This is a genomic window from Pelagerythrobacter marinus (genome assembly GCF_034375205.1).
In the GTDB taxonomy this organism is placed as follows: Bacteria; Pseudomonadota; Alphaproteobacteria; order Sphingomonadales; family Sphingomonadaceae; genus Pelagerythrobacter; species Pelagerythrobacter marinus.
In genome coordinates this window covers 510,001-565,498 of the sequence record NZ_CP139719.1, presented here as the reverse complement: position 1 = coordinate 565,498, position 55,498 = coordinate 510,001, and the positions used below count along the sequence as shown (strand labels likewise).

Here is a 55,498-nt window from a genome sequence, read left to right as displayed (position 1 = left end):
GGTGAGTTCGTGGAAGGCAGCTTTGCGACAACGCGCTGCAGAATGGAATTTTCTGCGACCAAAAATTCGATGTCTCGAAATCCTGATCTAGGTTCGTATAACGGAAAAGGGCAAACACTTACCTAGATCGAAGCCGGGACCTAATCAGAACTGCTTTTGTTCTGACGAAATAATGGGCGACGCTATATCAATAGAGGAACGCAATTGACCAGCGAAGCGGCCCCCGCACCTAAAAAGAGCGCGGGTGGGCGGGCAACCGAAGCCGGAATGGACTTCCAAGCCGAGGTCGGCACTTGGCTCGCTGCGCATCTACTCGCGCGCGTGCCGGTCGGCGGGCGCTTCGGTCTCGCAAATGTGCCGCTGCCGACCACAATCCAGCTCGAAACCGGCGACGGGCTCGACGACATCCGGCTGGATCAGGATGACGCCAGCCGCATCGACCTCCAGAGTAAGACTAGCGCGGGTCTTGCGAAAAGCCCCAAGAGTCCACTGGGCAAGACGATCAGCCAGCTAGCGCGGCTGATGATCGATGCCCGCGATGCCGGGACCGCGATCGATCCGGTCAAGGCGCGTGCGGTACTGGCGGTGGCTGCCGACGCACCGCGGTCGCTCGACGCGCTCGAACGCGGGTGCCGCGCGTTCGACCTCGGCGGAACCTGGACCACGACCAAGGCCGGGCGGTCGTTGGCCGAGCGCGACGCACTCGACCTGTTCGAAACCCATGCTCGGCGCGCGTGGGCGATGCTTTCCGCGACGCCGCCGACCGACGACGATCTGGCGATGATGGCGCGCCTGTTCCGCGTCGTGCGCTTCTCGATGAACGAGGGCGAAAACAATTGGCGCGAAGCATCGCGGCTCATTGGCGGCCGGCTCTACGGGTCGGAAGCCGCCGGCGACGCGCCGCTGCGCGATCTCAAGTCCATCATCCGCGGCATGATCGGCAGCGGCGCGCCCGCGGACCGGGCCGGATTGCTGCGCGAGCTTCGTCGGCTGGGCCATAATGACGTCGGCGCGGCGGACTATACGGCCGATCTTGGCCGCTTGTCGGCGGCAACCGACGATGAGCTTGCGCGGCTCGCCGGTCACACCCGCCTGCCGATTGCCGGCGGCATCCCGATCGCGCGGGCGAGTGATGGTCCGCTCAGCGCGGCAGTCGACTCCGGCGCGCTCATCGTTATCGGCGAACCTGGTGCTGGCAAGACCGGGGCGCTGGTCGCGCTGGCGCAGGCGCGCCGTGCGGCCGGCGATACGGTCGTGTTTCTGTCGGTCGATCGCTTTCCGGGTGTCGCCATCGCCGCCGATCTTCAGTCCGAGCTGGGACTGGAGCATCCACTGGTCGAGGTGCTGGACGCGGCTCCCGGTTCGGGCGCCAAGCTCCTCATTATCGATGCCCTCGACGCCGCGCGCGGCGGACCCGCCGAAGGCGTGTTCGCGCAGTTGATCGAAACCCTTCGCGCCTCGGGCACGGACTGGGCCGTCATTGCGTCGATCCGCACGTTCGACCTGCGCAATGGGCGCCGGTTTCGTGACGCCATGCCGGGATCGCCGCCCGATCCGGCCTTTGCCGAACCCGGTCTGGGCAATGTTCGGCACTTTCAGGTGCCGCGCCTCGCGGACGAGGATCTCGATGCGGCCGGTGGCGCCGCCGCCGATCTCGGGAGCCTGCTTGGCGCCGCGCCCGTCAAGCTGCGCGATCTGCTCCGCAATGTCTTCAACCTTTCGCTCGCCGCGCAATTGCTCGCCGATGGCGCTAGCCCCGACAGTATCCGCACCGTCGCCACGCAGTCCGACCTGATCGATGCCTATGAAGATCGCCGGCTTGCCGGCACCACCCTGCATGCGGCCGCGGCGGCGACGGTCGGCACGATGGTCAGCCGGCGCCGGCTCGCCGTGCGCAAGGTCGTCGTCGGGCACGATCAGCTCGACGCCGTGATCCAGACCGGCGTGCTCACCGATACCGGCGACCTTGTCAGCTTCGCCCACCATGTCCTGTTCGACCATGTCGCCGGCCGCTTCTTCCTCGAATGGGACGATCCAGCTCGTCTGATCGGACAGCTCGGCGGCGACAGCTCGATCGCGCTGATGCTTGCGCCGGCCCTGCGCTTTGCGATCGAGCGGCTGTGGCGCCAGGATGCCGATGGCAAAGCGCAGGTCTGGCGGCTCGTCGCCGACATCTATGCCGATCCTGCAGTCGATCCGGTGCTCGCCAACGTCGCCCTGCGGACAGCGATCGATCGCGTCGCGACGGCCGCCGATATTGCGGGGCTGGTAGCCTTGATTGCGGAGCGCCCGACCGACGAAGCGCTGGCGACGATGCTGTCCAGGCTCGCCCGGTTTGTCGGGCTTGCGGTCGACTTGGCCGGTAGCGTGGTGGCAAGCGAGGCGATCGCTTGGGCACACATCGCCGATGCGGCAATCGCCACCGGATCGCGCGATCTGTCTGATGCGACGCGCTTCCTGCTCCATACGCTGTTCGAAAAGGCCGACCTCGCCGAAACCGAGTTGCTTGAGGTGTTCGGGCGCGCGTCGCGGGCGCTGCTCGCCTTTGCCTGGGCGGCCGATCCGCCGATGCAGCAGACTTCGACCAGTGCGATCCGTTTTGTCGGGAAAAGCTTCGCCTCCGATCCCCCCGCATCGCGCGCGTTGCTCGACCGAATTCTGCGCGAACCGCATTTCTCGGCCAATGCCGATCGCGAAGCCCGCTGGCTCTCCGAACAGATCATTCCAATCGCTCGGACCGATCCCGACTTCGCGATCGAAATATACCGCATGCTCTATTCGTCCAACATAACCGACGACAGTACCTCCCACTTCGGCGGGCAGGTGAGCCGCATCATGCCGCTCTCGTCGAACCGCCGGCAGGATTATCAGAGCTGTCGCTATGATCTCGGCCGGCGCGTAACCCGGCTGCTGGAACTGTCGGTGTCGCTCGGCACGCGTGCAATCGTCGAAGCGGCGCTCGGCGACACCGACCGTGCGATGCCGCTCGGCGATGATCGCGAACGGGTGGCGATCGAAGACCGCGCGCCATTCGATCTTTTGGGCCGCGACTATACGTTTGACGCGTGGGACGACCCTGAGGGCCGTCACGGCACCCAAGACGACGACGTTCTGGCGCACCTGGTCGCACACCTGCGGGGCTGCGCGCCCGAGGCGTTCGCCACGACGGTCGAGGCGGCCGCGAGCGATTATGCGGGACCGGCCATATGGACGCGGATCTTGGGCGTTGGCGCCGAGCGCGTGGATGAGGTCGGCGACCTGCTTTGGCCGTTCGCCAGCAACGTCACGATCCTGGCGCACGAAGACATCGTCCGCGAAGCGGTGCGGTTCTTGGCGGCGGTCTATCGCTCGCGCACTCTAGATGAGCGTGCGGCGTTCGAAGCGCAAGCGCTGCGATCTGATCTTTTCAGCGACGAGGACGAGCAACGCTGGTGGCGGCGCACGCTGAGCCGCTGGCTGTCGCTGGTCGATGCGGAAGCGATTGCCACCGAGGCAATGCGCGCCTTCCGCGATGAACTGGACGCGGCTGGAGACCTCGCCGGTAATCCGCCGACCCGGTCGATGACGGTAAGCTGGGGATCCTCGCGCGGTATCACGCGCAGCCTGCTCGCGGGCGAAGGCGTCGACGTCGACGAGGGGATCGACGCGCAGATGCTAGCCCTATCCGAGGCGCTTTACGAGAAGGTGCAGGCGACCCCGTCCGCCAGTGAAGGTGCCGCGTTCGCAGAGCTGTGGGCTGCGGCTGTCGAGACGCTCGCATTCTGGGATGCCAATGCCGCTGCTCTGGACGCCAAGGTCGAGCAACCGGTTTGGGGGCATATCAGCAATGCGGTCGAGCGCATCGCGGGCGCGGCGGCCTACGCGCCGGGCGTCGACGGCATGCCGTCGATGGAGCAGCTACTCGCCGTGCTCCGCCGTTTGTGGGCGAGCCGCTTTCCGGAGACCAAGGAGAGTGGCGACGAGAATTCGAGCCTGAGCTGGGGCAATTGGGAAGTCCGCGTCTATGCGGCCGACGCCTATGTCTCGCTCGCCGATCGCTTTGGCGAAGCCCATGGCGAGATCGTCGAGATGTTCGACGCGATCCTCGCCGACCCCGTGCCGCAGGTCCGTTTGCAGGCCGCGCAGAGCCTACAAGTGTTGAGCCGTATCGCACTTCCGAAGATGTGGGAGCTGGCCGAGCGTATTGCCCGCGACGAGCCGCACACCGGCGTTCTGAGTTCTTTCCTGCACTACGTCATTCCGCGCTTCACCTGGCACGATGTCGAGAAGTGCAAGTCGATCATCGAGATCGTTCGCGCCCGTCGCGAGACGATCGAGCGCGACGACAAGCCGGGGCGCGACAAGGTCGCCGAGCAGCTCGGCGGCGTGACCGCGCAACTCTGGTGTTGGCAGGAAGAGACGGCCGCGCTTGATTGGCTGACCGCTTGGGCCGCCGATCCGAGCGCGCATCGCGAATATTTCACCTCGTTCCTGTCGATGCTGCGCGGCGCGTTCTTTACCCGCTATGCGAGTGACGAGAAACGCGATGTGGGTCTGTCCGATCGGTCGCAGCAGGCAGCCATGATCATATTAGAGGCCTGTTCGGCTGCAGCGGCCGCCAGCCATGCCGCCGTGACGCAGGGTCAGGTCGAGGACGACGCGCGCGATACTGCCGTTGCGACCTATCGAGCCGCAGAGTCGATCATCGGGCATCTGATGAACCAGCTCTATTTCGGCTCGGGTGCGCATACCGACAATCGCGAAGCCGCGGTGGGTCTGATGTCGGCGGAAACGATGCGGCAGTTCCTCGACGACTATCGCCCAATGTTGGCACTTTTGGAGGCATCGCATGAGCCGTCGACGCACCACCACCTTGTCGAACTCTATGAATTCTTGATCCCGGGTGATCCCGCCGGTGTATTTGACGCGCTGCATGCGTTGTTGACCGGGTCGGCGGCGCGCGAAGGCTATCATCACGAAAGCCTGGCGGCTCCAGTCATCGTGCGGATGGTGACTCGCTATATCGCCGATCATCGCTCGATCTTCGAGGACGACAATCGCCGTGCCGCGCTTGTCGAAATCCTACGCCTGTTCTCCGACGTCGGCTGGTCCGACGCGTTGAGGCTCCTCTACGACCTGCCCGATCTGCTGCGCTGACAGCGATCCGACCGTTCCAAGGGAAACGTGCTTATGTGGTAGGACCTCGTGACATCCCAGTTGGCGCGAACATCTGCTTTCGCGAGCGCCCTTTTCCGCATCTGATGGTCGACATTGTGGCACGTTGCTGAGGATGATATCGTTGGATTGGAACGGCAGCTTTTTTCGTTTTGCGCTCCAAAGACTGCGGTGGCTAAGCCGTCTCATCTCCATTTCCGACATCCTCAATCAATTCAGGGATTGCCGACGAGAGAATCTGTATCCTCGTGCCCAGCTCCCGAAGAGTTACCGCAGCGGCTTTCGCGTGGTCCGGTGACAAGCTTCTCGACTGTCCTTCGACCGCCAATACCGCCGCGTCCTCGGCGGCGACGGTGATGAGATAGAACAATCGACGGATAACCGCGTGGCGTGTTTCGGTGTCTTCGGACATGCGCCAACGAAGCCCTGGGCCATTGACGAAGTCCAGACGCAGCTTTCCCAGCATGTACGCAATTCCATTCGACTTCGCGGTCGAACGAAGCATTGCTGTCATCATGAATCGCGGCCGGCTGGACGGCCGCCGCCCCGACGGGTCGACCGGCGGGGCCGTGGGTGGTGGGAGCGACGCGGTGCCGCCTCCCGCACAGGAGACACCCACCATGACCATCAAGCTCAACGACCTGCAGCTCATTCTGCTCTCGACCGCCAGCAACCGGGAAGATGGTAATCTGCTGCCCGCGCCGGAGAGCGTCACCACCGATCCGGATCGCGTGAAGACGGCGATCGCCGCATTGGTTCGCCGGAAGTTGGCAATGAAATCGAACGATCACATCGTCATCACCGACGCGGGCCGGGCAGCGATCTGGGCAGATGAGGTAGCAATGCCAGAGTCGGCCGACAGTGCAACCGACATCAAGGATGGCAATACCGAGCCTCCTGCCGAACCGGCCTCCCCCTCGGCGCGGGCCGGAACCAAGGTGGCGCTGCTCATGGATCTGCTATCCCGGGAGGGCGGAGCAACGCTTGACAACCTGACCGGTGCTACCGGCTGGCTGCCGCACACAGTGCGCGCCACGCTCAGCGGCCTGCGGAAGAAGGGGCACACCATCGCCAGCGAGAAGGCGGGCGGGGTCCGCACGTGGCGGATCGTCGGTTGATGACGAAGCCGGGGGTTCTCGACGCGCGGCTGGAGGAGTTTGAGGCGATGAATCTCGAGCAGTTGCGTGACGCGTGGCGGAGGCAGCTTCGCACCACGCCACCCAGGGTCAGCGCCGGTCTGCTTCGGCTGGCGCTGGCTCATGCAGCCCAAGAAAAAGCATTAGGTGGGCTGCCAAACGCAACCCGGCGACGCCTGCGCGAGACCGCTAGCACCGGTCGGCCGTTGCCATCCATCCTGCCCGGCATGCGGCTGGCGCGGGTCTGGCAGGGAACAACCCACATCGTCACAATGGGGGAGGACGGCGTCATCCGCTGGAACGATCGGGAATGGCGCAGCCTCAGCCAAGTGGCCCGCGCCATCACCGGCACCAACTGGTCCGGCCCCGCTTTCTTCGGCTTCCGGGGCAAGCGAGGCGCCGCGTCATGAAGCCGGTGCGCTGTGCGATCTACACGCGCAAGTCGAGCGAGGAGGGTCTGGAGCAGGACTTCAACTCGCTCGACGCGCAGTTCGCCGCCTGCTCCGCTTACATCGCCAGTCAGGCGAGCGAGGGCTGGACGCTCATCAACGCGCGTTACGATGATGGCGGTATCTCGGGTGGCACGCTGGAGCGGCCGGCGCTCCAGCGGCTCCTCACCGACATTGCTGCCGGACGGATCGACATTGTCGTGGTCTACAAGGTTGACCGGCTGACGCGCTCGCTGCTCGATTTCGCGAAGCTGGTCGAGGCCTTCGACAAGGCAGGCACGAGCTTCGTGTCAGTCACCCAGTCGTTCAACACAACCACCAGCATGGGACGCCTCACGCTCAACATGCTGCTATCCTTCGCCCAGTTCGAGCGCGAGGTGACCGCCGAGCGCATCCGCGACAAACTCGCCGCCTCGAAGCAGCGGGGTATGTGGATGGGCGGCACACCGCCGCTCGGATATCGTCCGGATGGGCGCAGCCTCGCCATCGCCGAAGATCATGCCGGGATCATCCGTTCGATCTTCCGGACCTATCTCGACTTCGGCAACGTCCGGCTGCTGCAGGATCGGCTGGAGGTCGATGGCATCGTCAAGCCGAGGCGGACAACCAAGGCTGGCCGCCCTTACGGCGGCGGCCCGTTCAGCCGGGGTGAACTCTATGCCATCCTCGGCAACCCAATCTATATCGGCCGCATCCGGCACGGGAAGACTACCTATGCCGGCCTGCATCCGGCTATCATCGAACAGGAGGTGTGGGATGCGGTTCAGAAGCAGTTGAAGGAGAACGGCCGGGGAACACGATCGAGTCCCCGCGTTCGGCATCCCAGCATCCTCGCCGGCAAGCTGTTCGATGACCGTGATGAACCGCTGATCGCAGTCCACGCCAACAAGGGCAAGGTCCGCTATCGCTACTATGTCAGCCGATCGCTCCAGCACAACGGCGATGCCCGGAAGACCGGCGGCGTGCGTCTACCTGCCCGCGAGATCGAGACCCTGGTGATCGAACAGCTATGGCGTGCCGTCAGTGATCCAATCGCATTGGATGGCTTGTCGCCATCATCACCGGTTAGCCGGGATGTTTCGAGGCTGGTCGAAAAGGCGCGGGAGCTGGCCACACTGCTGCGCAACGGTCGGGGTGGCTTGGTCCAGACGCTGGTCGGAGACATTGTCGATCGTATCGAAATCACGCTTTCCGAAGTGCGTATTAGGTTGGACCCCATGGGCCTCAGCCGTCATCTCGGGATGACGATCGATACGCAATCGTCTGCGCTCCTCATTACCACGCCAGCGACTCTGAAGCGGTCAGGACGGGGCATGCGGATGATCCTCGAGACTGGCGAGGCAGCGACTAGCCGGGAGCCGGACGCCCGGCTGATCGGCGCCATCGCCAAGGCGTATCGCTGGTGGAACCGTCTTCTCGAACAACCGAATCTCACCATCACCGACCTTGCTCAATCCGAAGGCGTTACCTCATCCTACATGACTAGGGTCATCCGGCTTGCTTTCCTTGATCCGACGATCATCACCAGGATTGTCGAGGGCAAGGCGCCCGCCGGCATCGACACCAAGCGCCTGACCCAGGCCGATGCGATCTCGATCGCCTGGAGCGAACAGCGGCAAAAGCTCGGCTTTTCGTCCCGCCATTAAGCTCGGCGATCCGCCTGCGTTTGCTCCCTCCCCGCATAACCAATCCCGTACCACGCAAAGGCGCCGCTGAGAAAAGGCGCCGAAAAGCGCGGAAAGCGCTGGGCATGCCCGGCTCTCTCGGTGACGAGAGTGACCCGAAAAGCCGGCATTATCGGGCAATGGCACGCGATATTATCAAGCTATTACAATAGGTTAAATGTAGGTGGCGGAGCGGGTGGGATTCGAACCCACGATACGGGGTTACCGTATACACACTTTCCAGGCGTGCGCCTTCGACCACTCGGCCACCGCTCCGCATGCCCGACGGGCAGAGGCGGGCACCTAGCGGGCGAAAGGGGGCAAGGCAAGGCATGGCGCCTCCGGCTTGCGACGAGAGGTTGCCGGGCGCGGCCGCGGGCCATGCGCGCGGCGGAGAATCGTGGTAAGGGAATCGGCGACGGCGGCGCTGCGCGGATCGGCATTCCCGGCGAACGCCGCCGCAGAAGCCCCTTTCCGCCCCCGAAAACGCGTGGAAAGGGGCTTTTGCTTGGCCGCCGCCGCTGGCAAGCTCCCCCGATGAAGACCGCCGCCATCGCGCTGGGCGCCGCCGCGCTCGCACTCGCCCTTCCCGTCGCCGCGCAGGATGCCGCGCAGAACGGGGCAGAGCCGCCGCCCGGCCCGGGCGGGATCGTCGCCGCGGCCGACCCTGCCGAATGGATCGCGATCGCGCCCGAAGACCTGCTGGTGATGACGCTCGCCCCCGGGGCGGACGGGGCAGAGCGCAAGGTCGTGATCCAGCTCATGCCGCCGCCGTTCTCGCAAGGCTGGGTGGAGAATATCCGCACCCTCGCCCGCGCCGGCTGGTACGACGGGATCGCCGTCACCCGGGTGCAGGACAACTACGTCGTCCAGTGGGGCGATCCCCATGCGGAGGACGAAGCCAAGGCGAAGCCGCTGCCGGACGGGCTGCGGGTGATGGGGGCCCAGGAGTTCGAGGTCGACGGGTTGGTCGCGGATTTCCCACCCCCCGCCTATACTCCGACGGCGTTCACCGACCTGACGGGCGAAGAGCCGGACGAGGAACAGGACGAGGCCGATCAGGTATTCCAAGAGTTGACACAGGCTCTGGACAGGCGTGGTGCGATGGAGGCGGAACGAGCCGCAGCCGTCGACGCATCTCTTGCGGCCATGAGCGTTTCGCCCGATGGCCCGGGGTCCCCCCAGGAAAAGATCGCGATGATCTCCATCGAAACGACGTCGACGCCCCGGGCGCCCGAGGGCTGGCACCAGCGGGACAGCTACGCGCAGTGGACCGAAATCTGGCATGGTTGGCCGCTGGCGAATCGCTCGGTCGTGCAATGGTTCGACCACGAGGATAACGAAGTCCCCGATCCCATGCTTGCACGCCACGAAGCGAGGAAGCTCGGACTGTACCAGGTTGTCGAGGAATCCTGGTTCTGGCCCGTCCACTGTTACGGCATGGTCGGTGTCGGACGCGGGTACTCGCCCGATACCGGCTCGGGCGCCGAGCTTTACACCGTGATCGGCCATGCGCCGCGCCATCTCGACCGCAATATCGCGCTGGTCGGGCGGGTGGTCGAGGGAATCGAGCACCTTTCCAGCCTGCCGCGCGGGACCGGGCCGCTGGGCTTCTACGAAGACCCGGCGCAGCACGTCCCGATCCGCTCGATCCGCGTCGCGAGCGACCTGCCCGAAGCCGAGCGACCGCGCTTCGAATACCTGGCGAGCGAGAGCGAAACGTTCGCCCGCTATGCCGAGGCCCGGGCCAACCGGCGCGACCCGTTCTTCATCGTCCCCGCCGGCGGCGCCGACGTCTGCAACATTCCGGTGCCGGTCCGGCGGGTGGCGGAAGACGGCTGAAGCGCCGGCCCGCACCGGCCACCCAGGGTATACCCTGCCGTTGGCTGCCGGGTGGGGCTGCCGGGTGGGGGTGCCGGGTGGGGGTGCGGGCCGGCGCCGCTTCAGCCTTGCCGAAAACGCCTCTTTCTAGATCCGCTCCGCCTGGGCCACGGCGTCGCTGGCGCGCAGGGCGCTGAGGATGCGGGTCAGGTGGGCGAGGTCCTGCACCTCCAGGTCCAGCTCGTAGGACTGGAACGGCGTGTCGCGCTGCACCTGGTCGAGCGCGACGACATTGGCGAGGTTCTGCGCGAAGATCGCCGCCATGTCGGCCAGGGTGCCCGGCCGGTCGTAGAGGATGACCCTGAGCCGGCCGACCGCCCCGGCGGAGCGCCGGCCCCACGACAGGTCGAGCCAGTCGGCATCGATCCCGCTCGCCAGTTCGAAACAGTCGATCGCGTGGACTTCCACCCCCTCCCCCGGCTTGCGCAGGCCGACGATGCGGTCGCCCGGGATCGGGTGGCAGCAGGTGGCGAGGTGGAAGCCGACCCCCGGGGTCAGCCCGCGGATCGAGATCGCGCGCTCGCGCTTCGGCCAGCCGGCATCCTCTGCCATTTCGGCGGTGCAGCCGGGCACGAGGGCTTCCATCACCTCGCGATCGTCGAGCTTGGCCGAACCGATCGCGTACATCAGGTCTTCCTCGTCCTCCAGCTCCAGCCGGGCGACCGCGTCGCGGATCGCCTTCTTGCCGATCTTGGCCGGGACGCGGGCGGCGATCTCGTCGAACAGCTTGCTGCCGATTTCCGCCACTTCGGCGCGTTCCTTCAGCCGCACCGCGCGACGGACCGCGGCGCGCGCCTTGCCGGTGACGACGAAGCCGAGCCAGGAAAGCTGCGGTTCGGCGTTCTTGCCCTTGATGATTTCCACCACGTCGCCGTTTTCCAGCTGCGTGCGCAGCGGCATGTGGCGGCCGTTGATCTTCGCGCCGACCGTCTGCGCGCCGAGGTCGGTGTGGACCGCGAAGGCAAAATCGACCGCGGTCGCGCCGATCGGCAGCTGGAACAGCGCGCCCTTGGGCGTGAAGGCGAAGATGCGATCCTGGTAGATCGCCATGCGCGTGTGTTCGAGCAGCTCCTCCGCATCGTGGCTGGCATCGACGATCTCGATCAGGTCGCGCAGCCAGCCCACCTGCCCGTCGGGGCGGTCGCCCTGCTTGTAGGCCCAGTGCGCGGCCAGGCCGAACTCGTTGGTGCGGTGCATCGCGCGGGTGCGGATCTGCACTTCGACCCGCATCGAGTTTTCATAGATCAGCGAGGTGTGGATCGAACGGTAACCGTTGGTCTTGGGGGTGGAGATATAGTCCTTGAACTTGCCCGGGATGAACTGCCACGTCGTGTGCAGCACGCCCATCGCGGCGTAGCAATCGGCCTCGCTCTCGCAGATCACGCGGAAGGCCATGATGTCGCTGACCTGTTCGAACGGCAGGTGCCGCTCCGCCATCTTGCGCCAGATCGAATAGGGGTGCTTCTCGCGGCCCGAAACCTCGACCTGCAGCCCGGCTTCGGCCAGCGCCTGCTTGATCGTCAGCGCGATCGCATCGACCTGCCCCCCGCCCTCCCGGCGGATCTGTTCGAGCCGGCCGGTGATCGTGCGATAGGCCTCCGGCTCGAGCTGCTCGAACGCCAGCAGCTGCATCTCGCGCATGTATTCGTACATCCCGACCCGCTCCGCCAGCGGGGCGTAGATATCCATCGTCTCGCGCGCGATGCGGCGGCGTTTTTCAGGGCTCTTGATGAAATGGAGCGTGCGCATGTTGTGCAGCCGGTCGCCCAGCTTGACCAGCAGGACGCGGATGTCCTCGCTCATCGCCAGCAGGAACTTGCGCAGGTTTTCCGCCGCGCGCTCGTTCTCGGGCATGGCCTCGATCTTCGAAAGCTTGGTCACCCCGTCGACCAGCCGCGCGACTTCCTGGCCGAAGTTCGCCTCGATATCGTCGATCGTCGCCAGCGTGTCCTCGACCGTGTCGTGCAGCAGCGCGGTGACGATCGTTTCCTGGTCGAGCTGCAGGTCGGTCATCAGCCCGGCGACTTCGACCGGGTGGCTGAAATAGGGATCGCCGCTGGCGCGTTTCTGCGTCCCGTGTTTCTGCACGGTATAGACATAGGCGCGGTTGAGCAGCGCCTCGTCGGCGTCGGGGTCGTATTCCTTGACCCGTTCCACAAGTTCGTACTGGCGCAGCATCGCGCCAACGATGTGAGGATTACGCGGGTCGCCGCAAGTGTTTTCGTGTGAGCGCAGTGGATTGCGATTCCGGGCGACAGGCGTTATAACACCGGTATGAACGCGACGCTCAAGATCACCCGCATCGGCAATTCCGCCGGAATCATCCTGCCGAAGGAGGTGCTCGCGCATCTCGAGGCGGAAATCGGTGCCGATGTTGCGGTTGTGACCACGCCTCGCGGCATTGAACTGAGCCGGCCAGACGACGATTTCGAAACGCAAATGGCAACTGCGCGCGAAGTGATGATGCGGCGCAAGCGCGCGCTTCGCGAACTCGCAAAATAGGCTGATGGCAGGTCAACCGACGTGGGTTGCGATGGCTGTCGCGCAGGCTGCACACGCTGAGCAACTTGCAGAGCACGGCGGCGGTGAAGGAGTGCGCGACCTTCAGTTGCTCGAAAGCGCAATGGCTCGGCCGCGAAACCTCGCTACTTACGGCCAACCCGATATCGCAGCTCTAGCGGCAGCCTATGCCTATGGAATTGCGCGCAACCATCCGTTCGTCGACGGGGACAAGAGAACGGCAGCGGTCGTAAGCGAAACCTTTCTCGCTCTGAATGGGTATGCGCTCAATGCGACCGATGCGGAACTCGTAGTCGCATTTCTCGCACTTGCAGCAGGCGAACTCGCCGAGGAAGAATTGGCGGACTGGTTCCGAGAGCGGGTGGTCACCGGCTGAACGTCGCCTTCTGCAAAGTTGCACCGCGCGCAACCGTTGTTTCCCGGAAGCGCGATATACGCCGCCGGCTATCTTCGCTATGTCTTCCAGCCGCGATGTTGCAGGAACTCGACGCCATCCTCCTCGCGAGGATCCAGTTCGCCTTCACGGTGAGTTTCCACTTCATTTTCCCGGCCTTCTCGATCGGGCTCGCGAGCTATCTCGCGGTGCTGGAAGGGCTGTGGCTGAAGACCGGCGAGCAGCGATACCACGACCTGTTCAAATACTGGGTGAAGATCTTCGCGGTCGCCTTCGCGATGGGCGTCGTCTCGGGCATCGTCATGTCCTACCAGTTCGGCACCAACTGGGCGGTCTTTTCCGACAAGGCCGGGCCGGTGATCGGGCCGCTGATGGCCTACGAGGTGCTGACCGCATTCTTCCTCGAGGCCGGGTTCCTCGGCGTCATGCTGTTCGGGATGGAGAAAGTGGGGCGCAAGCTGCACTTCGCCGCGACCTGCATGGTCGCGCTGGGCACGTTCATCTCCGCCTTCTGGATCCTCAGCGTCAATTCGTGGATGCACACCCCGACCGGCTTCGTGATGGGCGACAACGGGCAGTTCCTGCCGGGCGAGAGCTGGTGGGACATCGTGTTCAACCCCAGCTTCCCCTATCGCCTGGTGCACACGGTGATCGCCGCCTACCTCACCACCGCGTTTGCCGTGGGCGGGGTCGGCGCCTGGCACCTGCTGAAGGACCGCACCAACGCCCATGCCCGGACGATGTTCTCGATGGCGATGTGGATGGCCGCGCTGGTCGCGCCGGTGCAGATCTTTGCCGGCGACATGCACGGGCTGAACACGCTGGAGCACCAGCCGGCCAAGGTCATGGCGATGGAGGGGCATTACCGGAGCCACCCCGAGGGCGCGCCGCTGATCCTGTTCGGCATTCCCGACAGCGAGGCGGAAACGGTCCGCTACGCGATCGAGATACCCAAGGCATCCTCGCTGATCCTCAAGCACGACCTCGACGCGCCGCTCGCCGGGCTCGACACGATTCCCGAGGAAGACCGGCCCCCGGTGGGGATCGTGTTCTGGTCGTTCCGGGTCATGGTCGGGATCGGCTTCGCCATGCTGGGCATCGGGCTGTGGAGCCTGATCGCGCGCTGGCGGGGCAGGCTCTACGACTGGCGCTGGCTCCACCGCGGCGCGCTGGCGATGGCGCCTTCGGGCTTCGTCGCGGTGCTCGCCGGGTGGATCACGACGGAGGTCGGGCGCCAACCCTGGACCGTCTACGGCCTGCTGCGCACCGCCGACAGCGCCAGCCCGCTCGACGCGCCGGCGGTGGCGACGTCGCTGGTCGCTTTCGTCGTCGTCTATTTCGCGGTCTTCGGCGCGGGGACCTGGTACATCCTGAAACTGATGGCGAAATCGCCGCACCCGGGCGAACGCGGGGTCAAGATCGGCGAGCGCGGGCCGATCCGCACCGCCGGCATTACCCCCGGGCCGACGCAGAACCCGGGCGATCCCGACAGCCTGCCGCGCAACCGGAAGGAGGCCGAGTGATGGACCTGCCGCTGATCTGGGCCTTCATTATCGCCTTCGCCGTCTTCGCCTATGTCGTGATGGACGGGTTCGACCTCGGCATCGGCGTGCTCTTCCCCGGCTTCGCGGTCGGGGAGGAACGCGACAGCGCGATGAACTCGATCGCGCCGGTGTGGGACGGGAACGAGACCTGGCTGGTCCTGGGCGGCGGCGGCCTGTTCGCCGCCTTCCCGCTCGCCTATGCGGTCGTCCTGCCGGCGACGTACCCGCTGATCATCGCCATGCTGCTGGGCCTGGTCTTCCGGGGCGTCGCGTTCGAGTTCCGCTGGCGCGACCCGGCGCACCGCGCGTTCTGGGACCTTGCCTTCACCGGCGGCTCGCTGCTCGCCGCGATGACGCAGGGGATGATCCTCGGCGCGCTGCTCCAGGGGATCGAGATCGACGGGCGCAATTATGCCGGGAGCTGGTGGAACTGGCTGACGCCCTATACCCTGCTGACCGGGCTGGGCACGGTGGCCGGCTATGCCCTGCTCGGCAGCACCTGGCTGGTATGGAAGCTGGAAGGCCCGGCGCAGGACCATGCCCGGCGCATGGCCTTTCGCGCCGCGATCGCGACCCTTGCCATGCTCGCCGCGGTCAGCCTCTATACCGTCTTCCTCGACGCGCAGTATTTCGACCGCTGGTTCTCGATGCCCAGCGTGCTGTTCGCGGCCAATGTCCCGCTGCTGACCGCGATCATCGCCTTCCTGCTGTTCCGCGGGCTGGCGAAGGGGTGGGAAGTCGCGCCCTTCTGGCTCAGCCTGGGATTGTTCCTGCTCGGCATGGCGGGGCTCGGCCTGTCGATGTATCCCTATATCGTGCCCGACCAGATCACGATCTGGGACGCCGCCGCGCCCGACAGCAGCCAGGCCTTCATGCTGGTGGGCGTGGCGATCACCCTGCCGCTGATCCTGGCCTATACCGGCTGGGCCTACTGGGTCTTCCGCGGCAAGGTCGGGCACGAGGGATATCATTGATGGATGACCCGGGGCGCGAGGCGGAGCGGCGGCCGCTGTGGCAGCGGCTGGCCTGGCTCGCGGCGATCTGGATCGCCAGCGTCGCCGTGCTGGGCGCGGTCGCCTGGGTGCTGAGGTTGTGGATCGCCTGATCCGGGAACCTGCTTGGCCGGTCGGCGGGCGAAGCGCGGGAGCGCGGCCACACCCCGTCCTCCGGCGGCGAACCCGGATCGATCACGCCTGGCACTCGGATCGCGCGGCCGGTGCGACACGCCAGGGGCGTGTACGCGCGGGGCGGGCGGTTGGCGGTATTGTCTTCGCGAGCGACCGACGGGCGCGCAAGCCGGCGTGAGGTGCGCCGGCCCGGCCCGCTTGCCTCCCCGCCGCCACGGCCGGAGGCCCGGTTCGATCCTGCGGTCCCGGGCGGGCGGGCAAGAGCGGCCAGGACTCGCCAGAAGTCCGCCCTCGCCCCGTGGCTGATCGGCCACGCCAGCGGGCGATGCAGGCTGCCCCCGGGGCCGGCCCGCTTCGATGCAGGCCGGCATGGGTGGGCAGGACGCGCACCGCCATCATCCCTGTCCCGGCTTCCGGCGGAAGGGAGCGAGCTTCCGGCTCCTGTGCAGGTACGCACCCGCAGCCGATTTGCGTCGCACGCCAGCCGCACCGGCCGCGCCGCCGTGACGGGAAGGCAAAGGCCGGCCCGCCCGGCGGAATAGAGGCCTGCGCGCCGTCGACAAGACGCCGGGCCCCGATCCTCGTTCGCCCGGCGCTGAGGTCCACCGGGCGACGGGCTAGATAACCGATATGGTTTGAAATGTCAAGATTGACGTGCCACATACGCTCGCGCGGGCCGGGCGAAGCGCCGCGCGCTTGCCGGGCCGCGGCGGCCGCGGCACAAGCGCGGCATGAGCATGGCGCACGACGACAGGATGGACGACGGCAGCGGGGGAGGCAGCGGCGACCGGCCCGTCCTGGCCCCGATGGGCGGCGCGGACGTGGCCGAGGCGCTGGCGATCCAGGCGCGGATCTACCCGCCCGCGCTGGTCGAGAGCGAGGCGGTCTTTCGCGACCGGATCGCGCTGCCGGGCGGGTTCTGCCTCGCCGCGCGGATCGCGGGCCGGCTGGCCGGCTACCTCCTCGCCTATCGCTGGCGCGCGGGTTCGCCGCCGCCGATCGGCGCGCTGGCGGGCGGCGCGCCGGCGGATGGCGGGGCCCTGCGCGAAGTGCTGTTCATCCACGATCTCGCGGTGGACCCGGCCGGCCGCGGGCTGCGCCTCGGCACCCGGATGGTCGAACGCGCGCTTGCCGCCGCGGCGGACGCGGGCCTGCGCGAGGCGCAGCTGGTCGCGGTCGAGGGGGCGCACCGCTACTGGCAGCGGATGGGCTTTACCCAGCCGGAGCCGACCGGCGCGCTGCGCGCCAAACTGGCGAGCTACGGCCCGCAGGCCCGGTGGATGACGCGCCCGATCTCCCCCGGCGGCGGCCGCTGAGCGCGGCCCGCGCGCCCGGCGGGGCGGCGATCACTCCTCCCAGCCGAGCACCCGGTCCACGCTGCCGCGCGTCACGGCGTGGTAGCCGGGGCGGGTTTCGGCGTAGATGCGCCGGGCGATCGCCTGGCCCCAGTCGCCTTCGCCCATCAGAGTGACGAACAGCGGGCGGACGAACTTGGCCCGGCCGACTTCGGCGAGGAAGCTTTCCGCCTGCGGCACGGCGGGCGCGTAGCGATTGGCGAGCGCGAGATCGAGCCACAGGAACAGTTCCTCGTTGTTGCCGGTCGCGGCGAGGCCGAGCTGCCGGTCGAGCGCGGCGAGCTGCTGCGCCGTGCGTTCGCGTGGCACCTGGCGCAGGAACCGCTGGCGCTCGGCCGAAGTCCAGCCGCGCCAGGTCGCGGCCGCGGGGATCGTCGCTTGCCCCGCATAGGCAGCCGACGCGGCATCGACCGCGGCGAAGGCCGCCGGGTCGGGCTTCGCCACGTTCGCGGGCAGGCCGGGTTCGAAGATCCATTCGCGCAGCATCAGCCGCTCCGCCTCCGCCGCATTGCGCGCGAGGTTGGTGCGCATGTCCTCGTAGATCATGTTCGAGGTCGCCGGCTGGAAGGCGTGGTTGTCGAACCACTGGCGCAGCCAGGCGTCGAAGCGTTCGCGCCCCACCTCGCGCTCCAGCGTGCGCAGGAAGGCCGCGCCCTTGTTGTAGACGATCGCGCTGCCCGCGCTGTCGGTCCCTTCCGGGTGGTGCAGCGCGGTGCCGGGCGCGTCGCGCCCGACCTCCTCCAGCGTATCGAGGATCGCCATGTAATCGAGCGCGACCTCCTGCCGGGCGCGCTTCTCGCCGTAGATCGCCTCGACGATCCGGTTCTCGAAATACGACGTGACGCCTTCGTTCAGCCAGCCGTCGCCCCAGACGGCATTGGTCACCAGGTTGCCCGACCACGAATGGGCCAGCTCGTGCGCGACCAGCCCGGTCAGGCTGCGGTCGCCGGCGATGAAGGTCGGGGTCAGGAACGTCATGACCGGATTTTCCATCCCGCCATAGGGGAAGGCCGGGGGCAGGACGATCATGTCGTAGCGGCCCCAGCGGTAAGGGCCGTAAAGCTCCTCCGCCGCTTCCACCATGTCCTCGGTATCGGCGACCTCGTGGTGCGCGCGGTCGAGCACCTCGGGCTCCGCCCAGACGCCGGTGCGCGGGCCGATCGCGCGGAAATCGATGTCGCCCGCGGCGATCGCGATCAGGTAGGGCGGGACCGGCTTGTCCATCACGAAGGTGAAGGCGCGGCGCCCGTTACCGAGCGCCTCGGGCTCGCCCTGCGCGACGCCCGACATGACCACGTCGAGCGGTTCGGGCGCGGTGATCCGCGCGCGCCAGGTCTGGCGGATGCCGGGGCTGTCCTGGGTCGGGATCCAGCTGCGGTTGAGGATCGCCTGCCCCTGGCTGAACAGGAACGGATGCTCGCCCCCCGCGGTCTGTTCGGGCGCGAGCCACTGCAGCGCGTTCGCCTGCGGATTGGCGGCGTAGTGGATCACGACCTGCCGCGCCTGCCCCTCGTCGGTGCGAAGCGAGACGGTGACCGGCTCCCCTTTCCCCTCGACCCGGTCGCCGACCTCGAAGGCCAGCGCCCGGCCCTGCCCGTCGGTGACCCGGTCGATCACCAGGCCATTGCTGTCGAGCACGATTTCCCCGGCATCCGCGCGCGCGAGCACGTCCAGCGTGGCGGTGCCGGCGACGCGCTTGCGCTCGAAATCGAGTGCCAGGTCGAGATCGACGTGCGTGACCCGCGCGACCTGCGGCCGGGCGAACGTGGCGCTGTCCACCGCGTCGGGCGTGGTCAGGATCGGCGCCACCAGCCGCTCAGCCTGCGCGGCGGCGGGGGCCTGCGCCTCCAGCGTCGGGGTGCAGGCGGCGGTGGACACGGTGGCAAGCAGCAGGGGCAGCGCGAAACGCATGGGGGAAACTCCGGCCTGGGGGGATGGAAACGATGGCGGCGGGGTTAGTCCATTTCCATCGGCCACGGCAAGCCGCCCGGCGCTCAGCCGGTTCGCGCGCGCAAGGCCGCGAGGAAGGGGGAAGGTTCGTCCAGCCGCAGGCCGATCGTGGTCACGCGACGCGGCGGGCCAAACATCGTTTCGCGCGCAAGGGGCCGCGCGAGGTGCAGGACCGCGTTCGGGGTGGAGAGGATCGACAGGTCGAGAACGCCCTTCCCTTCCGGCTTGCAGCCCGTCCAGCCGCCCTCGACGCGAGCGATCGCCTCGTAAGGCACGAAGATCTCGACCACGAAGCCCGACCGCACGAGAACGCCGGAACCGAGCAGCAGGACCGGCCGCAGCCGCAGGCTCTTGAGGAAGGCCACGACAAACAGCAGCCCCCAGGCCCCGAGCGCGAACAGGATCCAGGCGGCCAGGGTGTTGAGCTGCATCACGACGAAATGGACGACCGCGATCTCCAGCACCTGGAGAACGGCCAGGGCCGCGATCACCGGGACGGCATAGCCGTGGCAGGCGAAACCCTGGGCGTTGTCGGGGCAGTGCGGCGCGCGGTTCCAGGCGAACAGCGCGATCCCCAGCATCTCGGCCTCGCGCCGCACCACCCGGAGCAGCCCGGGCGGAAGGATCGCCCCGGCGGCGGCGCCCAGGCGCTGCGCCGCAGTGCCCGCCGCCGCGCGGTAGGCGGAAAGCGCAAGGGCCGCCTTCCAGCCGCAGAACGCCAGCACCGTCAGCGCCATCGCCGCGCGCAGGGCCGCGACATCGAGCAGGGCGCTGCGAACCGGCCCGGCCGATACGAGCGGCACGATCACGCAGGCCAGGGCCGCCGCGGTCAGGACGAAACCCGCCCCGGGCCGGCAGCGGGGCGCGCGAAGGATCAGCGTGAAGCCGATCGCCTCGCAGCAGAGCCACAGGAACAGCGCGGCGTAAGGCAGGGGGTTGGCCGCCGCCCACTCGCCATGGCTGAAGACTCGCCCGGCGAGGACGACCGCGAAGGGCAGGAGGAGGATCGCAGCGCGCGCGGGCACCCGGGGGATGCCGCGGGAAAGGTCCGGCGCGATCGATCCGCTCATGCCCCGATCATAGGCCCGGGGCCGGGCGGGCACAATCGCGGATCGCGCGGCGCCGGATCGCCCCGCCGCGGGCTCAGCGCCAGACGGCCTGCGGCGGCAGGCTCATCAGGATCGCGTCGATATTGCCGCCGGTCTTGAGGCCGAACAGCGTGCCGCGGTCGTAGACGAGGTTGAATTCGGCATAGCGGCCGCGCCATTCGAGCTGGGCCTGGCGGTCCGCCTCGGTAAAAGGCTCGTCCATGCGCCGGCGCACGATCCGCGGGAACACGTGGAGGAAGGCGCTGCCGACATCGCGGGTGAAGGCGAAATGGCGTTCCCAGGCCGCGGCCTCGCCGCCCTCCTCGCCGTCCTGCGCCGAACATTCGAGGTGGTCGTAGAAAATCCCGCCGACCCCGCGATGCACCCCGCGGTGGGGGATGAAGAAGTAATCGTCGGCCCACTTGCTGAACTGTTCGTAATAGGTCGGGTTGTGCGCGGCGCAGGCGGCGCGCAGCGCGGCGTGGAATTCCTCCGTGTCTTCCGCCCGCGGAAGCGGGGGGTTCAGGTCCGCCCCGCCGCCGAACCAGGCCTTGGCCGTGGTCAGGAACCGGGTGTTCATGTGCACGGCCGGGACATGCGGGTTGGCCATGTGCGCGACCAGGCTGATCCCGGTCGCGGTGAAGGCGGGGTTTTCCTCCGCCCCGTGGATCGTGCGCGCGAACTCGGGCGCGAAAGTGCCGTGGACGGTGGAGACGTTCACGCCGACTTTCTCGAACACCTTGCCTTTCATCACCCCGCGCACGCCGCCGCCGGGGTTGTCGTTCCCCTCCTCCTGCCGCTGCCAGGGAACGTATTCGAACGCGGCCTGCGACCCGGCCTCGCGCTCGATCGCCTCGAACTCGGCGCAGATGCGATTCCGCAGGTCCTCGAACCAGTCCTTCGCGCGGGCGGTGTGGGGCGTCCAGTCGGTCATCGCCCCGACCCTTGCCAAGCGCGGCGGCGTGGGGCAAGAGCGGACCATGGTTCCCCTTTCGTTCGCAGGCGAGGAATTTGCCCTCACGCGCGCCAACGCGCTCTACTGGCCGCGCGAGCGGGCGCTGCTGGTGGCCGACCTGCACCTTGAAAAGGCGAGCTTCTACGCCCGGCACGGGCAGATGCTGCCGCCTTACGACAGCCGCGAGACGCTGGAACGCGTCGCGCTGGCGATCCGCGAGACCGGTGCCCGGCGCGTCTATACCCTGGGCGACAATTTCCACGACAGCCAGGGCAGCACCCGGCTGGAAGATCACGCGGCGGGAATGCTCGCCGCGCTGACCCGCGCGACCGACTGGGTCTGGATCACCGGCAACCACGACCCGGCGATGGAAGCGCGCAGCGGCGGCACGATCGCGCAGGAGCTGGAAATCGCCGGGATCGTCCTGCGCCACCAGGCCCGCGCGGGCGAGACGCGGGCCGAGCTGTCGGGCCACTATCACCCGCGCCTGCAGGTCACCGTGCGCGAACGGCACATCCGCCGCCCCTGCGCGGTCCTGTCCGAAGGGGGCGAAGGCGGCGGCGGGCGGATGATCCTGCCCGCATTCGGCGCGCTGACCGGGGGCATGAACGCGGCCGATCCGGCGATCCGCGCGGCGATGCAGCCGGCCCGGCGGATCGACGCCGTCCTGCCGCTGCGCGGGCGGCTGGCGCGCTTCCCGCTGTGGCGCCAGGCGGCCTAGCCGCGCCTCGCGCCAAGGCCCCTAGCGAATCCCGGCGTTTCGGCTTACATGGGGCGCTTCGACAACGGCAAACACCAGGAGACTGCCCCATAGCCCGTCCACCCCGGCGCTCATTCCAACCGCCCGTGAAGAGCGGCCCGCGCTTTGACAAGATGATCCAGTCCGACAAGGTTCGCGTGATCGATCACGAGGGCGAAAACCTCGGCGTGATGTACACCCGCGAAGCGATCGAGCAGGCCGCCGACGTCGGCCTGAACCTTGTCGAGGTTTCGCCCAACGCCGACCCGCCGGTGTGCAAGTTCCTCGACGTGGGCAAGTACCGGTACGAGGCGCAGAAGAAGGCGAATGCCGCGCGCAAGACGCAAAAGACGCAGGATATCAAAGAGATAAAGATGCGTCCCAACATCGATGACCACGATTACGATGTGAAGATGCGCAACGTGAACAAGTTCATCGAGAACGGCGACAAGGTGAAGGTCACCCTGCGTTTCCGCGGGCGCGAGATGGCGCACCAGCAGCTCGGCATGAACCTGCTCCGCCGCGTCCAGGAAGACGTGGAGGAAATCGCCAAGGTCGAGGCTTTCCCCCGCCTCGAAGGGCGCCAGATGCTGATGGTGCTGGCACCGAAATAGGCGCGCCGCCGCCGCTCCCGGCCGGGCCGGGGCGGCGCGGGAGGATGCCTTCTATTCGATCCGGAAATCGAGAATCGTGAAGCGCGCGGGCGCGGTCGCATAGACGCCGTGCCCGCGGCCGCCGCGCGAACCGAAGACGAAGCCGACCCGCGCCGCGTTGTCGAGCGCATCGGCAAAGGCCCCGGGCGCGGTGTGGCTCGTGGCCCCGAGCACGGCGACCCAGTTCGCATCGAGCGGCACGCGCACTTCGTGCGTGCCCGGCGTCACCGGCCCCATCATCCCCTCCGGCGCATACCAGCGATAGGTGGCATAGCGGCCGCGCGCCTTCCAGTTGTCGCCACGGCGCTGGAAATAGAGCGACAGCGTCGCCTTGCGTTCCGGATGCTCCTGCGGGTGGAAGCGCACGCCGCGCTCCCCATCGATCCGGTAACGCAGGACGATTTCCCGCGCCCCGGTCAGCGGGCCGGTCGGCCGCGTGACGTAATGGACATGGCCGGCGCGCGCATCGGGCCAGGGAAAGTCGAAATAGGCCGTGTCCCCCGCCTGCACCGCGCGCGCGGGCATTCCCGGCGACCGGCTGCGCCCCTTGTAGAAGGGGCCGATTTCCCAGCCTTCCGCCCGCTGGCGCACCAGTTCGGCGAACTGGGCCCCGGCGGGGGTGGGAACGAGCGCGGCCAGCGGCAGGATGGCGAGCGTTGCGGCAATGGCAATCGTGCGGATCATGCCGCCGGGCATAGCAGGCGGGGGTTTAGCATTGCCTGAACGCGCACCTGCCATTCCCCGACCGCCTGCCCTCCTGCCCCGCCTGCTCGGGCAAGGTCGCCCCTTGCCGGAACGCGACGACCGGTCGCGGTGCCAGATTGCGGTTGCGCCCGCGCCGCGCGCCCTGCACTCTGCCGGCAACGGGATGGCGCCCCGGCAAGGGGCCACGAGGAACGGGAGCTGGGGGTTTTGAGCGCAGGGCGTATCGGGCTGGCCGTGGGTGCCGCGGCCCTGGCGGGGAGCGTGTTCGCGCCCCTGCCCGGCGGAATGCCGCGCGAGGCGATGATCGTCGCCGGGCTGGTCGTGCTGATGGCGGCCTGGTGGATGACCGAGGCGATCCCGCTGACCGCGACCGCGCTGATGCCCTTCGTCGTCCTGCCGCTGGCCGGGATCATGACCGCAAAGGAAGCGGCCAGCGCCTATTACGAGCCGATCCTGTTCCTCCTGCTGGGCGGGGCCTTCATCGCGCTGGCGATCGAACGCACCGGCCTGCACCGGCGGCTGAGCCTCGCGATCCTGAAAAGCGTGGGCGGCAGCGGCCGCGGCGGCGCGGGGCGCCTGCTGCTGGCCTTCATGGTCAGCGCCGCCCTGCTCTCGATGCTGATATCGAACACCTCGACCGCGCTGATCATGATGCCGATGGCGCTGGCCGTGCTCGCCGGCGGGGGCCTTCCGGGCGAAGACCGCGAGGGGCTGGCCGGCGCGCTGCCGATGGGGATCGCCTTCGCCGCCAGCATCGGCGGACTGGGCACGATCGTCGGATCGCCGACCAACGGGATCGCGGTCGCGCTGGTCGACACGATGACGGGGACGCGGATCACCTTCGCGCAATGGATGCTCTACGGCGTGCCGGTCGTCCTGCTGGGCGTGCCGCTGGCCGCGTGGATCGTCGGCCGGGTGCAGAAAGTCGCCGATCACCCGTTCGACATCGCCGCCGCGCGCGCCGCGATCGACGACCGCGCGCTCTGGACCGCGGCGGAAAGGCGGCTGGTCCCGGTCATCGCGATCACTTTCCTCGCCTGGCTGACGCAGCTGCTGGTCGCGCCGCTGCTGCCGCCGGGATCGTGGACCGACGGGACCATCGCGATCATCGCCGCGCTGGCGCTGTTCGTCCTGCCCGACGGGACCGGGCGGCCGATGCTGCTGTGGAAGGAAGCCGACCGCGCGCCCTGGGGCGTCATCATGATGTTCGGCGGCGGGCTGGCGCTGGCCGCCGGGATGCAGGCATCGGGCCTGGCCGACTGGCTGGGCCAGGCGCTGCTGCCGCTGGAGGCGCTGCCGCTGGTGGCGATCGCGCTGGCCATCGTCGCGCTGGTCGTGCTGGTGACCGAGTTCGCCAGCAATGTCGCGACCGCGAGCGCGATCGTCCCGGTCGTCGCCAGCCTCGTGGTCGCGCTGGGGGCCGATCCGGTCCTGCTGGCCATGCCCGCCGCGCTGGCGGCCAGTTGGGGCTTCATGCTGCCCGCGGGCACCGGCCCCAACGCGATCGCCTGGTCCACCGGGCACATCCGCATCACCCGCATGGTCGGCGCCGGCGTGCTGCTGGATATTGCCGGGATCTTCCTGATCGTCGCCTGCGTATGGGGAATGGCCGCGATCGTCGGCTGAGCGCCTGCCCATGCGAGTTGAAACCGCGCAGGCGCGGCGGTATTCGCGGCGATGTTATCGGCACCGGGCGGAGATGCGTTCCTGCGGAGGTTAGGAACGGGCGCCGCGCGGTCGCCATTTCGGCTCCTGCCTTCCTGGGAGCGTGACGCAAGGAAGGACATTCCCATGCCCGACGCAATCGATTCGACCGACAAGCCCACCCCGCGCCGCAACCCGAAGCCGGAACCGACGCGGATCGACGGCCGCCAGCTGAAGCCCAGCACCCTGATGATGGGCCACGGTTACGACCCGGCCCTGTCCGAAGGTTCGCTGAAGCCGCCGATCTTCCTCACCAGCACGTTCGCCTTCGAAAGCGCGGCCGCGGGCAAGCGCCATTTCGAAGGGATCACCGGCCTGCGCCCGGGCGGGGCGGAAGGCCTCGTCTATTCGCGCTTCAACGGCCCCAACCAGGAAATCCTGGAAGACCGGCTGGCGATCTGGGACGGGGCGGAAGACGCGCTGTCGTTCTCCAGCGGGATGACCGCGATCTGCATCCTCATGCTTGCCTATGTCTCGGCCGGCGACGTGATCGTCCATTCGGGCCCGCTCTACGCCGCGAGCGAGGGCTTCGTGGCGAAAGTCCTGTCGCGCTTCGGCGTCACCTACGTCGATTTCCCCGCCGGTGCCACGCGCGAGGAACTGGACGACGTGCTCGCCCGCGCGAAGGCCCAGGCCGATGAACAGGGCGGCAAGGTAGCGATGATCTACCTCGAGAGCCCGGGCAACCCGACCAATGCCCTGGTCGATATCGAGGCGGTGCGCGACGCGCGCGATGCCGCGCTGGACGGCGACGTGACGCCGATCGCGATCGACAACACGTTCCTCGGCCCGCTGTGGCAGCGCCCGCTCGACAACGGGGCGGACATCGTCGCCTATTCGCTGACCAAGTACGTCGGCGGCCATTCGGATCTCGTCGCCGGCAGCGTGGCCGGGGCGAAGCGCTGGATGGACCCGGTCCGGGCCCTGCGAAACACGATGGGCGGGATCGCCGATCCCAACACCGCGTGGATGCTGCTGCGCTCGCTCGAAACGGTCGAACTGCGGATGCAGCGCGCGGGCGAGAACGCGGCGAAAGTCTGCGAATTCCTCGCCGGGCATCCGAAAGTCGTCGGGCTCGGTTATCTCGGCATGATCAAGGACGCGCGGCAGAAGGACATCTACCAGCGGCACTGCTTCGGCGCGGGATCGACCTTCTCGCTGTTCATCGAGGGGGGCGAGGCCGAATGCTTCCGCTTCCTCGACGCGCTGAAAGTCGCCAAGCTCGCGGTCAGCCTGGGCGGGACCGAAACGCTCGCCAGCCACCCGGCCTCGATGACGCACCTCTCGGTGCCCGAAGGACGCCGGGCGGAACTGGGCATTTCGGACAACCTCGTGCGGATCTCGATCGGGATCGAGGATGCGGACGACCTGATCCGCGACTTCGACCAGGCGCTGGAAGCCGTCTGATGGTCCAGGTCGGTTTTCTCGCCTGCGCCGATACCCTGCCCGGCGACGGGCCGCGGCGCGGCGACGCATTCGAGCACGATCTCGAGGTCGCGGCGCTGCGCCCGGCCCTCGCCGCGCGAGGGATGGAACTGGTGGAGATCGACTGGCGCGCGCCGGTCGAACGCTTCGCCGGGATCGATGCGGTCCTGCTGGGCACGGCCTGGGACTACCAGGACCGCGCCGACGCGTTCCTCGCCCGGCTGGAAGACCTCGAGGCGCGTGGGCTGGCGGTCCACAACCCGCCGGCGGCCGTGCGCTGGAACCTCGACAAGCGTTACCTGCGCGAACTCGAGGCGGCCGGCGCCATGACCGTGCCGACGCTCTGGCACGACGATGCCGGCCGGGCCGAAGTGGCCGCGGCGATGGACGCGCTCCAAACCGACCGGGTGGTGGTGAAGCGGCGGATCGGCGCCGGCGGGCTGGGCCAGCACAGCTTTACCCGCGACACCCTGCCCGAAGATGGGTGGACGATGGGCCGCGCGGCGATGATCCAGCCGTTCCTGCCCGCGATCCTGGAGGAAGGCGAGTTCACCTTCGTCTTCGTCGGCGGACAGTTCTCCCACGCGGTCAACAAGCGCGCGGCCGCGGGCGAATACCGGATCCAGTCGCTCTATGGCGGGACGGAGACGCCCTATGCCCCGGGGGCCGACGATCTCGCGCACGCGGCGGCGGTGGTCGCCGCCCTGCCCTTCGACGACCTGCTCTACGCCCGGATCGACATGGTGCGCCTGCCCTCGGGCGAACTGGCGGTGATGGAGGCGGAGCTGATCGAGCCCTACCTCTATCCCGAGCAGGGGCCCGAGCTGGGCGAGCGAATGGCCGCCGCGCTGGCGGCGCGGATGGAGCGGCCTGCCGCCTGACCGCAGGCCCGCGCAAGCGCGCGGCGCGCGGCCGGACGGCGGCCTAGCCCTTCCACTCGCGGCGTTCTTCCGCCTTGCGCAGCACCTCGTAGGCGACCTGGAGCGCCTGGAACCGGCGCGCGGCCTCGGCATCGCCGGGCTTGACGTCGGGGTGCACTTCCTTGGCGCGGTTGCGGTAGGCCTTCTTGATCGCGGCGAAATCGGCGTCGGCCTCCAGGCCCAGCAGGTCGAGCGCGCGCATTTCGTCGGCCGAGCGCGAACCGTCGCCGCTGCCGCTCCAGCCATAGTGCTGCGCCTCGGCATAGCCGGCGTTCTCCGCCCGCTCCGCCTTGGCGCGCGCTTCCTTCTCGGCCTTGTCCAGCCCTTCGAAATAGTCCCACTTGGAATTGTATTCGGCAGCGTGGCGCTGGCAGAAATACCACCGGTCGGGGCTGTTGGGCGCCTTGGGCGCAGGGCAGTCGCCCGGCTCCTCGCACCCGTGGCGGTCGCACAGGCGCACGGTCGTCGCCTCGCGCGCGGAGCCATATCCGCGCCAGCGGGGAAACCCCCAGTCGAGGGATCGGCGGGCGCGGCTCATGCCGGGCCCCGGAAAGACGTTCGTCGAATGGTCATCGCTGCCAGTCTAGGCATGGTTGCACCGGGTGGGAAGCGCGGGGGACACGGGGGACGCGGCATTTTTTGCTGCAATGCAACAAACCGTTCATCTGCGCCCGGCTAGGGCGCGGGCCGAGCCGGCGATCCGGCCGCCGCCGACACGATCGAGGAGCCTTGCGAACGATGAGCCGCCAGTTGACCTTTTCCGCCGTGGTGAGCGTGCTGGTCATGGCCCTGTTCGCGATGGCCAGCACCCCCGGCCCGCTTGCCGCCCCGCACCGGGACGCCGGGCCAGACGCGGCCGGTTTCGCGACCGGTTTCGCGACCGCGGGCGCGATCCAGCCGGCCATCGCGCAGTAAGCCGATCCGGCCGCGCCGCGATGCACCGGTATGCCGATGCCGCGGGCGCGACCGAGCCGGGCCTCAGTTGACGACGACGCTGACCGCGCGGCGGTTCTGCGCCCAGGCCGCCTCGTTCGAACCGAGCGCGACCGGGCGTTCCTTGCCGTAGGAAACCGTGCGGATGCGGCTGGCCGCCACCCCCAGGCTGACGAGGTAGTTCTTGGCCGCGTTGGCGCGCCGTTCGCCCAGCGCGAGGTTGTACTCGCGCGTGCCGCGTTCGTCGGCGTGCCCTTCGATCGTGATCGAGATGTTCGGGTGCTGCGCCAGGTATTGCGCCTGGGTCTGCAGCGCGGCCATGTCGGCGCTGTCGATGTTGTAACGGTCCGTGTCGAAATAGATCACGTTCTGGCCGTTCACCGCGTTTTCGAAATGGGCCTGCGTGCCCAGGACCGGGCCGGCCGGCTGGGTCGGGCCGGTCGGCGCGCTGGTCGTCGGCGCCGGTTCGGGCGGCAGCGATTCGGGCGGTTCCTTCTTGCAGGCGGCCAGTGCCGCGGTGCCGGCGAGAAGGGCGACGGTTGCAAAGCGTAGTTTCATCGGCGTTTCCTCATGCCAAGATTGGGTTGCGACCCCAACGACCCGTCAAAGGGTGACACAGCAAAGAATGCACTCAGGGAAGAATCGGTCCCCAGGCCGGGTCCGACGCGTCCACCGGCGTCGGCAGTCTCCTTTCGTTGCGGCCGGTGAGATCCACCTGCCAGAGCGACGTCCGCCCCGAACCGCGCTCGGTGCGGAAGAACTGGATGATGCGGCCGTTCGGGCTCCAGGTCGGCGCCTCGTCCTGCCAGCCGTTCGTCAGCGTCCGCAGGTTGCGGCCTTCCGGGCTCATCACCGCGATGTTGAAATCGCCGGCGATGCGGGTGAAGGCGATCTGGTCGCCGCGCGGGCTCCATTCCGGCGTCGCCGCGCGCCCGCCGAAGAACGTCAGCCGCCGCTGGTTCGAACCGTCGGCGTTCATCACGTAGACCTGCTGCGATCCCGAACGGTCGCTTTCGAACACGATCCTGCTGCCGTCGGGCGAATAGGACCCGCCGATGTCGATCCCCGGCGCATTGGTCAGCCGCACGCTGGGCCCGCCTTCGGCCGAAACGCGGTAGATGTCGGTATTGCCGCCGACCGCCATCGAATAGAGGATCCAGCGCCCGTCGGGGCTCCAGCGCGGGGCGAAAGTCGGGTTGCTGTTCTCGGTCACCAGCGTCTGCCGGCCCGAGCCGATGTCGTAGACGTAGATCCGCGGGTTGCCATCGACGTAGGAGAGATAGAGCAGCCTGCGATAATCGGGCGAATAGCGCGGTGTCAGCGCGGTCGAACGGCCGGTGGTGATGAAGCGGTGGTTCGCCCCGTCCGAATCCATGATCGCGAGGCGCTTGACCCGGTTATGCTTGGGGCCCGTCTCGGCGATATAGGCGATCCGGCTGTCGAAGAACGGGTCTTCGCCCGAAAGGCGCGAATAGACGAGATCGGCGCACTTGTGCGCCGCGCGCCGCCAGTCCGCCGGCGGGACGACCCAGCCTTCGCGCACCAGCTCGCTCTTCAACGCCATGTCGTAGAGATAGCAGCCGACCACCAGCTTGCCGTCGCCGCGCGCGCGGACATAGCCGTGGACGAGCATTTCCGCCCCCCGGCTGGACCAGGTCGGCCAGTTGGGCGCGGTGATCTGGGTGAAGGTCGGCTGGGGCAATGCATCGGGCCCGACCGGGCGGAACAGCCCGTTGTTCTTCAGGTCGTTATAGACCACCCGCGCCAGTTCCCTGCCCAGCGCGGCCGTGCCCGAGGCATTGGCCGGCGTCGGCGCGTCGCGATCGGTCGCGAAAATCGGGATGGCAATGCCGAGATCCTGCCACTCGCTTTCGTCGGTGACGGTGAAGGTCAGGCCGCCTTCCTCCGCCTCGGCATGTTCGATCGTCTCCACTTGCCCGCCGGTGGGCACGGGCGTTCCGAGATCGCTGGCCGAGGGGGTCGGCGGGGCATCCTGCGCCGCCGCGGGCGCGGCGGCAAGGGCGAGCGTGAAAAGGGCAAGGATCGGTTTCATCGCGAAAGGTTCCTGTCGAATCTGGCGCCGTCGATGGATTTCCAGGCGTTGTAGTATTCGGGCGGCAAGTCGAACGGCGCCGCGAGCTGGACCGCGCGGATCGCGCGTTCGGCGTGGAGCGCCTTCTGCGGCCGGTTGGCCGCCGTTTCGCCCGACTGGCTTACTACGCGCGGGGTGCCCGCAAGGCTCCCGTCCTCGTTGAGGCGGAAGGAAAGAACCGTGACCAGCCGGTCCGCGTCCACCCCCTGCGGCGCCGACCAGTGCGGCTTGATCTGGCGGGTGATGGCCTGGATCAGCGACGCCTTGGCGCTGGCGCCGATCCGGCTGGCGGGAATGCGGGTTTCCTCGGTCGTCGTGCTCGATCCTGCGCCGCCCAGGAAATCGCTGCCGATCCGGCTGCCGCCGCTGCGCTGCGGCTCGCTGCGTTCGGGCGGGCTTTCGCGCCGGGGCTGTTCGCGGGGGGGCCGCTCACGGGACGGCCGCTCGCGCGCGGGTGGAGCCTCGGCCCGCGGCTGGGGGCGTTCGGGCGGGGTCGGGCGCTCCAGTTCCGCCGGGCGCGGGATTTCGAGCGGCGGCGCGGGCACCGGCAGCTCGCTCAGCCTCGGCGCGATCGCCGCGCGGCTTTCCGCCACCGGGTCGGGCGCGACCGACACCGGGCCGACGTCTTCGGCCAGGCTCACGACCATGCGTTCGGGGATCGGCGGCGGGTCCGATGCGCGCGGCTGGACCAGCAGCACGGCGACCAGCGCGGCGTGCAGCACGACGGCAAGGCCGAGGCCGATCTTCTCGTCGCGGGTCAGGGCGAAGCTTGCCATTTCGGACCAGCTATGGGGCCGAAACTGAACCGTGGGTGACCAGCGCGATGCGGTTGCAGCCGGCCCGGTTCAGTTCCCCCATAACCGCCATGACGCGCCCGTAATCGAGCGCGCGATCGGCGCGCAGGGTCATCTGCCGTCCCGCCCCGACGCCGCAGCCCAGGTTGGCCAGCCGGTCGGGCAGCTCGCCCGGGGCGAGCGGGCTGTCGTCGAGGTAGATCGTGCCGTCGCCGGTGATCGAGACGGTCACTTCCTGCCGGTCCTGCGGCAGGGCATTGGCCCGGCTGTCGGGCAGGTCCACCGGCACGCCGGCGGTCAGCATCGGGGCGGTGACCATGAAGATGATCAGCAGCACCAGCATGACGTCGACCAGCGGGGTGACGTTGATTTCCGCCATCGGCGCGCGGCGGCTGCCCCGCGCGCGCCGCCCCGGGCGAACGAGCCCCATCGCCATTACATCCGCTCCAGTTCGCGGCTCAGGCTGGCGTGGAAGCGGTCGGCGAACCGCTGCAGGTGCGCCTCGAACGCGTTCACCGCGTGGCTGAAGCGGTTATAGGCGATGACCGCCGGGATCGCCGCGAAGAGGCCGATCGCGGTGGCGAAAAGCGCCTCCGAAATGCCGGGGGCGACGACCGCGAGCGAGCTCGATTCCTGCGCCCCGATCTGGAAGAAGCTGTTCATGATACCCCAGACCGTGCCGAACAGGCCGACGAAGGGCGCGACCGACCCGACCGTGGCGAGGAAGTTCAGCCGGCGGGCGAGATCGTCCGCCTCTTCGGCCACCTGGCCTTCCATCGCCAGCGCGACCCGGCCGCGAAGGCCCTCTCGGTCCTTGACCCCGCCCTTGGTCGAGCGGCGCCATTCGGCCATCCCGGCCCCGGCGATCCGCGCGATCGGCACGTTGCGCTTGGCATGTTGCTGCATGAACCCGTCGAAATCGTCGGTGCGCCAGAAATCGGCCTCGAACGCGTCAGCCCGGCGGCGCACGCCGGCCATGCGCATGGAGAAGGAGACGATGATCATCCAGGTCCAGATGGAGGCGGCGAGCAGCCCGACCATGACGAGCTGGACCACGATGTCGGCATCGAGGAACAGTTGCACCGGGTCGAGCCGGTTCGGCGCTGCCGCCGCGAGTTGCGATAGGATCATTGCGGTTCTTCTTCGCTGGAGAGGAGGGACTTGAAAGCTTCCTGCCACGCGCGCGGCTGGCGCCGGGGCCGGCCGTCGGGGGCGACGAAGCCGACCCTCAGGTCGGCCTCGGCCAGCAGCTCGTCGCCGCGCAGCGCGCGCTGGTGCATGCGACAGCTCGCGGCGCGCAGCTGGGTGCATTGGGTCTCGATCACGATGTCGTCGTCCAGCCGGGCCGGGCGCAGGTATCGGATCGAGAGGTCGGCCACCGCATAGGCGCCTTCGCCCGATTCGACCGCGGCGCGCTGGTCGATGTCCAGCCGGCGCAGCAGGTCGGACCGCGCGCGTTCGAACCAGCGCAGGTAATTGGCGTGATAGGCGACCTGCGACAGGTCGGTATCCTCGTAATAGACGCGCACGGCGTAGAGGTGCCGGGTGCCGTCGATCAGGCCGTCGGGCGGGGTGGGACGCAGCGTCATCGTGGCGCGCGCCTTAGCGGATCGCGGACTCGCCAAGCAAACGAAACTGTCAGCCGTGGCTATTTCGCGATCATCCGCCCCAGCGGCTCGCCGCCGAAGACATGGACGTGAAGGTGGGGCACTTCCTGCCCGCCGTGCCGGCCGAGGTTGGCGAGCAGGCGATAGCCGGGCTCCACCAGCCCCTTGTCCCGCGCGACCTTGCCCACCGCGCGCACGAAACCGGCGATCTCGGCATCGCTCGCGCGCTGGCTGAAATCGTCCCAGCTGACGTACTTGCCCTTGGGGATCACCAGCGTGTGGACCGCCGCCTGGGGGGCGATGTCCTCGAAGGCATAGGCCCATTCGTCCTCGTAGACCCTGGTCGAGGGGATTTCCCCGCGCAGGATCTTCGCGAAGATATTGTCGTCGTCGTAAGGCTGGGTCGCGTCGATCGGCATCATTCGCTCCTGGAAGCTTTTTCGTCGAGGCCCGAGACCCCCTCGCGCCGGTCGAGTTCGGCCAGGACGTCGGCCAGGGCGATATCGCGCGCGGAGAGCAGGACCAGGAGGTGGAACAGGACGTCGGCCGCCTCGCCCACCAGTTCCTCGCGCGAGCCGGAAAGGGCCGCGACGGCCGCTTCGACGCCTTCCTCCCCCACCTTGCGCGCGATCACCGGCAGGCCGCGATCGTGCAGGCGGGCGACGTAGCTGGCATCGGGATCGGCGTTGCGCCGCCGGGCGATCGTGCGTTCGAGACGGGCCAGTGCATCCATGCGGCCATGCCATGCGGATGGCGCGCCGCGCGGTCAATCCCGCGCGGGCGATCGGGGGCCGGTTTGCACCGGGCTGCAAGCTTGAAAAGCGGCCTTGACCGGGCCAGCGTCCGGGCGAGCCTAGCCCGCGGCCCCTACCCGGCGTCGGCGGCCCCTCGCCCCGCCCCGGCCGCCGCGCGCGGCCTGGGCCGCGAGGCGATCGAGCAGGTCGGCCAGTTCGCGATCGTGGACCTCGGCCTCCGCCCGCGAGAGCTTGAGCGCGGCGCCGCTGGTCGAATCCTCCAGCGCCCGCGCGGTGGCATGGGCGGTGTCGATCGAAGCAAGCTTGGCCTGGAGCGCCTTGCGAACGGCGCCCACGATCGCGAGGTCGAGCAGCGGCCCGGGGGCGATCGTCCGCGTGTCGCGCTCCGCATCGTCGAGAATGCCCGCCATCCACAGGTTGTCCGGCCCGGAATGCTTGCCGCCGGTCATGAACAGGCGATCGGCGCACATCCCCGCGACCGATGCCAGTTCGCTGAGCACGAGTTGCAGGCCCGCGTCCTCGGCATGTTCGGCGACGCCGGGAAGACGCCGGTAAAGTTGCCGCGCACCGGCGGCGATGTCCCACATGCAAAGCTGCAGGAACTGGTCGAGATCTTCGGGCGAAGACATGCAACAAGGAATGGAAACGGGCACCGAACGTTCCCGTTTTTTCATGGCCGCCGAACATATATTGCACGCCGCCGGCGCGCCGCGGCTGGCCTGTTGCAGGGTTTTTCGATCCCGTCCTGTCCCGGCCACGCTTCGTCGCATCGGGCAGCGGCCGCCGGCCCAGGCCCGGAACGGATCGTGCCGCTCTCGCCTCTCTTGGTCAGACAGGAGACGATCGACATGACTGACAGCAAGCGACAGATCGCCGGGGCGGCGGCCGGCCTCGGCCTCGCGGTCGGCGGGCTCGTCCTCGGCCTGCGCGCCCACCGGCGCCGCCAGGGCAGCGACCGCGCCCCGGGCTATACCGCCCGCCACGTCCACGGCCCGCTGGACATTGCAGGCCGGTCGGTGACCATCCGCCGGCCCCGCAACGAACTCTACGCCTTCTGGCGTTCCTTCCCCAACCTCGTGGACGTGATGGAAAACGTCGAGCGGATCGTCGTGAAGGAAGACGACGCGAAGCGTTCGGTCTGGACGATCAAGGCCCCGGGCGGGACCACGGTCGATGTCGAGACCGAGGTGGTCGAGGACACGCAGGACGAACGGATCGCCTGGCGATCGGTCGAAGGCTCCGACATCGAGACGCAGGGCGAGGTTTCCTTTGCCGACGCCCCCGGCGACCGCGGCACCCGCGTCACCCTGGTCGTCGCCTACGACCCGCCGGGCGGAAAGGCGGGCAAGGCGATCGCCAAGCTCTTCATGCGCGAACCGCAAGTGCAGGCGCGCCACGATCTCAAGCGGTTCAAGATGCTGATGGAAACGGGCGAGATCGCCACGTCCGCATCGCGCAAGGAAAACACCCGCGCAGCCGAGAAGGAGAAGGCGGCATGAAGGCACTGACCTGGCATGGAACCAAGGACGTGCGCGTCGAAAGCGTGCGCGATCCGGAAATCGTCAACCCGCGCGACGCGATCGTCGAAGTGACCGCGACCGCGATCTGCGGTTCGGACCTCCACCTCTACGACGGGGTCATTCCCGGCATGAAGGCGGGCGACGTTCTCGGCCACGAGTTCATGGGCGTGGTGGTCGATACCGGCAGCAAGTCCACGCTGAAGAAGGGGCAGCGCGTCGTCGTGCCCTTCACCATCAGTTGCGGCGGGTGCTTCCACTGCGCGGTGCAGCAGTATTCGGCCTGCGAGAATTCCAACCCGGCGGAAAAGCAGGACATGTCGGCCACGCTCTACGGCCACCCGATGAGCGGGCTGTTCGGCTATTCGCACCTGACGGGCGGCTATTCGGGCGGGCAGGCGGAATATGTCCGCGTGCCCTTTTCCGACGTCGGCCCGATCGCGGTGCCCGATCACCTGGAGGACGAGAAGGTCCTGTTCCTTTCCGACATCCTGCCCACCGGCTGGATGGCGGCGGAGAACGCGCAGATCCAGCCGGACGACACGGTCGCGGTCTGGGGCTGCGGCCCCGTCGGCCTGTTCGCGATCCAGTCCGCCATCGTCATGGGCGCGGCGAAAGTCATCGCGATCGACCACTACCCGCACCGGCTGGAGCTGGCGCGCGAGCTGGGGGCGGAAACGATCGACTTCCGTTCCACCGACGTGCGCGAGGCGCTGCTGGAAATGTCGGGCGGGATCGGCGTCGACGCGGTGATCGACGCGGTCGGGATGGAGGCGCACGGCTTCGCCGTCGACAACATGCTCGACATTGCCAAGCAGACCGTCGGCATCGGCGCGGACCGCGCGCGCGTGATCAAGCAGGCGCTCCTCGCCGTGCGCCCCGGCGGGCGCGTCTCGATCCCCGGCGTCTATGGCGGGATGACGGACAAGTTCCCGCTCGGCGCGCTGATGGAAAAGGGGCTGCAGGTCCGCTCGGGCCAGACCCACGTGCAGAAATACACCGGCGAGCTGCTCGACAAGATCGAGGACGGCACGCTCGATACGACTTTTCTCATCAGCCACCGGCTGCCGCTGGAGCAGGCGGCCGACGGCTACAGGAACTTCAAGGAACAACAGGACACCTGGACCAAGGTCGTGCTGAAGCCCGGGATGGAGCACTGACGATGGCGGACAGGATCGAACGGCTGGCCGGCTTCGTCCTCGTCACCGGCGCTTCCAGCGGGATCGGGCTGGAACTGGCGCGGCTCGCCGCGCGCGACGGGTGCAGCCTGCTGCTCGCGGCGGACCGGCCGCTCGACGAGGCGGAAGCCGCCGCGCGCGACGCGGGGGCGCCCTCGGTCGAAACGGTGCAGGCCGACCTCGCCACGCGCGAGGGCCTGCAACAGCTGATGGCCGCGATCGGGGATCGCGAGATGGACGTGCTGATCGCCAATGCCGGGCACGGGCTGGGCCGGGCCTTCGTCGAACAGGACTGGGCCGACATTGCCCACGTGATCCACACCAATGTCACGGGAACGACCTGGCTGCTGCACGCGATCGGGCGGAAGATGGTGGCCCGCAACGCCGGCCGGATCCTCGTGACCGGGTCGATCGCCGGGCACATCCCCGGCGCCTACCAGCTCGTCTACAACAGCACGAAAAGCTACATCGACTATTTCTGCTTCGGCCTTCGCAACGAGCTGAAGCACACCGACGTCGCGGTCACCTGCCTGATGCCGGGGCCGACCGACACGCGCTTCTTCGCCCGCGCGGGGATGGAGAACACCGACGTCGGGCAGGACGACGACAAGGCCGACCCGGCCAAGGTCGCGCAGGACGGATACGAGGCGCTGCTGGGCGGCGACGCGCACACGGTCAGCGGATTCATGAACAAGGTGCAGGATACATTCGCGGGGATCATCCCCGATACCGTGCTGGCGCAGATGCACCGCCGGATGGCGGAGCCACAGGGCCCGGACCGATGACCGCTGCCCCCTGACCGATCCGGCCATTTTTCCCGCCACCAGCGGGTCGCCCCCCCAAAGCCCACGAGCGGAGAGCAAGATGAGCGACGATTTCAAGCTGTCGAAAGGCGGCGCCAACCACCAGGAGCCGCGCGGCGACGACGACGTGATGACCACCGCGCAGGGCGCGCCGGTGGCCGACGACCAGAACTGGCTGACCGCCGGCGCGCGCGGGCCGCAACTGGTCGAGGACCAGGTCGCGCGCGAGAAGATCTTCCATTTCGACCACGAGCGTATTCCCGAGCGCGTGGTCCACGCCCGCGGATACGGGGTTCACGGCCATTTCGAGCTGAAGAAGGCGATCCCCGAGTATTCGCGCGCGGCGATCTTCAACGAGGTCGGGGTCAAGACGCCCACCTTTACGCGCTTCTCCACCGTCGCGGGGAACAAGGGTTCGCCCGACCTGGCGCGCGACGTGCGCGGCTTCGCGACCAAGTTCTATACCAAAGAAGGCAACTGGGACCTGGTCGGCAACAATATCCCGGTCTTCTTCATCCAGGACGCGATCAAGTTCCCCGACCTGATCCACGCCGCCAAGCCTGCGCCCGACCGCGGGTTCCCCCAGGCACAGACCGCGCACGACAATTTCTGGGACTTCATCTCGCTCTCCCCCGAATCGATGAACATGGTCATGTGGATCATGTCCGACCGGACGATCCCGCGCTCCTTCCGCTTCATGGAAGGTTTCGGCGTGCACACGTTCCGCCTCGTCAACGAAAAGGGCGACGCGCATTTCGTCAAGTTCCACTGGAAGCCGCGGCTGGGGCTGCAATCGGTGATCTGGAACGAGGCGCTGAAGGTCAACGGGATGGACCCGGACTTCCATCGCCGCGACATGTGGGACGCGATCGAGGCGGGCGATTTCCCGCAATGGGACCTGGGCATCCAGGTGTTCGACGAGGAATTCGCCGAGCAGTTCGAATTCGACGTGCTCGACGCGACCAAGATCATTCCCGAGGAGCAGGTCCCGGTCGAGATCATCGGCACGCTGACGCTCGATGCCAATGTCGACAACTTCTTCGCCGAGACCGAACAGGTCGCCTTCTGCACGCAGAACATCGTGCCCGGCATCGATTTCACCGAGGACCCGCTGCTGCAAGGACGCAACTTCTCCTACCTCGACACGCAGCTGAAGCGGCTCGGCAGCCCGAACTTCACCCATATCCCGATCAACGCGCCCAAATGCCCGGTGCGCCATTTCCAGCAGGACGGGCACATGGCGATGACCAATCCCAAGGGTCGTGCCAATTACGAGCCGAACAGCTGGGGCGATACCGACAAGCCGAACGAGGGCCGCGGCCCGCGCGCCTGCCCGGAGCGCGGCTTCACGTCCTACCCCGCGGACGTGGGCGGGCCGAAGGTCCGCGTGCGGAGCGAGACCTTCGCCGATCACTACAGCCAGGCGCGCCAGTTCTACGTCTCGCAGACTCCGGTCGAGCAGACGCACATGGCCAATGCGCTGACCTTCGAACTGTCGAAGGTGGAACGCATGGATATCCGCAAGCGCATGATCGGCCACCTGCGCCATATCGACGAGGGGCTGGCGCAGGAGGTGGCCGACGGCATCGGCCTGGACCAGTTGCCCGAGAAAGTGCCGGCCGCGCGCGAACCGATCACCGACCTGCCCGAGAGCCCCGCGCTGTCGATCGTCAGGAACGGCCCCGACAGCTTCAAGGGACGCAAGCTGGGCATCTACATCGCCGAAGGCGCCGATGCCGATGTCGTCGCGGCCTTGAAGCAGGCGGCGCAGGATGCTGGCGGCATGGTGGAAATCGTCGCCCCGCACGTCGCCGGGGCCAGGCTGTCCGACGGCAGCATGATGGAAGCCGACGAGAAGATCGATGGCGGCCCCTCGGTCGCCTATGACGCGGTGGCCGTGGTGATGAGCGAGGAATCGGCCCGCCGCTACAACACCGACAAGCCGAGCGTCGATTTCGTCAACGATGCCTTCGCCCACGCCAAGTTCGTCGCCTATGTCCCGTCCGTCCAGCCGCTGTTCGAAACGGCCGGGGTGTGGAACTGGATGGACGACGGTTTCGTCGATGTCTCATCGGGCGAGAAGGCAGCGAAGGCCTTCATCGAGAAGTGCGGCCAGCTGCGGTTCTGGGACCGCGAGAGCGTCAAGCAGGATTGAGCGCGCGGCGGCGGCCGACTTCGATCGCGCCGAGATGGCCGAGCGTTTCGGCCGCCAGCGCCTGGCCGGCCGCGATCGCGCGGTCGCGGTCGGCGCCGATCAGCCGGGCGTGGAGGTAGCCGGCATTGAAGGCGTCGCCCGCGCCGCTCGAATCCACCACGCGCACCGGCGCAACCGGGAAAGCCTGCGCGCAGTCCGGCCCGGAATGGAAACAGCCGCGCTCCCCCGCCTTGACGATCACCTCGTCGCAGCCCGCGGCGTGCCAGCGCGCGGCGATCGCCGGCTCGTCCGCCGCGTCGGCGAACAGCTCCCGCTCGTCGACGTTGGTCGGCAGGCCGATGGTCGCCGCCCCCGCCGCCGCCAGCGAGGCCGCCTGCGCCTGGCCGGCATCGGGCCAGAGGCGCGGGCGGTAATTGCTGTCGTATGCGACCGCCCGCCCCGCCGCCTTGCGCGCGCGTGCCAGGCCGAGCAGCGCCTCGCGCCCGGCATCGCCGATCACCGCGAGCGAGATCAGGCTGAAATAGACGAGGTCGCAGTCCTGCGCCGCCGCCAACGTGCGCTCCATGCCGGGTAGCGCGAACATCTCGCGCGCGGCGCTGGCGTCGCGCCAGTAGAGGAAGCTGCGCTCCCCCGCCGCGTCGAGATGGATTGCGTAGATGCCGGGCGAACGGTCGGGATGGCGGTGGACGTGGGTGACGTCGATCCCCTCCTCTGCCCAGGCCCGGACGAGCGCGTCGCTGACCGGGTCGGTCCCGACCGCAGTGACATAGGCCACGTCGAGGCCGCGCCGGGCCAGGTGGATCGCGGTGTTCAGCGTATCCCCGCCATACCGCAGCCCGGTGCCCCCGTGGCTGTGGTATTCCAGCATGGCCTCGCCGACGATGAACGTCTTCATCCCGTCCGTTCCCCAGCCTTCCCGCTCAGGAGAAGAACGTGCCGCCGTTGATGTCGATGTTCGCGCCGGTGACGAAGGCCGCCTCGTCGCTGGCGAGCCAGGCGACGGTGGTGGCGACTTCTTCCGAGTTGCCCTGGCGGCGCAGCGGGGTGGCCGCGGCGACGTTGGCGCGCACTTCGTCCTTGGTGAAGGTGTCGTGGAACGTCGTCGCGATCATGCCCGGGCACAGCGCGTTGACGCGAATGCCCTTCGGCCCCAGTTCCTTCGCCATGGCGCGGGTGAAGGTCATCACCGCGCCTTTCGAGGTGGCATAGGCGCAGGCGCCGGGCCCGCCGCCGTCGCGCCCGGCCTGGGAGGCGAAGTTCACGATCGCCCCGCCTTCGCCCATGTGCGGCACCGCCGCCTTGGTAACGAGGAAGGCCGACGTCGCGTTCAATTGCATGACGTGGTTGAAGAAATCCTCGTCCATCGCGTCGAGCGGGCGACGTTCGACCATCCCGCCGGCGACGTTGACGACGATGTCGATCGCCCCGCCGAAGGCTTCGCGCGTCTGCGCGACCATGGCATCGACCTCGGCCGCCACGGTCACGTCGGCGCGCACTTTCATGGCTTCGCCGCCGGCCTGGCGGATCGTCTCGACCACCGCGTCTGCCGCCGCCTCGTCGGAGCGGTAGTTGACCGCCACCCGCGCGCCGCACTTGCCCAGCTCGATGGCCACCGCCTGGCCGATGTCGCGGCTCGCGCCGGTCACGATGGCCACCTTGTTCGTCAGATCCGTCATGTTTCGATTAGCCTTTCACGAAGGGGTAACGGCGCTGGGCCGCCCCGTTTTGGGATTGAGGGGTTTGATCCGCGGGCACAGGAAGAAGACCGATGCCACGGTCAGGATCGCCAGCGCCGCGCCGACCGCGAAGGCGGGGGCGTAGCTGTCGGCGGTGATGATCGGGATCAGGAAGTTCAGCCCGACCACCGCGAGCTTGGCCGCGGTCCCGGCATAGCCGGCCAGGGTGCCGACCGACTTGCCCGAATAGAAATCGCTCGGCAGCGTCTGGATATTGCCGACCGCCGTCTGGAAGCCGAACAGGATCGCCGCCATCAGCAGGACCGCGGCCAGCGGGGTCGAGGCCTGGATCGTGAGCAGGAGCGAGACGAGCATGATCGCCCCGCCCAGCGCGATCACGCTCTTGCGGGTGCGGTTGACCGACCAGCCGGCCTTGATCCGGTTCTGCGCCAGGATGCCGCCGAACCAGGCGCCGAACATCGCGCCGACATAGGGCACCCAGCCGTAGAGCCCGATTTCGGCGACTCCGAAGCCGTAAGTCTCGGCCAGGTAGAGCGGCAGCCAGCCGACGAAGAGCCACCAGATCGGATCGAGGAAGAACGAGGCGAGGATCACGCCCCAGCTTTCCTTGCGCGACAGGATTTCCCCGGCCGAAGGCGCGTAAGTGACGACTTCGTTGGTTTCCAGGTCGCGCTGGCCGGTCAGGATATAGTCGCGCTCTTCCGCGCTCAGCCAGGGATGCGCCTCGGGCCCGGTCTTGTAGACGATCAGCCAAGGCACCAGCCAGAGGAAGCCGAGCGCGCCGATCGCGATGAAGGTCGCCTGCCACGATTCGAGGAAGACGAAGAGATAGGCGACGACCGGGGCCGAGACGATCCCGCCGATCGCGGCGCCCGAATTGAAGATCCCCTGCGCCAGTGCGCGCTCGCGGATCGGGAACCATTCGGCATTGGCCTTGGTCGCGCCGGGCCAGTTGCCGGCCTCGGACACGCCCAGCAGCGCGCGAAACAGCGCGAAGCTGAACAGGCCGCGGGCGAAGGCATGGAGGATCGTCGCCGCCGACCAGACGACGATCGACAGGACGAAGCCCAGCCGGGTGCCGATCCAGTCGAAGATCTTGCCGAACAGCGTCTGGCCGAAGGCATAGGCGAACGTGAAGACGTTGAGGATGATCGCATAGTCGAGCTTGCTCATCCCCAGGTCCTGCGAGATCTCGGGCCAGAGCAGGCCGAGCGCACCGCGGTCGATGTAATTGATCACGGTGGCCACGGCGACGAGCGCGACGATGGTCCAGCGGAAGCGGTTGCGAAGCATGGTCAGCCCTCCTCGCCCAGGAAATCGGCACGCGCCGGGTTGAAGGTGTCGAGCAGGCAGCCCGCTTCGAGGCAGAGGGCCCCGTGGTCGAGGAACGGCGCGACGTAGAAGCCGTCGCCGGCCTCCAGCTCGCGCTCTTCGCCGTCGATCGTCACGCGGAAGCGGCCGCTCTCGACGTAGGAAGACTGGCTGTGCGGATGCGAATGGACCCGGCCGATGGCGCCCTGTTCGAACCATACCCGGCAGACCATGAGATCGGGGCCATGGCCCAGGATCTGGCGGCGGATGCCGGGATCGACCTGTTCGATCGCGGTTTCGGCCGCCGGGGTGAAGGCCGGCGAGCGGCGCTGGATATCCCGGTGCATGTCAGTTTCCTCCCCGCCCGATCTCGACGATCGCGGCAAATCCCGACCAGGCGATCTCGCGCCCGTCGACCGTCGCGCTGTGGCGCGCGCCCGGATCGGTGTCGTGCGAAACGGCCAGCGCGACCTGCCCGCCGTCCTTCAGCGTCAGCACGACGATGTCCTTCCCGCCCTGCCGCTCGTGACGCATGGCGGCCACGCGGCTGCGGCTGGCGACGGTCTGTTCCGCCGCCCCGTCGTAGCGGCCGTGGCTTTCCAGCAGGGTGGCGAAAGTCGTCCCGCCCGCGCTCTCGCGGCGCAGCAGGACCAGCGGCTCGCGGCGCAAGTTGAAATCGGGATCGTTGGCCCCGACCTGGCCCAGGACCGCGCGGGTCGCGCCGTCGGTGGCGAAGCGATAGGTGTAGAAACGCCCGTCGAGCAGCCAGGTCAGCGCGCCGTCGCCCGCCGCCGGCGTGGCCTCCGCATCGACCCAGACATGCTGGTAGCCGTGGCCTTCGCCCAGCACCGGGCGCGCGGCGACGTGGCTTTCGACCGGGAAGCCCAGTTCGATCACCGCGCCCTGGTAATGCAGCGGCAGGTCGTAGGAATGCGTGCCCTCGCTCTCCGCGGTGACGAGATCGAACACCACCGGGCTTTCCAGCCCCGGCACATCGGCCATCACCAGCGTGCGGACGATGCCCACCCCCGGATAGGCGCCATCGACGCGGGCGCTGGAAACCTGCAGGCCGGGTTCGACCGAGAAATGGAGCTGTTCGGGCGCGACCGCGCTGGCCGGCCTGACCTTGCCGTCGAAGTGGCTGCGCCCGTCCACGACCAGCGCGTTGTGCGCCAGGGTCTGCTTGGCCCAGGTCTCGTTCTCGGGCAGGTAGCGTCCGCCCTCCTTGGCCTCGATATTGAGGAACCGCGCCGCGCCGTAATCGCGCACGATCTCGTGCCCGTTGTCGTAAAGCTGCCAGCTGAGCTTGTCGAAATGGCCGTGGCCCATGCCCTGCGACGAATTCTTGGCCACCAGCGCGGTGTGCCGCGGCCCCTCGCCTTCGCGCAGGATCGCGACCGCCCCCTGCTCGCCCTCCGGCCCGTCGCGCAGCAGCATGGAGCGGAACGGAAACGGCTCCGCCCGCCCGGCGGCCAGATCGGCCGCGACCATCCGCCCCGCCCGGGTCAGGACCGTGCGATCCTGCATCCGCGCGATCGAGAGAAGGCTCGGGTCGCGGGTCTGGGCATAGGCGATGGCGATGCCGTGGTAGAGTTCCTCGGTCCGCAGGCTCTTGTCCTTCAGCGCATCGTTGAAGGGGAAGAAATAGCCGCCGTATGTCAGCTGGATCGTCGTCCGCAGGGCCTTGAGGAGAATGCCGTCGCGATGTTCGAAGATGCGCCGCTGCGGATCGTTGCGCGCGATCGCGTCGGCGAAGACCATGAACGGCATCAGGGCATAGCGCTGGTAATAGGGGCCTTCGGCGTAATAGCCGTCGGGGGAGAAGAGCAGCTCGGTCTGGCGCAGGAACCCGGCCTGGCCGCTCTTGTCCGAACCCAGCAGCGCGCGCTCGACGAGGTCGCGGTCCCCCAGCAGGTAACCGGTCATCCCGACGCCGGCGGTCGCCCAGGTCGCGTGGTTGTGGATACGGTCGAACGTGGCCTGCGATTCGACCGAGAGGAAATGCGCGGCGCGGCGGAAGACCTGGCTGTCGATCCGCTCGCGGTCGGCGGCGCTCAGCCCGTCGCGGATCTCGGCATAGCCCTGCACCGCGTGGACCAGCCAGACCGCGTCGTTGAGCACCTGCCAGAACAGGCGGCCCGCGTTCTGGTTGCTGCGCGCCGGGTGATCGCCGAGCGTGGGATAGAGATCGGCATAGGCGAGCAGCATCGCGCGCACGTAGTCGGCATAGGCCTGGTCCCCGGTGATCCGGTAAAGCTGCCCCGACAGCAGGATCGCGCGGTAATTGCGCTTGTGCTGCTCGTGCGTGTAGCCGCCGCCCGGGTCGCGCGGCTGCGGCACAACCACGCCGGCTTCCATCATCCCGGCGACGAAAGCGCGCGCCCGCGCGAACTCGTCGGCATAGAGCGGCGGCAGGTCCGCCGCGGGCGTCGCCGGCGCCGATGCCGCCTGCTCCGGCGCGACGGGCGCCTGGGCGTGGGCCGGCGCGGCGGGAAGGGCCAGCGCCAGCGCGCTCGCCGGCACCGCCGCCAGCAGGGCGGCGCGTCTGGTCAAGTGGTTCACAGGCTTTCCTCCGGGATCGTTTCATTGTCGCGCAGTTCGGCCCGCGGCTCGCCCGGGAAGACCAGCTCGCGCACGACCGGCGGCGGCGTCTGCGCAAAGCGGTTGCCGACGATCGCGGTCGCCGGCGTCCCCACCGTGTGCTCGACCACAGGCGGGGCCGCGTTCTCGAAGCTGTTACCCGCGAGCGAGGCGACCTGGACGCCGTGGAGATGGATCGACGCGCCCTGCCCCGCCCCGGTGCGGCCGACATTGCGGAAGGTATTGCCGGAAACGGTGACGATCGGGCCGAACGTGCTCTCGTCGGTGCCGCCGCGATAGACGGCCGCCGCGGGGCCGCCGACGTCGGCGAACGTGCTATCCGCGATGTCGAGATACTCGACGTTGTAGCGGCCGAAATCGTCGGTTTCGGCCTGGGCGGAGACGATCGCCCCGGTGATGTCGGCGAAGATGCTGTCGCGGATAGTCACGCGGTCGGCCAGCGCGCCCTTGCCGATCGCGAGCACGGCGAAGGACTTGTTGACCACGAGATCGCGGACCGTCACCGCGTCCAGCTCGACGCGGAAGTTCGCCTTGAGCGGGAAGGCGCTGGTGCGGATCACCGCATTGCCGACCGAATCGGGGGCCAGCGCGCCGTCGATCACCAGGTTGGCGAGGCGCAGGTTGCCGCCCTCGCGCAGCTCGACCAGCGACGGGCGGGTGAAGCGGACGATCGCGCTTTCGCGTCCGTCGGCACCGGCGATCGCCTCGGGTCCGCGGATGGTCAGCATCTCGTCCACCGCGATCACGCGGTTGGCGATGTGGACGCCCGGCTCCAGCAGCAGGACGTCGCCCGGCGCGGCCGAGGCCACCGCGCGGGCCAGCGTGTCCTCCCCCGGAGCGACGCGGGTGACGGTGCCGGAAAAGCCGAAGTCTGCCTGCGCGCCGGGTTTCGGATACCAGTCCACCCCGACGTCCGAGAGCGCGATCCGCGCCAGGTCGCGCGGGGCGCCCACGTCGACCAGCGCCGGATCGACCGGGTAGAGCAGGCCGTTGGCGGCCCGCTCCATCCGGGCCTGCACCTCGCGCAAGTGCGCGGCGGCGCTGTGCACCTCGCCGCGGACGACCGCGTTGCGATCGAAGGCAATGCCCGAGATGTCCGAATCGACCTCGACGAAAGTGCCCTCGCCCGCCCCGCCGAGCAGGTTGCCGGCGAAGACCGAGTTGACCGGCGCGGCCGAACGCTCCTCGTCGGCGCCCGCGCCCAGCGTGATGCGGGCGCTGTCGATCACCGTGTTGCGCTCGATCCGCGCGTTGTCGACCTGGACGTAGCGGTTGACCGGCGAATTGGGCACGCCGCTCATCACCGTCAGCGCGCTGGCGAAACCGCTGCCGCGCAGCCCCTCCATGTAATTGAAGCGCACCGTCTGGTTCCGGTTGATCACGCGGATGCCGCCGGTGTGGTCCTTGCCCCCGCCGAGGAAGACGTTGCGTTCCACCAGCGTGTCGTCGCCGTGGCGCAAGGTCAGCGCACCGCGCGAATTGAGGAAAAGGTTGCCGCGATAGACATTGCCGTTCGACTTGTTCGAGATGATCTCCACCTCGCCGTCGCACCGGTCGAACACGTTGTTCTCGACGATCGTGCCCGAACGGAACATCGAGTACTTGCTCGTCCCGATGCGGATCGTCTCCCCGCCGTTGGAGCCGAGCACCGGGCGCGGCCCGAAGTAGTTGTGATCGATGCGGTGGCCGTTCTCGCGGCTTTCGGGCGCGTCGAGCCGCACCGCCAGCGTCACGCCCTGGTTGGTCTTGCCGACCAGGTGGTTGTGATCGAAGCGGTTGTTCCGGCCGTAGATTCCCACCCAGTAATCGGATTCGAACCGGTCGGGCTTGTTGAAACGGTCGATCACGACCTGGGTCACGCGGCTGTTGCGCGCGAGGTCGTCCTTCGTCCGACGAAACGAGATCACTTCGCCGCGCGGGCTGTATCCGTCGCGGAAGACCAGGCCGGAGACGACGACGTGCTCGCCGCCGATGCGAAGGCTCGATTGCCCGGTGAGGAACACCGTGCCAGGCCGCTCGGCGACGACCGCGATCGGTTCATCCGCCGTGCCGCGGCCGGTCACCACCATGTCGAAATCGCGCCATTCGCCGCTGGCGAGGACGATGACGTCGCCCGCCTCGACGCGCGACAGCGCCGCGGCATAGCCCTCCTGGTCGCGCACCAGGTGGCGCTCCGCCTTCAGCGGACTCGCGGCCGCAACGGCTAGCAATAGCCACAGACCGACCCGTCCAAGCATCATCGTCCCCTCGCCCGTTCTTATTGGGTGCGACTATAGGGGTGGCGACGATACTGTCAATCAATCTGGCATAGGAGCGTCAGATTTTTCTGTAATACCAATTTGTCTAGCTCATCCGGGCGGCCACGAGGAAGCGCTCGCGGCTCTGCGACGCCTTCTGCTGGACCTCCTCCAGCGCCATGCGCTCGGTCGCGTCGAGCATGGCATTGATCAGGCGGTGGAAATGCTCGCGCATCGCGGCCCGCGCCGCCGCCGCGTCGCGATCGCGCAGCGCCTCGAAGACCGCGCGATGTTCGGCCGTGCGCGATTCGGCATCGTCCACGCAGACCGCCTCGTAAGTCGCCTTCACGTCGGGCAGGTCCTCGCGCATGCGCCACAAGGTGCGAATGGTATGGACCAGCGCGGCGTTGTTGGACGCCTCGGCAATGGTCTGGTGGAACAGCGCGTCGGCCTCGTTCGCGGCATCGTGATCGCCGGTCCGCATCTGCTCGATCAGTTCCTCCAGCCGCGCGACGCCTTCCTCGGTGATATTGTGCGCGGCGAGCGCGGCCGCCTCGGATTCGACCAGCAGGCGCGCCTCGGTCACTTCGAACGCGCTCGCCTTGGGCAGGGGCGCGTGGGCCGCCGGCTGCGCCTCGCTGACGTAGACGCCCGACCCGGTCTTGATCTCCAGCCGTCCGACGGCCTGGAGCGCGATCTCCGCCTCGCGGATCGTCACCCTGCTCACCCCGAGCCGCTCGGCCAGTTCCCGCTCCCCGGGCAGGCGCGTTCCGGGCGGGAACGCACCCTCGTCGATCAACTGGGCGATCTGTTCCGCCACCGATTGGAAGAGCCTTTTCCCGGCCATATCAACGCATCCCGTTATTGCCTGCACACTCTACTGTACCGATTTCTTAAACAATGCCTAGCGTCTATGCCAGTTTGCTTGCAGCGAGCGCCGTGATCGGCCGCGCCGAGCACGCTTTTCGGGCCGGCCCGCGCCCTGCGCCCGACAGGGCGGCGCGCTCACCATTTCGATGATCGTCGAAATTTCTGTTGACCGCTCTTGCCGCTGCTATTATTTCGACAATTATGGAAATGACACCTGACAGGATGGTGGCCGCCCTCGGGGCCCTCGCGCATGAACACCGGCTCGCGCTGTTCCGCCTGCTGGTCCAGGCGGGGGAAGACGGGATGCCGGCGGGCGCGATCGCGCAGGCGCTGGACCTGCCGAATTCCTCGCTGTCGTTCCACCTCGCCCACCTCACCCGCGCGGGCCTGATCGCCCAGCGCCGGCAGGGCCGATCGCTGATCTACAGCGCCGACTACCCGGCGATGAACGCGCTGGTCGGCTACTTGCTCGAAAACTGCTGCGGGGGCGCCGGCTGTGCTCCCGACACCGACGCGGCGCCCGTGCGCCGCCCCCTCGCTGAAAGGAAAACCGCATGAAGCGCCTGCACATCCATGTCGGAGTGGACGATCTCGACCGGTCGATCGGCTTCTATTCTACCCTTTTCGGGGCCGAGCCCACGCTCACGCGCGACGACTACGCGAAATGGATGCTCGACGATCCGCGCGTCAACTTCGCGATTTCGTCGGGCAATGCGCACAAGGGGGTCGAGCATCTCGGCATCCAGGTCGAGGACGCGCAGGAACTGGGCGAGGTCTTCGCCCGGCTGAAGGCGGCCGACCGCCCGCTCGTCGAGGAAGGGCAGACGACCTGCTGCTATGCCCGGTCGGAAAAATCCTGGATCGCCGATCCGCAAGGGGTGATGTGGGAAGCTTTCCTGACCACCGGCGAATCCACCGTCTATGGCGACACGCCGGACCTGGCCGCCCTCTCGCCCGGCGCGGCGGACGGGGCCTGCTGCGCCCCCGCGCTCACCCCCGACGCGCCGCGGTGCTGCGCGTGACGGTCGCGATCTATCACAACCCGGCCTGCGGCACGTCGCGCAACGCGCTCGCGCTGATCCGCGCCACCGGGGTCGAACCGCAGGTGATCGAATACCTGCAGACCCCGCCGGGCCGCGCGGAGCTGGAGCGCCTGATTGCCCGGATGGGCATTGCCCCGCGCGCGCTGCTGCGACGGAAAGGCACCCCCTACGACGAGCTGGGCCTCGACGACGAAACGCTGGACGACGGCGCGCTGGTCGAGGCGATGCTCGCCCATCCGATCCTGATCAACCGGCCGATCGTCACCACGCCGGCCGCGGCGCTGCTGTGCCGTCCTTCGGAGCGGGTCCTCGAGCTGCTCGGCCCGCTGCCGCGCGATTTCACCAAGGAAGACGGCGAGATCGTCAGGGCCCGCCCGGCCTGAGCGCGGCGCGCCGCCATTCCATCGCCAGGCACCATCACTTCATCACGGGAACGCACACCGATGGCCTCGATCGCCGATAACCGCCCTGCCGCCGAAGCGCTCGGTACGTTCGAACGCTGGCTCTCGCTCTGGGTCGCGCTCGCCATCGGCGCGGGGATCGCGCTCGGCAATCTCGCGCCCGGGCTGTTCGCCAGCCTCGCCGCGTTCGAATATGCCTCGGTCAACCTCGTCGTCGCGGTGCTGATCTGGGCGATGATCTACCCGATGATGGTGGCGGTGGATTTCGCCAGCCTGCGCGATCTCGGACAACGGCCCAAGGGGCTGGTGCTGACGGTGATCGTCAACTGGCTGGTCAAGCCGTTCACGATGGCCGCGCTGGCGGTGCTGTTCTTCGAGGTGGTCTTCGCCGATCTCATCGCGCCCGGCGACGCCCGGCAGTATATCGCCGGGCTGATCCTGCTGGGCGCGGCGCCGTGCACGGCGATGGTCTTCGTCTGGTCGCAGCTGACCCGCGGCGACCCGGCCTATACCCTGGTGCAGGTCTCGGTGAACGACGTCATCATGGTGTTCGCCTTCGCCCCGATCGTGGCGCTCCTGCTCGGCGTGGCGGAGATCGCCGTGCCGTGGCAGACGCTGCTGCTGGCGACGGGCCTCTACGTCGTGCTCCCGCTGGTCGCCGGCGCGCTCACCCGCCGCTGCCTGGTGCGCCGGGCGGAGGGCGACGACGCGGCGGTGACGCGGTTCGTCGCGCGGCTGAAGCCGCTGTCCATTCTCGGCCTGCTGCTCACCGTGGTCCTGCTGTTCGGGTTCCAGGCGCAGGTGATCGTCGCGCGGCCGCTGCTGATCGCGCTGATTGCCGTGCCGATCGTGATCCAGAGCTACGGCATCTTCGCCCTCGCCTATCTCGCCGCGCGCGCCTGGCGGATCCCGCACCCGATCGCCGCGCCCTGCGCGCTGATCGGAACCTCGAACTTCTTCGAGCTGGCGGTGGCGGTGGCGATCGGCCTGTTCGGGCTGGGCAGCGGCGCGGCGTTGGCGACGGTGGTGGGCGTCCTGGTCGAAGTGCCGGTCATGCTCTCGCTGGTCGCGATCGCCAACCGGACAAGGGCCGGCTTCGCGCCCTGACCGCCCCTGCGGGGCGGCCGGCGCGGCGGGTCAGTCGCAATAGCGGGCGTATTCCTGCGCGTATCGCTGGTTGAGGAAGGCCTTGTCCTCGGCGGAGGCTTTCTCGACCAGGTCCGGCAGCCAGCTGTCTTCTTCCTGGTAGATATGTTGCTGAACCGCGCTGCACACGTGGTCGAGCTTCTCGCGCCACTCCTCGCCCATCGGGTCCATCCGTTCGAGCTTGGCAAGCTGCACCTTGGTCATCGCGTGTTCTTCATAGGCCATGGCCGCATGGGTCTTGCCGCTATCCTCGGACACGACCGGATAGACGATCGCTTCCTCCGCCATGGCATGGCCGGTGAGCTCCTTCGCCAGCGCGCGCACGGCCTCGCGGCGCCCGGCGGCGTCATGGGCGGTGCGGGCCTGGTCGAACAGGCTCTCGATCCGCTCGTGCTGCTGCACGATCATCGCCAGCCACTCTTCACCCGCGGCCAGCCCCTGGATCTTGCGCCGGGCCTCGGCGCGCTGATCGTCGGTCGCGGCGGGGGTCACGGCGGCGGCGATCTTGTCGAGAAATGACATGTCGGTTTCCTTTCGCGAGATGCGGGGACATGTCGGCTCGACGCGGCGGACGCACCGCCCGTTCCCGGCCCCGGCGGATCGCTGCGCCCGATTGCGACGAGAGGTGGCCGGCCTGCGACCGGATGGCCCGCTGCGCGCCGCGGGGAACCCTCGCGACGCCAACCTATTGATTGAGCACGCCCTCGATCGATCAGGAAACCAGTGGAGCGCAGGCAAATGAAACATCGCAAGTTGATCGGCCTCGTCATTGCAGCCGGTGCCGTGATCGCCGGCCTGGCCCTGTTCGGGCCGCTCGGCGAATGGCTGGCCGACGACGATTCGCAGCCTTCGGCGGCGGGCGAATTCGGCTCGGTCGTTTCGGTCAGCGACGTCGAGATCGCCCTTCCGCAGGAAGCAGGCGGCGCGGCAGCGATCTACTTCACCGCCACCAATCGCGGCGATCGCGGAGTCTATATCTCGGAAGTGCTCGTCGAGCACGGCAGCCGTGCCCAGTTCTTCGACCTCGAACGGCAGGTGCCCGACCAGACGGCCAATATCGACATTCCCGCCGGCGAGACCGTGCAACTGGAACCGGGGGATCCGGTCGCGCTGCTGACCGATTACGACGCAACCATCGTCCCCGGCGCGCAAGTCGACGTCCGGTTCGACTTCGGCACCGGGACGCCGGTGACGGTGCCGGCCACGGTGATCGCCGCGCGGGCCGACACGGGCGTCGACCGGCGACAGGACGTGAATGACGAGTGACGCCCGCCGGCAATGACCGGCACAGCGTTGGGTAGAGGAGAGAAGCAATGAGCGACGACGCCAGGCATACCCAGGCGATGCCGCCGAAAGGCGCGCCGAGCGGCGAATCCGCGCGAGGCGAGCGCGACGATCGTCCCGCCGAATCCCGGCGGACGGGGGGCAGCGACGACGGCGCGCCCTACCCCGGTCCGCGCGGCGGCAAGGCCCGATCCGATGGCGAGGGCTTTGCCGACGGCTTCCAGTCGCACGGCGGGCAGTCGGTCAACAGCTATCACGGCACCGGACAGCTGGGCCGCGACAAGCAGGGCGGCGGCAACCGCAACGCCGGCTCACGCGAAAACGACGGCGGGGCGGACAAGCGCTCCGAAGACTGAACCCGCGGCGCGCACGCTGCGATGGGCCGGCACGCGAGGGCGCACACCGCGAAAGGTTCGGTCCCACCGTGGACGAGGGACGAGCTGCGGCGCGCAAGGCCGGCGAATTCCGAGCAAGGGAATGTGGTAAGGTTGGTTGCGGGGGTTGGATTTGAACCAACGACCTTCAGGTTATGAGCCTGACGAGCTACCGGACTGCTCCACCCCGCGGCACCGATTTTTCTGCGTCCTTCGGAGACGCAAAAAGGGCCTCGAAGGCCCTCCTTGATCCGGACCCTGAGGCCCGTTGACTTGTGAATGGGTTTATATCCGCGTGCCCGCCGGCTGCAATGCCTGGCGACGACCTACTCTCCCAACGCTTGAGCGTTAGTACCATCGGCGCTGTCCGGTTTCACGGCCGAGTTCGAGATGGGATCGGGTGGGTCACGGACGCTAAGGTCACCAAGCAATGAAGCAGGCGGACCGTGAACGATCGAAGGCATTGCTTCGAACGAACACGTTGCGGGTTTAAATCGATGCACCCTTTATTAGGGTATCAGGGCGTTATCCGGCCGTAGATATCCTCCACATCGAGGACAGCCTTGCAGGACTGTCGTTGATGGTGGGATTCAACAAGCGCGAACAGAACTATTAGGACCGGTTAGCTCCACGCATTACTGCGCTTCCACACCCGGCCTATCAACGTGATGGTCTATCACGGTTCGATGATTGCTTATCTTGAGGGAGGCTTCCCGCTTAGATGCTTTCAGCGGTTATCCCGTCCATACATAGCTACCCTGCTGCACCGCTGGCGCGATGACAGGTACACCAGAGGTATGTTCACCCCGGTCCTCTCGTACTAGGGGCAACTCCTCTCAACAATCGACGCCCACGGCAGATAGGGACCAAACTGTCTCGCGACGTTCTGAACCCAGCTCACGTACCACTTTAATTGGCGAACAGCCAAACCCTTGGGACCTGCTCCAGCCCCAGGATGTGATGAGCCGACATCGAGGTGCCAAACGATTCCGTCGATATGAGCTCTTGGGAATCATCAGCCTGTTATCCCCGGCGTACCTTTTATCCGTTGAGCGATGGCCCTTCCACGAGGGACCACCGGATCACTATGACCGACTTTCGTCTCTGCTCGACTCGTCAGTCTCGCAGTCAGGCAGGCTTATGCCATTGCACTCTTGCAGCCGGTTTCCAACCGGCCTGAGCCTACCATCGCGCGCCTCCGTTACTCTTTAGGAGGCGACCGCCCCAGTCAAACTACCCGCCACAGAGGGTCCCTACACCGGCTAACGGTGCGAGGTTAGACATCAGAAAACAACAGGGTGGTATTTCACCTATGGCTCCACACCAGCTGGCGCCGGTGCTTCAAAGCCTCCCACCTATGCTACACAGTTATTTCCTAATGCCACTCTGAAGCTGCAGTAAAGGTGCACGGGGTCTTTCCGTCTAACCGCGGGTACTCCGCATCTTCACGGAGAATTCAATTTCGCTGAGCATATCCTGGAGACAGTGGGGAAGTCGTTACGCCATTCGTGCAGGTCGGAACTTACCCGACAAGGAATTTCGCTACCTTAGGACCGTTATAGTTACGGCCGCCGTTTACTCGGGCTTCAATTCGGAGCTTGCACTCCTCCTCTTAACCTTCGAGCACCGGGCAGGCGTCACACCCTATACGTCGTCTTGAAACCGACTTAGCAGAGTGCTGTGTTTTTGCTAAACAGTCGCTACCCCCTGGCCTGTGCCCCCCGCTACTGCTTGCGCAATAACGGGGCCTCCTTCTTCCGAAGGTACGGAGGCAATTTGCCGAGTTCCTTCAGGATACTTCTCTCAAGCGCCTTGGTATACTCTACCTGACCACCTGTGTCGGTTTCGGGTACGGTCTATACGGAGAGGCTATTTCCTGGAACCGCTTGGCTGCCCGACCAATCCAATAAGGTCGAACAACTTCCACGATCCGTCACACATCTCCAGGCCCACGAATATTAACGTGGTTCCCATCGACTACCCCCTTCGGGCTCGTCTTAGGGGCCGGCTCACCCTGCGCCGATTAGCGTTGCGCAGGAACCCTTGGTCTTTCGGCGAGAGGGCATCTCACCCTCTTTGTCGCTACTCATGTCAGCATTCGCACTTCCGATACGTCCACCGTCGGTTACCCTTCGGCTTCACTCGCTTACGGAACGCTCCGCTACCGCTCATAGTAAACTATGAACCCTAAGCTTCGGTGCGTATCTTTAGCCCCGTTACATCTTCGCCGCAGGAACCCTTATTTAGACCAGTGAGCTGTTACGCTTTCTTTAAAGGATGGCTGCTTCTAAGCCAACCTCCTGGTTGTTTTGGGATTCCCACATGCTTTCCCACTTAGATACGACTTGGGGACCTTAGCTGTAGGTTAGGGCTGTTTCCCTTTTGACGACGGACCTTAGCACCCGCCGTCTGTCTGCCGGACAAGACTCGATGGTATTCGGAGTTTGGTTAGGTTTGGTACCGCTCGCGCAGCCCTAGCCCATCCAGTGCTCTACCCCCATCGGCATACATCCGACGCTCTACCTCAATAGATTTCGCGGAGAACCAGCTATTTCCCGGCTTGATTGGCCTTTCACCCCTAAACACAACTCATCCGAGCATTTTTCAACATGCAACGGTTCGGCCCTCCAGTGCGTGTTACCGCACCTTCAGCCTGGTCATGCCTAGATCGCCGGGGTTCGGGTCTAATTCATCATACTCGGTCGCCCTATTCAGACTCGCTTTCGCTGCGCCTACACCTAACGGCTTAAGCTTGCATGATAAATTAAGTCACTGACCCATTATGCAAGAGGTACGCTGTCACCCCCTATGGGGCTCCAACTGCTTGTAAGCATCCGGTTTCAGGTACTGTTTCACTCCCCTAATCGGGGTGCTTTTCACCTTTCCCTCACGGTACTGTGTTCGCTATCGGTCATGTACGAGTATTTAGGCTTGGAGGGTGGTCCCCCCATGTTCAGACAGGATTACACGTGTCCCGCCCTACTCGAGTCCTTCATCATCACTTTCGCATACGGGGCTGTCACCCGCTATGGCCACTCTTTCCAAAGTGTTCTGCTAGTTGAAATGAAGGCACTGGCCTGGTCCCGGTTCGCTCGCCACTACTACGGGAATCTCTGTTGATGTCTTTTCCTCCGGGTACTGAGATGTTTCAGTTCCCCGGGTTCGCTTCACCAAAGCTATATATTCACTTCGGTGATACCCTATCCACCTCTTTCCGAGTGCCCCGAAGGGCAATCGAAAGGAAATGGTGAGGGTGGGTTTCCCCATTCGGAAATCGCCGGATCAAAGCTTGCTCACAGCTCCCCGACGCTTATCGCAGCGTGCCACGTCCTTCATC

The 55,498-nt window shown here is 67.5% G+C and carries 52 protein-coding genes, 2 tRNA genes and 2 rRNA genes (2 of these 56 running past the window's edge); 28 read left to right on the top strand and 28 right to left on the bottom strand.

Annotated features, from left to right (window positions below; genetic code table 11):
• Together T8T98_RS02640 and T8T98_RS02635 are read left to right on the top strand one after the other, a co-directional pair.
• Positions 1-5, top strand: partial view of a DUF6414 family protein gene (locus tag T8T98_RS02640; protein WP_322295799.1) — the 3' end only. It extends 1,366 nt beyond the left edge of the window; only the last 5 of its 1,371 coding nucleotides appear in the window; the start codon falls outside the window, past its left edge; the stop codon is at positions 3-5.
• 199 nt (positions 6-204) lie between these two features.
• The gene (locus tag T8T98_RS02635) at positions 205-5,136 is read left to right on the top strand and encodes a hypothetical protein (RefSeq protein WP_322295798.1); all 4,932 of its coding nucleotides are present in this window, start codon (positions 205-207) and stop codon (positions 5,134-5,136) included.
• A 193-nt stretch (positions 5,137-5,329) separates the two neighbouring features.
• On the opposite strand, the gene T8T98_RS02630 is transcribed toward T8T98_RS02635, so the two are convergent.
• Positions 5,330-5,620, bottom strand: a complete 291-nt coding sequence (locus tag T8T98_RS02630; protein ID WP_251104152.1) for a hypothetical protein — start codon at positions 5,618-5,620, stop codon at positions 5,330-5,332.
• Here T8T98_RS02630 and T8T98_RS02625 point away from each other — a divergent pair.
• Genes T8T98_RS02625 through T8T98_RS02615 form a run of 3 tightly spaced genes read left to right on the top strand, consistent with a single transcriptional unit; the run spans position 5,619 to position 8,385 of the window.
• Positions 5,619-6,272, top strand: a complete 654-nt coding sequence (locus T8T98_RS02625) for a DUF3489 domain-containing protein (protein WP_251104153.1) — start codon at positions 5,619-5,621, stop codon at positions 6,270-6,272. The genes T8T98_RS02630 and T8T98_RS02625 overlap by 2 nt on opposite strands.
• Entirely contained in the window at positions 6,272-6,700 is a 429-nt protein-coding gene (locus T8T98_RS02620; RefSeq protein ID WP_251104154.1) for a DUF2924 domain-containing protein, read from the top strand. Before T8T98_RS02625 ends, T8T98_RS02620 begins: the two co-directional genes overlap by 1 nt.
• Positions 6,697-8,385 (top strand): recombinase family protein, encoded by a 1,689-nt coding sequence (locus T8T98_RS02615; protein ID WP_251104155.1) that lies wholly within the window; start codon positions 6,697-6,699, stop codon positions 8,383-8,385. Before T8T98_RS02620 ends, T8T98_RS02615 begins: the two co-directional genes overlap by 4 nt.
• A 203-nt stretch (positions 8,386-8,588) precedes the next feature.
• Here the strand turns inward: T8T98_RS02615 and T8T98_RS02610 are convergent.
• Positions 8,589-8,679 (bottom strand) — tRNA-Ser (locus T8T98_RS02610).
• Between the two features lie 261 nt (positions 8,680-8,940).
• On the opposite strand from T8T98_RS02610, the gene T8T98_RS02605 reads away from it, so the two are divergent.
• Entirely contained in the window at positions 8,941-10,245 is a 1,305-nt protein-coding gene (locus T8T98_RS02605) for a peptidylprolyl isomerase (RefSeq protein WP_251104156.1), read from the top strand.
• Between the two features lie 126 nt (positions 10,246-10,371).
• On the opposite strand, the gene T8T98_RS02600 is transcribed toward T8T98_RS02605, so the two are convergent.
• Positions 10,372-12,462 carry a RelA/SpoT family protein gene (locus T8T98_RS02600; RefSeq protein WP_160732067.1) on the bottom strand — a complete coding sequence of 697 codons (2,091 nt, stop codon included), beginning with the start codon at positions 12,460-12,462 and terminating at the stop codon, positions 10,372-10,374.
• A gap of 96 nt (positions 12,463-12,558) precedes the next feature.
• Here T8T98_RS02600 and T8T98_RS02595 point away from each other — a divergent pair, with 96 nt between their 5' ends.
• From T8T98_RS02595 to T8T98_RS02570, 6 genes are all read left to right on the top strand, one after another.
• Positions 12,559-12,786 carry an AbrB/MazE/SpoVT family DNA-binding domain-containing protein gene (locus T8T98_RS02595; RefSeq protein ID WP_129522828.1) on the top strand — a complete coding sequence of 76 codons (228 nt, stop codon included), beginning with the start codon at positions 12,559-12,561 and terminating at the stop codon, positions 12,784-12,786.
• A gap of 31 nt (positions 12,787-12,817) precedes the next feature.
• Entirely contained in the window at positions 12,818-13,180 is a 363-nt protein-coding gene (locus T8T98_RS02590; RefSeq protein ID WP_407675065.1) for a type II toxin-antitoxin system death-on-curing family toxin, read from the top strand.
• A gap of 95 nt (positions 13,181-13,275) precedes the next feature.
• Positions 13,276-14,721 carry a cytochrome ubiquinol oxidase subunit I gene (locus T8T98_RS02585; RefSeq protein ID WP_322295797.1) on the top strand — a complete coding sequence of 482 codons (1,446 nt, stop codon included), beginning with the start codon at positions 13,276-13,278 and terminating at the stop codon, positions 14,719-14,721.
• The gene (gene cydB, locus T8T98_RS02580; RefSeq protein ID WP_251104158.1) at positions 14,721-15,716 is read left to right on the top strand and encodes a cytochrome d ubiquinol oxidase subunit II; all 996 of its coding nucleotides are present in this window, start codon (positions 14,721-14,723) and stop codon (positions 15,714-15,716) included. Before T8T98_RS02585 ends, cydB begins: the two co-directional genes overlap by 1 nt.
• Positions 15,716-15,847 carry a DUF2474 domain-containing protein gene (locus T8T98_RS02575; protein WP_251104159.1) on the top strand — a complete coding sequence of 44 codons (132 nt, stop codon included), beginning with the start codon at positions 15,716-15,718 and terminating at the stop codon, positions 15,845-15,847. The genes cydB and T8T98_RS02575 overlap by 1 nt, the downstream gene beginning before the upstream one ends.
• 753 nt (positions 15,848-16,600) lie before the next feature.
• Positions 16,601-17,185, top strand: coding sequence for a GNAT family N-acetyltransferase (locus T8T98_RS02570; RefSeq protein WP_251104160.1), 585 nt, complete (start codon positions 16,601-16,603; stop codon positions 17,183-17,185).
• Positions 17,186-17,215: 30 nt separating this feature from the next.
• Here T8T98_RS02570 and T8T98_RS02565 read toward each other — a convergent pair whose 3' ends face one another.
• From T8T98_RS02565 to hemF, 3 genes are all read right to left on the bottom strand, one after another.
• The gene (locus T8T98_RS02565) at positions 17,216-19,135 is read right to left on the bottom strand and encodes a M1 family metallopeptidase (RefSeq protein WP_251104161.1); all 1,920 of its coding nucleotides are present in this window, start codon (positions 19,133-19,135) and stop codon (positions 17,216-17,218) included.
• Positions 19,136-19,218: 83 nt separating this feature from the next.
• Positions 19,219-20,244: a hypothetical protein gene (locus T8T98_RS02560; RefSeq protein ID WP_251104162.1), complete on the bottom strand. Its 1,026-nt coding sequence runs from the start codon at positions 20,242-20,244 to the stop codon at positions 19,219-19,221.
• A gap of 73 nt (positions 20,245-20,317) precedes the next feature.
• Positions 20,318-21,196: an oxygen-dependent coproporphyrinogen oxidase gene (gene hemF, locus T8T98_RS02555; RefSeq protein ID WP_251104163.1), complete on the bottom strand. Its 879-nt coding sequence runs from the start codon at positions 21,194-21,196 to the stop codon at positions 20,318-20,320.
• 46 nt (positions 21,197-21,242) lie between these two features.
• On the opposite strand from hemF, the gene pdeM reads away from it, so the two are divergent.
• Both pdeM and infC read left to right on the top strand, forming a co-directional pair.
• Complete coding sequence (gene pdeM / locus T8T98_RS02550) at positions 21,243-21,938, top strand: ligase-associated DNA damage response endonuclease PdeM (protein WP_251104164.1); 696 nt, start codon at positions 21,243-21,245, stop codon at positions 21,936-21,938.
• Positions 21,939-22,090: 152 nt separating this feature from the next.
• On the top strand, positions 22,091-22,570 hold the full coding sequence (gene infC, locus T8T98_RS02545; protein ID WP_202388900.1) for a translation initiation factor IF-3: 480 nt from the start codon (positions 22,091-22,093) through the stop codon (positions 22,568-22,570).
• A gap of 51 nt (positions 22,571-22,621) precedes the next feature.
• Here infC and T8T98_RS02540 read toward each other — a convergent pair whose 3' ends face one another.
• Positions 22,622-23,293 carry a hypothetical protein gene (locus T8T98_RS02540; protein ID WP_251104165.1) on the bottom strand — a complete coding sequence of 224 codons (672 nt, stop codon included), beginning with the start codon at positions 23,291-23,293 and terminating at the stop codon, positions 22,622-22,624.
• Positions 23,294-23,521: 228 nt separating this feature from the next.
• On the opposite strand from T8T98_RS02540, the gene T8T98_RS02535 reads away from it, so the two are divergent.
• From T8T98_RS02535 to T8T98_RS02525, 3 genes are all read left to right on the top strand, one after another.
• Complete coding sequence (locus T8T98_RS02535) at positions 23,522-24,940, top strand: SLC13 family permease (protein WP_251104166.1); 1,419 nt, start codon at positions 23,522-23,524, stop codon at positions 24,938-24,940.
• A 165-nt stretch (positions 24,941-25,105) separates the two neighbouring features.
• A complete protein-coding gene (locus T8T98_RS02530) occupies positions 25,106-26,425 on the top strand; it encodes a cystathionine gamma-synthase family protein (protein WP_251104167.1) in 1,320 nt (439 codons plus the stop codon).
• Positions 26,425-27,324 (top strand): ATP-grasp domain-containing protein, encoded by a 900-nt coding sequence (locus T8T98_RS02525; RefSeq protein ID WP_251104168.1) that lies wholly within the window; start codon positions 26,425-26,427, stop codon positions 27,322-27,324. Before T8T98_RS02530 ends, T8T98_RS02525 begins: the two co-directional genes overlap by 1 nt.
• Positions 27,325-27,367: 43 nt before the next feature.
• On the opposite strand, the gene T8T98_RS02520 is transcribed toward T8T98_RS02525, so the two are convergent.
• Positions 27,368-27,901 (bottom strand): J domain-containing protein, encoded by a 534-nt coding sequence (locus T8T98_RS02520; RefSeq protein ID WP_251104169.1) that lies wholly within the window; start codon positions 27,899-27,901, stop codon positions 27,368-27,370.
• A gap of 200 nt (positions 27,902-28,101) precedes the next feature.
• Here T8T98_RS02520 and T8T98_RS02515 point away from each other — a divergent pair, with 200 nt between their 5' ends.
• Positions 28,102-28,278 (top strand): hypothetical protein, encoded by a 177-nt coding sequence (locus T8T98_RS02515; RefSeq protein ID WP_251104170.1) that lies wholly within the window; start codon positions 28,102-28,104, stop codon positions 28,276-28,278.
• 63 nt (positions 28,279-28,341) lie between these two features.
• Here the strand turns inward: T8T98_RS02515 and pal are convergent, their stop codons facing one another.
• From pal to T8T98_RS02470, 9 genes are all read right to left on the bottom strand, one after another.
• Positions 28,342-28,854, bottom strand: a complete 513-nt coding sequence (pal, locus tag T8T98_RS02510; RefSeq protein ID WP_160732053.1) for a peptidoglycan-associated lipoprotein Pal — start codon at positions 28,852-28,854, stop codon at positions 28,342-28,344.
• A gap of 73 nt (positions 28,855-28,927) precedes the next feature.
• On the bottom strand, positions 28,928-30,349 hold the full coding sequence (tolB, locus tag T8T98_RS02505) for a Tol-Pal system beta propeller repeat protein TolB (RefSeq protein WP_322295796.1): 1,422 nt from the start codon (positions 30,347-30,349) through the stop codon (positions 28,928-28,930).
• On the bottom strand, positions 30,346-31,164 hold the full coding sequence (locus T8T98_RS02500) for a TonB C-terminal domain-containing protein (RefSeq protein WP_160732051.1): 819 nt from the start codon (positions 31,162-31,164) through the stop codon (positions 30,346-30,348). Before T8T98_RS02500 ends, tolB begins: the two co-directional genes overlap by 4 nt.
• Before the next feature lie 10 nt (positions 31,165-31,174).
• Positions 31,175-31,618: an ExbD/TolR family protein gene (locus T8T98_RS02495; RefSeq protein ID WP_251104172.1), complete on the bottom strand. Its 444-nt coding sequence runs from the start codon at positions 31,616-31,618 to the stop codon at positions 31,175-31,177.
• The gene (gene tolQ, locus T8T98_RS02490; RefSeq protein ID WP_160732049.1) at positions 31,618-32,313 is read right to left on the bottom strand and encodes a protein TolQ; all 696 of its coding nucleotides are present in this window, start codon (positions 32,311-32,313) and stop codon (positions 31,618-31,620) included. Before tolQ ends, T8T98_RS02495 begins: the two co-directional genes overlap by 1 nt.
• The gene (locus tag T8T98_RS02485; RefSeq protein ID WP_251104173.1) at positions 32,310-32,771 is read right to left on the bottom strand and encodes a YbgC/FadM family acyl-CoA thioesterase; all 462 of its coding nucleotides are present in this window, start codon (positions 32,769-32,771) and stop codon (positions 32,310-32,312) included. The genes tolQ and T8T98_RS02485 overlap by 4 nt, the downstream gene beginning before the upstream one ends.
• 59 nt (positions 32,772-32,830) lie before the next feature.
• Positions 32,831-33,208: a histidine triad nucleotide-binding protein gene (locus T8T98_RS02480; protein WP_160732047.1), complete on the bottom strand. Its 378-nt coding sequence runs from the start codon at positions 33,206-33,208 to the stop codon at positions 32,831-32,833.
• Positions 33,208-33,522: a phosphoribosyl-ATP diphosphatase gene (locus T8T98_RS02475; protein WP_160732046.1), complete on the bottom strand. Its 315-nt coding sequence runs from the start codon at positions 33,520-33,522 to the stop codon at positions 33,208-33,210. The genes T8T98_RS02480 and T8T98_RS02475 overlap by 1 nt, the downstream gene beginning before the upstream one ends.
• Before the next feature lie 120 nt (positions 33,523-33,642).
• A complete protein-coding gene (locus T8T98_RS02470) occupies positions 33,643-34,173 on the bottom strand; it encodes a DUF892 family protein (protein WP_251104174.1) in 531 nt (176 codons plus the stop codon).
• A gap of 219 nt (positions 34,174-34,392) precedes the next feature.
• Between T8T98_RS02470 and T8T98_RS02465 the strand changes: the two genes are divergently transcribed.
• The 4 genes from T8T98_RS02465 to T8T98_RS02450 all read left to right on the top strand — a co-directional run bounded on the left by T8T98_RS02465 (position 34,393) and on the right by T8T98_RS02450 (position 39,197).
• Positions 34,393-35,043, top strand: a complete 651-nt coding sequence (locus T8T98_RS02465) for an SRPBCC family protein (protein WP_251104175.1) — start codon at positions 34,393-34,395, stop codon at positions 35,041-35,043.
• Positions 35,040-36,221, top strand: a complete 1,182-nt coding sequence (locus T8T98_RS02460; RefSeq protein ID WP_251104176.1) for a zinc-dependent alcohol dehydrogenase — start codon at positions 35,040-35,042, stop codon at positions 36,219-36,221. The genes T8T98_RS02465 and T8T98_RS02460 overlap by 4 nt, the downstream gene beginning before the upstream one ends.
• A 2-nt stretch (positions 36,222-36,223) precedes the next feature.
• Entirely contained in the window at positions 36,224-37,024 is an 801-nt protein-coding gene (locus tag T8T98_RS02455) for an SDR family NAD(P)-dependent oxidoreductase (RefSeq protein WP_251104177.1), read from the top strand.
• A gap of 79 nt (positions 37,025-37,103) precedes the next feature.
• Positions 37,104-39,197, top strand: a complete 2,094-nt coding sequence (locus T8T98_RS02450) for a catalase (RefSeq protein WP_251104178.1) — start codon at positions 37,104-37,106, stop codon at positions 39,195-39,197.
• On the opposite strand, the gene T8T98_RS02445 is transcribed toward T8T98_RS02450, so the two are convergent.
• From T8T98_RS02445 to T8T98_RS02415, 7 genes are all read right to left on the bottom strand, one after another.
• Positions 39,184-40,092 (bottom strand): sugar kinase, encoded by a 909-nt coding sequence (locus T8T98_RS02445; protein ID WP_251104179.1) that lies wholly within the window; start codon positions 40,090-40,092, stop codon positions 39,184-39,186. The genes T8T98_RS02450 and T8T98_RS02445 overlap by 14 nt on opposite strands.
• Before the next feature lie 25 nt (positions 40,093-40,117).
• Positions 40,118-40,873, bottom strand: coding sequence for an SDR family NAD(P)-dependent oxidoreductase (locus T8T98_RS02440; RefSeq protein ID WP_251104180.1), 756 nt, complete (start codon positions 40,871-40,873; stop codon positions 40,118-40,120).
• Between the two features lie 15 nt (positions 40,874-40,888).
• Positions 40,889-42,187 carry an MFS transporter gene (locus tag T8T98_RS02435; protein WP_251104181.1) on the bottom strand — a complete coding sequence of 433 codons (1,299 nt, stop codon included), beginning with the start codon at positions 42,185-42,187 and terminating at the stop codon, positions 40,889-40,891.
• 2 nt (positions 42,188-42,189) lie between these two features.
• A complete protein-coding gene (locus T8T98_RS02430; RefSeq protein ID WP_251104182.1) occupies positions 42,190-42,552 on the bottom strand; it encodes a cupin domain-containing protein in 363 nt (120 codons plus the stop codon).
• Position 42,553: 1 nt separating this feature from the next.
• Positions 42,554-44,758 (bottom strand): alginate lyase family protein, encoded by a 2,205-nt coding sequence (locus tag T8T98_RS02425; RefSeq protein ID WP_322295795.1) that lies wholly within the window; start codon positions 44,756-44,758, stop codon positions 42,554-42,556.
• 5 nt (positions 44,759-44,763) lie between these two features.
• A complete protein-coding gene (locus T8T98_RS02420) occupies positions 44,764-46,968 on the bottom strand; it encodes a polysaccharide lyase 6 family protein (protein ID WP_251104184.1) in 2,205 nt (734 codons plus the stop codon).
• A 181-nt stretch (positions 46,969-47,149) separates the two neighbouring features.
• A complete protein-coding gene (locus T8T98_RS02415) occupies positions 47,150-47,863 on the bottom strand; it encodes a FadR/GntR family transcriptional regulator (protein WP_251104185.1) in 714 nt (237 codons plus the stop codon).
• Positions 47,864-48,120: 257 nt separating this feature from the next.
• On the opposite strand from T8T98_RS02415, the gene T8T98_RS02410 reads away from it, so the two are divergent.
• From T8T98_RS02410 to arsB, 4 genes are read left to right on the top strand one after another with little or no spacing between them, the layout of a single operon-like run.
• Positions 48,121-48,471, top strand: coding sequence for an ArsR/SmtB family transcription factor (locus T8T98_RS02410; RefSeq protein ID WP_251106002.1), 351 nt, complete (start codon positions 48,121-48,123; stop codon positions 48,469-48,471).
• Positions 48,468-48,935 (top strand): ArsI/CadI family heavy metal resistance metalloenzyme, encoded by a 468-nt coding sequence (locus tag T8T98_RS02405; RefSeq protein ID WP_251104186.1) that lies wholly within the window; start codon positions 48,468-48,470, stop codon positions 48,933-48,935. The genes T8T98_RS02410 and T8T98_RS02405 overlap by 4 nt, the downstream gene beginning before the upstream one ends.
• Entirely contained in the window at positions 48,932-49,339 is a 408-nt protein-coding gene (arsC, locus tag T8T98_RS02400; RefSeq protein WP_407675111.1) for an arsenate reductase (glutaredoxin), read from the top strand. Before T8T98_RS02405 ends, arsC begins: the two co-directional genes overlap by 4 nt.
• Before the next feature lie 60 nt (positions 49,340-49,399).
• Entirely contained in the window at positions 49,400-50,464 is a 1,065-nt protein-coding gene (gene arsB / locus T8T98_RS02395) for an ACR3 family arsenite efflux transporter (RefSeq protein ID WP_251104187.1), read from the top strand.
• A 30-nt stretch (positions 50,465-50,494) separates the two neighbouring features.
• Here the strand turns inward: arsB and T8T98_RS02390 are convergent, their stop codons facing one another.
• The gene (locus T8T98_RS02390; protein WP_251104188.1) at positions 50,495-51,025 is read right to left on the bottom strand and encodes a hemerythrin domain-containing protein; all 531 of its coding nucleotides are present in this window, start codon (positions 51,023-51,025) and stop codon (positions 50,495-50,497) included.
• A gap of 216 nt (positions 51,026-51,241) precedes the next feature.
• Between T8T98_RS02390 and T8T98_RS02385 the strand changes: the two genes are divergently transcribed.
• The gene (locus T8T98_RS02385; protein WP_251104189.1) at positions 51,242-51,769 is read left to right on the top strand and encodes a copper chaperone PCu(A)C; all 528 of its coding nucleotides are present in this window, start codon (positions 51,242-51,244) and stop codon (positions 51,767-51,769) included.
• 47 nt (positions 51,770-51,816) lie between these two features.
• Complete coding sequence (locus T8T98_RS02380) at positions 51,817-52,143, top strand: hypothetical protein (protein WP_251104190.1); 327 nt, start codon at positions 51,817-51,819, stop codon at positions 52,141-52,143.
• Positions 52,144-52,276: 133 nt separating this feature from the next.
• Here the strand turns inward: T8T98_RS02380 and T8T98_RS02375 are convergent.
• The 3 genes from T8T98_RS02375 to T8T98_RS02365 all read right to left on the bottom strand — a co-directional run.
• Positions 52,277-52,353 (bottom strand) — tRNA-Met (locus tag T8T98_RS02375).
• A gap of 121 nt (positions 52,354-52,474) precedes the next feature.
• Positions 52,475-52,589: ribosomal RNA gene (gene rrf / locus T8T98_RS02370) — 5S ribosomal RNA — on the bottom strand.
• A gap of 164 nt (positions 52,590-52,753) precedes the next feature.
• A 23S ribosomal RNA gene (locus T8T98_RS02365) occupies positions 52,754-55,498 on the bottom strand (it continues 47 nt past the right edge of the window).

Coding starts and splice junctions, on each gene's coding strand:
- T8T98_RS02410 (WP_251106002.1), top strand. CDS start 48,121: ATGACACCTGACAGGATGGTGGCCGCCCTCGGGGCCCTCGCGCATGAA.
- T8T98_RS02530 (WP_251104167.1), top strand. CDS start 25,106: ATGCCCGACGCAATCGATTCGACCGACAAGCCCACCCCGCGCCGCAAC.
- T8T98_RS02605 (WP_251104156.1), top strand. CDS start 8,941: ATGAAGACCGCCGCCATCGCGCTGGGCGCCGCCGCGCTCGCACTCGCC.
- T8T98_RS02445 (WP_251104179.1), bottom strand. CDS start 40,092: ATGAAGACGTTCATCGTCGGCGAGGCCATGCTGGAATACCACAGCCAC.
- cydB (WP_251104158.1), top strand. CDS start 14,721: ATGGACCTGCCGCTGATCTGGGCCTTCATTATCGCCTTCGCCGTCTTC.
- T8T98_RS02515 (WP_251104170.1), top strand. CDS start 28,102: ATGAGCCGCCAGTTGACCTTTTCCGCCGTGGTGAGCGTGCTGGTCATG.
- T8T98_RS02600 (WP_160732067.1), bottom strand. CDS start 12,462: ATGCTGCGCCAGTACGAACTTGTGGAACGGGTCAAGGAATACGACCCC.
- T8T98_RS02560 (WP_251104162.1), bottom strand. CDS start 20,244: ATGAGCGGATCGATCGCGCCGGACCTTTCCCGCGGCATCCCCCGGGTG.
- tolB (WP_322295796.1), bottom strand. CDS start 30,349: ATGAAACCGATCCTTGCCCTTTTCACGCTCGCCCTTGCCGCCGCGCCC.
- T8T98_RS02525 (WP_251104168.1), top strand. CDS start 26,425: ATGGTCCAGGTCGGTTTTCTCGCCTGCGCCGATACCCTGCCCGGCGAC.
- T8T98_RS02450 (WP_251104178.1), top strand. CDS start 37,104: ATGAGCGACGATTTCAAGCTGTCGAAAGGCGGCGCCAACCACCAGGAG.
- T8T98_RS02485 (WP_251104173.1), bottom strand. CDS start 32,771: ATGACGCTGCGTCCCACCCCGCCCGACGGCCTGATCGACGGCACCCGG.
- T8T98_RS02585 (WP_322295797.1), top strand. CDS start 13,276: ATGTTGCAGGAACTCGACGCCATCCTCCTCGCGAGGATCCAGTTCGCC.
- T8T98_RS02440 (WP_251104180.1), bottom strand. CDS start 40,873: ATGACGGATCTGACGAACAAGGTGGCCATCGTGACCGGCGCGAGCCGC.
- pdeM (WP_251104164.1), top strand. CDS start 21,243: ATGGTTCCCCTTTCGTTCGCAGGCGAGGAATTTGCCCTCACGCGCGCC.
- T8T98_RS02465 (WP_251104175.1), top strand. CDS start 34,393: ATGACTGACAGCAAGCGACAGATCGCCGGGGCGGCGGCCGGCCTCGGC.
- T8T98_RS02390 (WP_251104188.1), bottom strand. CDS start 51,025: ATGTCATTTCTCGACAAGATCGCCGCCGCCGTGACCCCCGCCGCGACC.
- T8T98_RS02455 (WP_251104177.1), top strand. CDS start 36,224: ATGGCGGACAGGATCGAACGGCTGGCCGGCTTCGTCCTCGTCACCGGC.
- T8T98_RS02480 (WP_160732047.1), bottom strand. CDS start 33,208: ATGCCGATCGACGCGACCCAGCCTTACGACGACGACAATATCTTCGCG.
- T8T98_RS02615 (WP_251104155.1), top strand. CDS start 6,697: ATGAAGCCGGTGCGCTGTGCGATCTACACGCGCAAGTCGAGCGAGGAG.
- T8T98_RS02385 (WP_251104189.1), top strand. CDS start 51,242: ATGAAACATCGCAAGTTGATCGGCCTCGTCATTGCAGCCGGTGCCGTG.
- T8T98_RS02460 (WP_251104176.1), top strand. CDS start 35,040: ATGAAGGCACTGACCTGGCATGGAACCAAGGACGTGCGCGTCGAAAGC.
- T8T98_RS02540 (WP_251104165.1), bottom strand. CDS start 23,293: ATGATCCGCACGATTGCCATTGCCGCAACGCTCGCCATCCTGCCGCTG.
- infC (WP_202388900.1), top strand. CDS start 22,091: ATGATCCAGTCCGACAAGGTTCGCGTGATCGATCACGAGGGCGAAAAC.
- T8T98_RS02500 (WP_160732051.1), bottom strand. CDS start 31,164: ATGGCAAGCTTCGCCCTGACCCGCGACGAGAAGATCGGCCTCGGCCTT.
- T8T98_RS02520 (WP_251104169.1), bottom strand. CDS start 27,901: ATGAGCCGCGCCCGCCGATCCCTCGACTGGGGGTTTCCCCGCTGGCGC.
- T8T98_RS02620 (WP_251104154.1), top strand. CDS start 6,272: ATGACGAAGCCGGGGGTTCTCGACGCGCGGCTGGAGGAGTTTGAGGCG.
- T8T98_RS02495 (WP_251104172.1), bottom strand. CDS start 31,618: ATGGCGATGGGGCTCGTTCGCCCGGGGCGGCGCGCGCGGGGCAGCCGC.
- hemF (WP_251104163.1), bottom strand. CDS start 21,196: ATGACCGACTGGACGCCCCACACCGCCCGCGCGAAGGACTGGTTCGAG.
- T8T98_RS02575 (WP_251104159.1), top strand. CDS start 15,716: ATGGATGACCCGGGGCGCGAGGCGGAGCGGCGGCCGCTGTGGCAGCGG.
- tolQ (WP_160732049.1), bottom strand. CDS start 32,313: ATGATCCTATCGCAACTCGCGGCGGCAGCGCCGAACCGGCTCGACCCG.
- arsB (WP_251104187.1), top strand. CDS start 49,400: ATGGCCTCGATCGCCGATAACCGCCCTGCCGCCGAAGCGCTCGGTACG.
- T8T98_RS02430 (WP_251104182.1), bottom strand. CDS start 42,552: ATGCACCGGGATATCCAGCGCCGCTCGCCGGCCTTCACCCCGGCGGCC.
- T8T98_RS02590 (WP_407675065.1), top strand. CDS start 12,818: ATGGCTGTCGCGCAGGCTGCACACGCTGAGCAACTTGCAGAGCACGGC.
- T8T98_RS02405 (WP_251104186.1), top strand. CDS start 48,468: ATGAAGCGCCTGCACATCCATGTCGGAGTGGACGATCTCGACCGGTCG.
- T8T98_RS02630 (WP_251104152.1), bottom strand. CDS start 5,620: ATGCTGGGAAAGCTGCGTCTGGACTTCGTCAATGGCCCAGGGCTTCGT.
- T8T98_RS02380 (WP_251104190.1), top strand. CDS start 51,817: ATGAGCGACGACGCCAGGCATACCCAGGCGATGCCGCCGAAAGGCGCG.
- T8T98_RS02565 (WP_251104161.1), bottom strand. CDS start 19,135: ATGCGTTTCGCGCTGCCCCTGCTGCTTGCCACCGTGTCCACCGCCGCC.
- T8T98_RS02570 (WP_251104160.1), top strand. CDS start 16,601: ATGAGCATGGCGCACGACGACAGGATGGACGACGGCAGCGGGGGAGGC.
- pal (WP_160732053.1), bottom strand. CDS start 28,854: ATGAAACTACGCTTTGCAACCGTCGCCCTTCTCGCCGGCACCGCGGCA.
- T8T98_RS02475 (WP_160732046.1), bottom strand. CDS start 33,522: ATGGATGCACTGGCCCGTCTCGAACGCACGATCGCCCGGCGGCGCAAC.
- T8T98_RS02595 (WP_129522828.1), top strand. CDS start 12,559: ATGAACGCGACGCTCAAGATCACCCGCATCGGCAATTCCGCCGGAATC.
- T8T98_RS02435 (WP_251104181.1), bottom strand. CDS start 42,187: ATGCTTCGCAACCGCTTCCGCTGGACCATCGTCGCGCTCGTCGCCGTG.
- T8T98_RS02625 (WP_251104153.1), top strand. CDS start 5,619: ATGTACGCAATTCCATTCGACTTCGCGGTCGAACGAAGCATTGCTGTC.
- T8T98_RS02470 (WP_251104174.1), bottom strand. CDS start 34,173: ATGTCTTCGCCCGAAGATCTCGACCAGTTCCTGCAGCTTTGCATGTGG.